This is a genomic window from Dechloromonas hortensis, from assembly GCF_009469765.1.
In the GTDB taxonomy this organism is placed as follows: domain Bacteria; phylum Pseudomonadota; class Gammaproteobacteria; order Burkholderiales; family Rhodocyclaceae; genus Azonexus; species Azonexus hortensis.
In genome coordinates, this window is record NZ_SSSQ01000014.1 from 1 (window position 1) to 57,671 (window position 57,671).

Annotated in this window: 51 protein-coding genes and 1 pseudogene (1 of these 52 running past the window's edge); 42 read left to right on the forward strand and 10 right to left on the reverse strand. The window is 56.0% G+C overall.

The genetic code is table 11. The annotated features are described in order from the left end of the window. Positions 1-160 precede the first annotated feature (160 nt). From GH663_RS21495 to GH663_RS17690, 4 genes are all read left to right on the forward strand, one after another. Positions 161-484: a MerR family DNA-binding protein gene (locus tag GH663_RS21495; protein ID WP_439329193.1), complete on the forward strand. Its 324-nt coding sequence runs from the start codon at positions 161-163 to the stop codon at positions 482-484. A 747-nt stretch (positions 485-1,231) separates the two neighbouring features. Then, the gene (nosZ, locus tag GH663_RS17680) at positions 1,232-3,457 is read left to right on the forward strand and encodes a Sec-dependent nitrous-oxide reductase (protein WP_246181632.1); all 2,226 of its coding nucleotides are present in this window, start codon (positions 1,232-1,234) and stop codon (positions 3,455-3,457) included. Between the two features lie 57 nt (positions 3,458-3,514). Then, positions 3,515-3,823 (forward strand): c-type cytochrome, encoded by a 309-nt coding sequence (locus tag GH663_RS21095; protein WP_211371196.1) that lies wholly within the window; start codon positions 3,515-3,517, stop codon positions 3,821-3,823. A 5-nt stretch (positions 3,824-3,828) separates the two neighbouring features. Next, positions 3,829-5,097 carry an NAD(P)/FAD-dependent oxidoreductase gene (locus GH663_RS17690; protein ID WP_153133060.1) on the forward strand — a complete coding sequence of 423 codons (1,269 nt, stop codon included), beginning with the start codon at positions 3,829-3,831 and terminating at the stop codon, positions 5,095-5,097. Positions 5,098-5,111: 14 nt separating this feature from the next. Here GH663_RS17690 and GH663_RS17695 read toward each other — a convergent pair whose 3' ends face one another. Further along, complete coding sequence (locus GH663_RS17695; RefSeq protein WP_153132986.1) at positions 5,112-5,471, reverse strand: helix-turn-helix domain-containing protein; 360 nt, start codon at positions 5,469-5,471, stop codon at positions 5,112-5,114. 43 nt (positions 5,472-5,514) lie between these two features. Further along, positions 5,515-6,003 (reverse strand): ankyrin repeat domain-containing protein, encoded by a 489-nt coding sequence (locus GH663_RS17700; protein ID WP_246181633.1) that lies wholly within the window; start codon positions 6,001-6,003, stop codon positions 5,515-5,517. Positions 6,004-6,283: 280 nt separating this feature from the next. Between GH663_RS17700 and GH663_RS17705 the strand changes: the two genes are divergently transcribed. Together GH663_RS17705 and GH663_RS17710 are read left to right on the forward strand one after the other, a co-directional pair. Further along, a complete protein-coding gene (locus GH663_RS17705) occupies positions 6,284-6,970 on the forward strand; it encodes a Crp/Fnr family transcriptional regulator (RefSeq protein WP_153132987.1) in 687 nt (228 codons plus the stop codon). A 94-nt stretch (positions 6,971-7,064) separates the two neighbouring features. After that, entirely contained in the window at positions 7,065-7,235 is a 171-nt protein-coding gene (locus GH663_RS17710) for a hypothetical protein (protein ID WP_153132988.1), read from the forward strand. Positions 7,236-7,327: 92 nt separating this feature from the next. On the opposite strand, the gene GH663_RS17715 is transcribed toward GH663_RS17710, so the two are convergent. Beyond that, positions 7,328-8,752: an aminotransferase-like domain-containing protein gene (locus GH663_RS17715; protein ID WP_153132989.1), complete on the reverse strand. Its 1,425-nt coding sequence runs from the start codon at positions 8,750-8,752 to the stop codon at positions 7,328-7,330. 229 nt (positions 8,753-8,981) lie between these two features. Between GH663_RS17715 and ccoG the strand changes: the two genes are divergently transcribed. Genes ccoG through GH663_RS17745 form a run of 6 tightly spaced genes read left to right on the forward strand, consistent with a single transcriptional unit; the run spans position 8,982 to position 15,943 of the window. Further along, positions 8,982-10,373 carry a cytochrome c oxidase accessory protein CcoG gene (gene ccoG / locus GH663_RS17720; RefSeq protein WP_153132990.1) on the forward strand — a complete coding sequence of 464 codons (1,392 nt, stop codon included), beginning with the start codon at positions 8,982-8,984 and terminating at the stop codon, positions 10,371-10,373. A gap of 21 nt (positions 10,374-10,394) precedes the next feature. Continuing rightward, entirely contained in the window at positions 10,395-12,068 is a 1,674-nt protein-coding gene (locus GH663_RS17725) for a nitrite/sulfite reductase (protein ID WP_153132991.1), read from the forward strand. Continuing rightward, complete coding sequence (locus tag GH663_RS17730) at positions 12,049-12,519, forward strand: DUF934 domain-containing protein (protein ID WP_170291453.1); 471 nt, start codon at positions 12,049-12,051, stop codon at positions 12,517-12,519. Before GH663_RS17725 ends, GH663_RS17730 begins: the two co-directional genes overlap by 20 nt. Then, entirely contained in the window at positions 12,495-13,766 is a 1,272-nt protein-coding gene (locus tag GH663_RS17735) for an amino acid aminotransferase (RefSeq protein ID WP_281349787.1), read from the forward strand. The genes GH663_RS17730 and GH663_RS17735 overlap by 25 nt, the downstream gene beginning before the upstream one ends. Next, positions 13,766-14,701, forward strand: a complete 936-nt coding sequence (locus GH663_RS17740; protein WP_246181634.1) for a DMT family transporter — start codon at positions 13,766-13,768, stop codon at positions 14,699-14,701. The genes GH663_RS17735 and GH663_RS17740 overlap by 1 nt, the downstream gene beginning before the upstream one ends. 51 nt (positions 14,702-14,752) lie before the next feature. After that, complete coding sequence (locus tag GH663_RS17745; protein ID WP_153132993.1) at positions 14,753-15,943, forward strand: acetylornithine transaminase; 1,191 nt, start codon at positions 14,753-14,755, stop codon at positions 15,941-15,943. 196 nt (positions 15,944-16,139) lie between these two features. Here GH663_RS17745 and GH663_RS17750 read toward each other — a convergent pair whose 3' ends face one another. Then, on the reverse strand, positions 16,140-16,451 hold the full coding sequence (locus GH663_RS17750; protein ID WP_153132994.1) for an H-NS histone family protein: 312 nt from the start codon (positions 16,449-16,451) through the stop codon (positions 16,140-16,142). A 695-nt stretch (positions 16,452-17,146) separates the two neighbouring features. On the opposite strand from GH663_RS17750, the gene GH663_RS17755 reads away from it, so the two are divergent. From GH663_RS17755 to GH663_RS17800, 10 genes are all read left to right on the forward strand, one after another. After that, entirely contained in the window at positions 17,147-18,571 is a 1,425-nt protein-coding gene (locus GH663_RS17755; protein WP_246181635.1) for an aminotransferase-like domain-containing protein, read from the forward strand. Between the two features lie 328 nt (positions 18,572-18,899). Then, positions 18,900-19,382, forward strand: a complete 483-nt coding sequence (locus GH663_RS17760; protein WP_153132995.1) for an MSMEG_0572/Sll0783 family nitrogen starvation response protein — start codon at positions 18,900-18,902, stop codon at positions 19,380-19,382. 22 nt (positions 19,383-19,404) lie between these two features. Continuing rightward, complete coding sequence (locus tag GH663_RS17765) at positions 19,405-20,415, forward strand: Nit6803 family nitrilase (RefSeq protein WP_153132996.1); 1,011 nt, start codon at positions 19,405-19,407, stop codon at positions 20,413-20,415. Continuing rightward, positions 20,375-21,484, forward strand: coding sequence for an MSMEG_0568 family radical SAM protein (locus GH663_RS17770; RefSeq protein ID WP_153132997.1), 1,110 nt, complete (start codon positions 20,375-20,377; stop codon positions 21,482-21,484). The genes GH663_RS17765 and GH663_RS17770 overlap by 41 nt, the downstream gene beginning before the upstream one ends. Beyond that, positions 21,481-22,044: an MSMEG_0567/Sll0786 family nitrogen starvation N-acetyltransferase gene (locus GH663_RS17775; RefSeq protein ID WP_153132998.1), complete on the forward strand. Its 564-nt coding sequence runs from the start codon at positions 21,481-21,483 to the stop codon at positions 22,042-22,044. The genes GH663_RS17770 and GH663_RS17775 overlap by 4 nt, the downstream gene beginning before the upstream one ends. After that, a complete protein-coding gene (locus GH663_RS17780) occupies positions 22,041-23,042 on the forward strand; it encodes a sll0787 family AIR synthase-like protein (protein ID WP_153132999.1) in 1,002 nt (333 codons plus the stop codon). The genes GH663_RS17775 and GH663_RS17780 overlap by 4 nt, the downstream gene beginning before the upstream one ends. Next, positions 23,029-24,267 carry an MSMEG_0565 family glycosyltransferase gene (locus GH663_RS17785; RefSeq protein WP_153133000.1) on the forward strand — a complete coding sequence of 413 codons (1,239 nt, stop codon included), beginning with the start codon at positions 23,029-23,031 and terminating at the stop codon, positions 24,265-24,267. The genes GH663_RS17780 and GH663_RS17785 overlap by 14 nt, the downstream gene beginning before the upstream one ends. After that, on the forward strand, positions 24,260-24,556 hold the full coding sequence (locus GH663_RS17790; RefSeq protein WP_153133001.1) for an MSMEG_0570 family nitrogen starvation response protein: 297 nt from the start codon (positions 24,260-24,262) through the stop codon (positions 24,554-24,556). The genes GH663_RS17785 and GH663_RS17790 overlap by 8 nt, the downstream gene beginning before the upstream one ends. A gap of 30 nt (positions 24,557-24,586) precedes the next feature. After that, a complete protein-coding gene (locus GH663_RS17795; RefSeq protein ID WP_153133002.1) occupies positions 24,587-25,894 on the forward strand; it encodes an MSMEG_0569 family flavin-dependent oxidoreductase in 1,308 nt (435 codons plus the stop codon). A 40-nt stretch (positions 25,895-25,934) separates the two neighbouring features. Continuing rightward, entirely contained in the window at positions 25,935-26,840 is a 906-nt protein-coding gene (locus GH663_RS17800; protein ID WP_153133003.1) for a Pnap_2097 family protein, read from the forward strand. Positions 26,841-27,202: 362 nt separating this feature from the next. On the opposite strand, the gene cadR is transcribed toward GH663_RS17800, so the two are convergent. Together cadR and GH663_RS21500 are read right to left on the reverse strand one after the other, a co-directional pair. Beyond that, entirely contained in the window at positions 27,203-27,691 is a 489-nt protein-coding gene (gene cadR, locus GH663_RS17805) for a Cd(II)/Pb(II)-responsive transcriptional regulator (protein ID WP_150428102.1), read from the reverse strand. A 16-nt stretch (positions 27,692-27,707) separates the two neighbouring features. After that, positions 27,708-27,959 carry a YnfA family protein gene (locus tag GH663_RS21500; RefSeq protein ID WP_223879486.1) on the reverse strand — a complete coding sequence of 84 codons (252 nt, stop codon included), beginning with the start codon at positions 27,957-27,959 and terminating at the stop codon, positions 27,708-27,710. A 227-nt stretch (positions 27,960-28,186) separates the two neighbouring features. Between GH663_RS21500 and GH663_RS17815 the strand changes: the two genes are divergently transcribed. The 17 genes and pseudogenes from GH663_RS17815 (at position 28,187) to GH663_RS17895 (ending at position 48,218) form a co-directional block, all read left to right on the forward strand. Then, positions 28,187-28,690, forward strand: coding sequence for a hypothetical protein (locus GH663_RS17815; protein ID WP_246181637.1), 504 nt, complete (start codon positions 28,187-28,189; stop codon positions 28,688-28,690). 158 nt (positions 28,691-28,848) lie between these two features. Continuing rightward, complete coding sequence (locus tag GH663_RS17820) at positions 28,849-29,625, forward strand: ferredoxin--NADP reductase (RefSeq protein ID WP_153133004.1); 777 nt, start codon at positions 28,849-28,851, stop codon at positions 29,623-29,625. A gap of 54 nt (positions 29,626-29,679) precedes the next feature. Beyond that, positions 29,680-30,429 carry an electron transfer flavoprotein subunit beta/FixA family protein gene (locus GH663_RS17825; RefSeq protein ID WP_150428103.1) on the forward strand — a complete coding sequence of 250 codons (750 nt, stop codon included), beginning with the start codon at positions 29,680-29,682 and terminating at the stop codon, positions 30,427-30,429. Between the two features lie 2 nt (positions 30,430-30,431). Next, entirely contained in the window at positions 30,432-31,364 is a 933-nt protein-coding gene (locus tag GH663_RS17830) for an electron transfer flavoprotein subunit alpha/FixB family protein (protein WP_150428104.1), read from the forward strand. Between the two features lie 250 nt (positions 31,365-31,614). Continuing rightward, positions 31,615-33,759, forward strand: a complete 2,145-nt coding sequence (locus GH663_RS17835) for a heavy metal translocating P-type ATPase (RefSeq protein WP_439329194.1) — start codon at positions 31,615-31,617, stop codon at positions 33,757-33,759. 14 nt (positions 33,760-33,773) lie between these two features. Further along, entirely contained in the window at positions 33,774-34,256 is a 483-nt protein-coding gene (gene lspA / locus GH663_RS17840) for a signal peptidase II (RefSeq protein WP_246181638.1), read from the forward strand. Between the two features lie 20 nt (positions 34,257-34,276). Further along, positions 34,277-34,771, forward strand: coding sequence for a protein-disulfide reductase DsbD N-terminal domain-containing protein (locus GH663_RS17845; RefSeq protein WP_150428107.1), 495 nt, complete (start codon positions 34,277-34,279; stop codon positions 34,769-34,771). Positions 34,772-35,250: 479 nt separating this feature from the next. Further along, positions 35,251-36,558 carry a TolC family protein gene (locus tag GH663_RS17850; protein ID WP_150428108.1) on the forward strand — a complete coding sequence of 436 codons (1,308 nt, stop codon included), beginning with the start codon at positions 35,251-35,253 and terminating at the stop codon, positions 36,556-36,558. Positions 36,559-36,608: 50 nt separating this feature from the next. Next, positions 36,609-37,841: an efflux RND transporter periplasmic adaptor subunit gene (locus tag GH663_RS17855; protein WP_150428109.1), complete on the forward strand. Its 1,233-nt coding sequence runs from the start codon at positions 36,609-36,611 to the stop codon at positions 37,839-37,841. Positions 37,842-37,850: 9 nt separating this feature from the next. After that, entirely contained in the window at positions 37,851-40,943 is a 3,093-nt protein-coding gene (locus tag GH663_RS17860; protein WP_153133006.1) for an efflux RND transporter permease subunit, read from the forward strand. A gap of 48 nt (positions 40,944-40,991) precedes the next feature. Continuing rightward, positions 40,992-41,330 (forward strand): P-II family nitrogen regulator, encoded by a 339-nt coding sequence (locus GH663_RS17865; RefSeq protein WP_153133007.1) that lies wholly within the window; start codon positions 40,992-40,994, stop codon positions 41,328-41,330. 745 nt (positions 41,331-42,075) lie between these two features. Then, positions 42,076-42,885, forward strand: a complete 810-nt coding sequence (phnC, locus tag GH663_RS17870; protein ID WP_153133008.1) for a phosphonate ABC transporter ATP-binding protein — start codon at positions 42,076-42,078, stop codon at positions 42,883-42,885. Positions 42,886-42,888: 3 nt separating this feature from the next. After that, positions 42,889-43,743, forward strand: a complete 855-nt coding sequence (gene phnD, locus GH663_RS17875; protein ID WP_153133009.1) for a phosphate/phosphite/phosphonate ABC transporter substrate-binding protein — start codon at positions 42,889-42,891, stop codon at positions 43,741-43,743. A gap of 2 nt (positions 43,744-43,745) precedes the next feature. Beyond that, positions 43,746-44,552: a phosphonate ABC transporter, permease protein PhnE gene (gene phnE / locus GH663_RS17880; protein WP_153133010.1), complete on the forward strand. Its 807-nt coding sequence runs from the start codon at positions 43,746-43,748 to the stop codon at positions 44,550-44,552. Positions 44,553-44,563: 11 nt separating this feature from the next. After that, a complete protein-coding gene (locus GH663_RS17885; protein WP_153133011.1) occupies positions 44,564-45,571 on the forward strand; it encodes a phosphonate dehydrogenase in 1,008 nt (335 codons plus the stop codon). Beyond that, positions 45,568-46,497, forward strand: coding sequence for a LysR family transcriptional regulator (locus GH663_RS17890; RefSeq protein WP_153133012.1), 930 nt, complete (start codon positions 45,568-45,570; stop codon positions 46,495-46,497). The genes GH663_RS17885 and GH663_RS17890 overlap by 4 nt, the downstream gene beginning before the upstream one ends. Positions 46,498-46,787: 290 nt before the next feature. Continuing rightward, positions 46,788-48,218: pseudogene (locus tag GH663_RS17895) on the forward strand (IS1182 family transposase). Positions 48,219-48,478: 260 nt separating this feature from the next. Here GH663_RS17895 and GH663_RS17900 read toward each other — a convergent pair. Further along, complete coding sequence (locus GH663_RS17900; RefSeq protein WP_129927734.1) at positions 48,479-48,772, reverse strand: type II toxin-antitoxin system RelE/ParE family toxin; 294 nt, start codon at positions 48,770-48,772, stop codon at positions 48,479-48,481. Further along, positions 48,760-49,032 (reverse strand): CopG family ribbon-helix-helix protein, encoded by a 273-nt coding sequence (locus GH663_RS17905; protein ID WP_129927733.1) that lies wholly within the window; start codon positions 49,030-49,032, stop codon positions 48,760-48,762. The genes GH663_RS17900 and GH663_RS17905 overlap by 13 nt, the downstream gene beginning before the upstream one ends. 168 nt (positions 49,033-49,200) lie before the next feature. On the opposite strand from GH663_RS17905, the gene GH663_RS17910 reads away from it, so the two are divergent. The 3 genes from GH663_RS17910 to GH663_RS17920 all read left to right on the forward strand — a co-directional run bounded on the left by GH663_RS17910 (position 49,201) and on the right by GH663_RS17920 (position 53,774). Then, complete coding sequence (locus GH663_RS17910; protein ID WP_153133013.1) at positions 49,201-49,830, forward strand: recombinase family protein; 630 nt, start codon at positions 49,201-49,203, stop codon at positions 49,828-49,830. A gap of 60 nt (positions 49,831-49,890) precedes the next feature. Then, positions 49,891-52,857, forward strand: a complete 2,967-nt coding sequence (locus GH663_RS17915; protein WP_153133014.1) for a Tn3 family transposase — start codon at positions 49,891-49,893, stop codon at positions 52,855-52,857. Positions 52,858-53,300: 443 nt separating this feature from the next. Beyond that, the gene (locus GH663_RS17920) at positions 53,301-53,774 is read left to right on the forward strand and encodes a hypothetical protein (RefSeq protein WP_153133015.1); all 474 of its coding nucleotides are present in this window, start codon (positions 53,301-53,303) and stop codon (positions 53,772-53,774) included. Positions 53,775-54,478: 704 nt separating this feature from the next. Here the strand turns inward: GH663_RS17920 and GH663_RS17925 are convergent. Both GH663_RS17925 and GH663_RS17930 read right to left on the reverse strand, forming a co-directional pair. Next, the gene (locus GH663_RS17925) at positions 54,479-57,481 is read right to left on the reverse strand and encodes a Tn3 family transposase (RefSeq protein WP_153133016.1); all 3,003 of its coding nucleotides are present in this window, start codon (positions 57,479-57,481) and stop codon (positions 54,479-54,481) included. 6 nt (positions 57,482-57,487) lie between these two features. Continuing rightward, a protein-coding gene (locus GH663_RS17930) for a site-specific integrase (RefSeq protein ID WP_153133017.1) crosses the window boundary here: on the reverse strand, positions 57,488-57,671 show its final stretch. 1,100 nt of this gene lie beyond the right edge of the window; 184 of the gene's 1,284 nt are visible here — the last part of the coding sequence; the start codon falls outside the window, past its right edge — the gene reads right to left on this strand; the stop codon is at positions 57,488-57,490.

The window sequence follows — 57,671 nt, forward strand, 5'->3', positions numbered from 1 at the left end:
GCATTGCAATAATTTCGGCCCAAATTGGCCAGAGGCAGTCAGTTGGTATGCGATATGTTTTGGCCGAGAATAAATAATCGAGACAGTCAAATCCCTCGGCTTCATCCTTTCGAATGTATTCATCCTGGGCTGCTTCTGGCTCCTCTCCACAGCATGGCAGGTGCTGAATAACGCTCAACGCAGCGGTGAATTAGCTTGCACGGGACCGTACGGCCGTATCCGGCATCCTGAATATGAAGTTTATCCTGGTCATGTTTGGTTCTCGATTGAGAAGATTCGAAGTCCGGTTAGTCTATGGCAAGAGCGGACTCGCCCAAGTCGGGAGGTGAAGGCGATAGCCAAGCAGCATCTGGACTTCCTGGGCAGGAAACTGGTGGAACTGCAATCGATGAAGCATGCCTTGGTGCACCTCGTCCGTTGTTGCCATGGTGACAAGCGTCCAGATTGCCCAATTTTGGTGAGAATTGCGGGAAAGGCAAGTTGAGCCAGAAATGATCCATGCGTCACTTGTCTGGCGGTTTCAATGGCGCACACTGGGCCCATTTCTCGGCCACCAACTCCATGTGAACACTGATGCTTGGCACACGTGCCGCATAAGATCGTCCCCGCCATCGTTTACCGAACATGCCCCGCATGCATCGCAGGAGCACTTCTGGATGCCAAGCAAGACGTTGGTTGCGAATTTCGTCATGGCACCCTTGCCCTGCCCTTTGCGCATGAGCGATTTAATTATCCGGCCTGCGAGAAGCGCGGCCAACTTGCTACGGCGCTCCTCGGCCATCTTCAAATACTCGACCGATGCCTTCGCAGATTTCGTAAGCATGGCGAAATCTCTTCAAACGCGTCATTGCCAATGACGTCCGCTATCTCATCCGTCTTCGCTTACGAGCTTCATACAATCACTAATATTTTATCAAAATTGATTTGCAGAACGTAAGACTTGACGCGAATCAAAGAATATTATTGATAAAAAGAATATTGACGCGCAGTTTGATCGTATAAAAAACTAACAGAAATCGAACTGTGTCGGTAGATAACCGCCTCATCTGCTACCTAAGCGCAATATCCCCTCGTGATTTACTAGCAATGCAGCTGCTTTTATACAGCCTTGCATGTTTTTCTATCAATTTAATGCGCCATTAAATAAGGGGGTTTTATGCGCTTAAAAACAAGATATTCAGCATCGATATATACACTACTCGCAATTTCGGCAGCCTTCTCGGGAAATTCAATGTCGGCCGAGTCGCTGCAAGATGTAATGAAGCGACGGAACCTCTCTCAACAGGATCTGATCGCCGCGTCAAAAACCTACGTACCGACCGGGAAGCGAGATGAATTTCTAGCCTTTTCATCTGGCGGGCAGTCAGGGCAAGTATTGGTCTATGGCATCCCATCAATGCGTATTCTGAAATATATCGGTGTTTTTACGCCAGAGCCATGGCAAGGCTATGGCTATGACGAAGGATCGAAGGCCGTATTGGCTCAGGGCAATATTGATGGAAGAAAAATCACCTGGGGTGATACCCATCACCCGGCCATGTCGGAAACGCAGGGCAAGTACGACGGCCAGTATTTATTTATAAATGACAAGGCCAATCCGCGGATTGCCGTTATCGATCTAAGAGATTTCGAAACAAAGCAGATTGTCAGCAACCCGATATTTAAATCCGAACACGGCGGTGCGTTTGTAACGCCGAATACGGAATATGTGATCGAGGCGGCGCAGTATGCAACGCCCTTGGAAAACAAGAAATTTGTTCCACTCGAGGAATTCAACGAGAAATATAGAGGCGGAATAACATACTGGAAGTTCGATCGGAAGGAAGGGCGAATCAACCCAGCCGAATCGTTCTCGGTCGAGTTGCCGCCATACTCACAGGATCTTTCCGATGCCGGCAAAGGGCCTGCGGATGGGTGGTCATTCACGAATTCATTTTGCTCGGAGCGCTATGTTGGCGGCATCGAGAAAGGACGGCCGCCTTATGAAGCCGGTTGTTCAGCCAAAGATACCGATTACTTGCATATAGTTAATTGGCGGAGAGCGGCCGAGCTAGTCACTCAAGGCAAAGCAAAGCGGATTAACGGTCATAACGTAATCATGCTGGAAACTGCCATTAAGGAGGGGATCGTATTTTTGGTTCCTGAGCCAAAATCGCCTCATGGCGTCATGCTGTCACCTGACGGGAAATTCATCACCGTATCGGGCAAGCTTGATACGCACGTCTCAGTGTACTCGTGGGAGAAAATTCAGTCGGCAATTAAAGCTGGGCGATTTGAAACAAAAGACCCATACGGAATTCCCGTAATAAGCATGAAGGAAACTCTGCACAAACAAGTGCAATTAGGCCTTGGCCCCCTCCATACTCAGTACGACTCGAAGCCCTGTATTGCCTACACGTCACTTTATGTCGATTCGCAAGTCGTCAAGTGGGATTATTGCGAAGGCCGAGTACTGGACAAGTTGGCAGTGCACTACAACATCGGTCACCTCATGACGATGGAAGGAGACTCGTCGGACCCGAAGGGCAAGTATTTGGTTGCAATGAATAAACTTTCTATCGATCGTTTTAATCCGGTTGGCCCATTGCATCCACAGAATCACCAGCTCATCGATATTACGGACGACAAGATGCAGTTGTTGTATGACCTGCCAATTCCGCTCGGAGAGCCGCATTATGTAGTAGGCATCGAAGCCAGCAAGGTCAAACCCGGTGTGCGCTACAAAGTTGGTACCGATTCGCGTACCGACAAACCGCATCCAGGAGCCGTTCGGGCGGGTGAAGAAATTACAACCAAAAAAGGCAACAAAATTGAGGTTAAGGGCACACTAATTCGCTCTCATATCACGCCGGAGACTATCGAAGCTGAAGTTGGCGATGAAATCACTATCCACTTGACCAACCTGGAGCGTGCGCAAGACGAAACACACGGTTTTGCCGTTGATACCTTCGATGTTCATGCTTCTGTGGAGCCGGGTAAAACAATCACCGTTAAATTCAAAGCGGATAAGGAAGGTGTCTATCCCTATTACTGCACCGAGTTTTGTTCCGCACTTCATCTTGAAATGCAAGGCTATCTTTTGATTAAACCCAAAGGATGGAAGCCGACAAAAGCGGTCGCAGAAGAAAAGGCGATCTATGGCGAAGATGATTACCGGAAGCAAATCAAGAAGGTTGCTGATACCCAAGTGGTAATCGACCAGGTGGTTTCGTATATAACCAGCGTTAACTATAAAGACTTCCCAGACGCAATGAATCTAATGGACGATGCCGTAGATCAATTGAGCAAGATGAAGGATGCGAAAGCCAAAGCGGATGATGCAGCCAAGAAGAAGGATTGGCAGCAAGCAACGCTTTGGACCGAGCAAATTTGGCAATACCAAGTCAAGGCTGCCGATATCGGCATGCGAGCTAAAACTTTCCTGGAGCAAAACGGCGCAAAAAAAATAAATAAATAGTTGTTAACTTCATCGGAGGGTGTCCCCCCCTCTCCCCGCCCTCCGATTTTTTATTTCATGAACAAATATAAATTTATATACACAGGTTATTTACTTATGGCGATGTGTCCGCAAGCACTCGCTGGTGAAACAGTACCTGTTGGGCAATCTTTGACCGCAACTTGCGCGAATTGTCATCCGATACGTGGCGGCAACGAACCCCTGAATACCGGTTTCAAAATTACAGGAAGGTCATCCACATGGTTGGTGGAGCAAATGTCGAATTTTAAAAACGGGAAACGCCCTGCAACCATCATGCATCAGATTGCGAAGGGATATAGTGACAGCCAAATAAAGTCAATCGCCGCCTGGCTTGAGAAGCAGTGAATAATATGCGCCGTGCATTTTTAAAAAATATTGCAATGTCTACCACAGCCATCCTGGCTGGTTGTGCAACCCCAAGATTAAATCAACACAAAGGGCATGTTGCAATTGTTGGCGGCGGCTTTTCGGGTGCAACTGTCGCCAAATACATCCGCATTTGGAGTAAAGGACAGATTGCAGTGAGTTTAATTGAGCGGCGAAAGGAATTTGTTTCGTGCCCAATCTCTAATCTGGTAATCGTTGGAAACAAAAACCTTTCGGAAATAACATTCTCCTATGATGGACTAAGAAAGCTGGGAGTCAATCTAATACACGACGAAGTAATTTTCATAAACCCCAACGGCCGTTCCATACGCTTAAAAAATGGCGCAGATATAACATTTGACCGATGCATTTTAGCGCCCGGCGTAGATTTTATATACGACGATCTTCCCGGCCTGTCGGCCGATAGTGCGCAATTAAAGTGCCTGCATGCTTATAAAGCCGGACCGCAGACGCTATTGCTGCAAAAACAGATAAAAAACATCGCTGATGGCGGGACTTATCTGCTTGCAATTCCGAAAATGCCATACGTTTGCCCCCCCGGCCCCTATGAGCGCGCCTCGCTAATTGCCGATTATTTCAAGAAAAACAAAAGCAGATCAAAAGTTATAATTGCTGACGGAAACAGCGAACCTCAATCAAAGAAAAATCTATTCCTTAGCACTTGGTCAAATGATTACAGAGGCAATCTCGAATACCTACCCAACATGCCGTTAATCGACGTCAACACGGCGGAAAATATTGCGATTTTCGATTTTGACAAAATCAAATCGGATGTAATCAATGCAATTCCGCCTCAACAAATCGGGAAAATCGGCCGATCAACTGGCATCAGATTAATTAATGGGCGATGGGCAGATGTCAATTGGTTGAACTTGGAATCAAAAAGCCACCCCAATATCCATGTTATTGGGGATGCCACTTTCCCTTCCCCATTAATGCCAAAATCTGGTCACATGGCCAACCAACAAGGCAAAGTCCTTGCTGCGGCCTTGGTGAATATTTTCAATGATGTGCCACCGAATCCGGATCCTGTTGTAATGAATACTTGTTACAGCTTCGTCAACACTGAGATGGCGATGCACGTTTCATCCGTTTTCTCTTTCGATAAGGAAAAGGAGACGTTTTTGAGCATTCCTGGCGCCGGAGGTTTATCACAGGCATCTAGCCACTTGGAGGCAATGTATGCCCTTGGCTGGGCTCGGAATATCTGGGCAGACACCTTGTCGCCGTAAGCACAATTATTAAGCTAGGCAAGTTTCCGCTGCAGTGTCCGCCTATTAATACTTAAAATCCTTGCAGCCTTTGTTTTATTTCCTTCATTAATATCTAACACGTAGCGTATATATTCACGCTCTGCCTCCTGAAGTGTTTTTTGTTTTTTATTGGACGAAACGTTGATTTTCAATAATCTTGGCTCTGTTTCCTCCAATAGCGCTTTTATTAATATGGTTTTACTTTTAGCCAGCTCTGCATTTATTAGCTGGAAAGCGTTATCTAGCACGGCCTGAGCAAAACCAAGATCAATATCAGCCAGAGCATTCAGAATGCTCTTTTCAGGGCACACCACTTCAATAATTAGAGATATTGAATTATCAGCAATTTTCATTATTCAATTTCATCTATTTACAGCAAAATGAAACGGTCCGTCACTAGCATGGCTTTCCTGATTTACATCCCTTGAGCAGCCAAAGGGAAATCACGCCGGCAACTTCATTCGCCATTGCTTTTCTTGCCATTGATGTTGGGTCACGACCGACATTGGTTTTGGCATAAGGATCAGCACCCGCTTCTAAAAGCAGTTGAGCATGAACTGCGTTTTGCGTGTAAGCGGCGACATGAAGTGGTGTTAACCCATCCTGATCCAATGCGTTTGGATCAGCTCCTGCCGCCAATAAAGCCTTTAGCGAACTTGGGTTCGCATTGGCTGCGGCCAAATGAAGTGGTGTTGAACGATGTGCGGTACGTAAATCACGGCTTCTTGGCTCTACACCAAGAATGGCGACAACCTCTTCTCCAGTTCCCGTTCGTGCCGCATTTAAGACCTGATGTTCAAGAATACTTATATTTTCAGCCGCATAACCGCTTAAAGCCACAATGGATAAAAATGACATTATTAATTTCATTTTTAGAATGCCCATAAAATTTTCATGGCCCTGATTTTATCGGGTTGGCACACTCCGTCGTAGGAACACATTTGCATTTAACCAAGATGAGCAGATTGAAACAAACTTCAAACTGTCTGTGCCTACTGAATTTTCAAATACCTGTCCCTGTTTGAGCGCGGGTAGACGTGCTTAACTAGCAAATTGGCAAATTTCGAGTGGCTATTATTTCAATCGCCCGAATAAGTCAATTTTGAAACCAGGCATGCAGATATAAACTCTTCAAAACATCGGAAACACAACGCGGTGCATTTATATGCAAAACGGGCAAACTGAAAACAAATTCAACATATACGACCTCCTGTATTCAACAGGATCAATCCATCAACCTAACGGTTTAAAAAGTTTTCACGTTTCAAAGAAAGAAATAATTTTCCATGCTGGCATGAAAAGCAACGGGTTATTCGTGATTCAAGAAGGCGCGGCGAAATTGATCAACTACTCATCCGACGGGGAAGAAAAAGTAATTGATATCGTAAAAAAAGGAGAAATGATTGGGGATGATTCACTATATCTAGGCGTTTCTCATGCAGCGACTGCCCAAGCCATCGTTGACTCGGTTATCATTTTTATTCCGGAAAAGGTTTTTGATGATCTTTTAAAGAAATCCGTTGGCTTTTCCAGGCATATGCTGGCCACGATGGCATTTAGAATTCATAGTTTAATAATCGACATCGAGTCGTCGTATTTCAAATCCGGGCATCAACGGGTTGCCGATCTTATATTGTCCCTGCTGCCGAATAATCAAAAAAACAAACCAGATGTGCATATAGAACTGCCGGCAAAAAAAATAGACATCGCCTCCAAACTAGACTTGGCGCCGCAGCATCTTTCGAGAATTTTTCAGGATTTTCGGAAAAGAGGACTGATAAGCATCGATGGTTCAACCGTGCATATCCCATCTCCTGATCGCCTAAGAAATGGCGACATGCGATTTAGTTGAAAATATCACTATATTTACGAGCACGAAGTATCAACTGACTTCTGCAAGCCGTAATATATAATTCAATCCACCCCGCCTTACAATCAAACAATTTATGCAAAACCGAAAATTTTTCTATGCAACGTTGAGCATCGGTCTAACTCTTGGAGCAATTGGTGGGTATGCTGCGGTCGGCGATTATGTAGGTGCCTATTGCATTGGTGCATTAGGACTTGCGGCTGGATTTATGGTCTGGCTGGTGTTTACCCATTTGATATTCGATTAACTTTCGATTCATATAACGCGTCGCAGAAGCCGCGGCAGTTCGAAAGCCAAGAATGAGAACCTAATCGATCTCACGGCCTGAACCCTTGCACCTCAGAGCTGTGCCGTTATCAGCTCTTTCAATATTCGCATCGCAGCTTGCCGCTGCTCTGAATCGGGATGGCCGAAATTGAGTCGCACGTAGTTTTTGAACTCGCGTTTTGCCGAGAAGATCGGTCCCGGTGCGATGCTGATTCCCCGCGCCAGCGCCTCTTGATGCAAACGCAAGCTGTCGACTTGCTTGGGGAGCTCGAGCCACAGAAAATAACCGCCCAAGGGCCGTACCATCCGTGTCTCCAGCGGAAAGTACTGTTCGACCGAACGCGTCAATTCGGCTTCCTGTTCGGCCAGCTTGCGCCGAAGACTACGCAGATGATTTTCATAGGCCCCCTGTTTGAGAAAATCGGCCACCGCCTGTTGCACAGGAATCGTCGTTGCCAGACTGCTCGACAGCTTCTGGCGCCTCAGTTTTTCGGCATAACGCCCGGCCGCGACCCAGCCCAGGCGGTAACCGGGTGCCAAGCACTTGGAAAACGACGAAACATGCATTACCTGGCCGTCAGGATCAAAGGTCTTGCTGCACGGTGGCGCATCGTGCCCGAAATACAACTCGGCATAGACGTCGTCCTCTACTAGGGGGACGTCATATCTGCGGACGAGTTCGACCAGCGCCTTCTTGGATTCGGCCGAGACCAGGCTACCGGTCGGATTCGCGAAATTGAGCATGAACAGGCAAGCCTTCACCGGATGATGGCGCAAGGTATCTTCCAGTGCATTCAGGTTGACCCCCTCCCGAGGATGGCTGGGGATCTCGATAACCTTCAACCCGAGTCGCTCACTCGCCTGCAAACCGGCATAGAAAGTCGGCGATTCGATAGCGATCAAGTCACCAGGCTGGGTGACCGCCTGTAAACACAGGTTGAGCCCTTCCATCGCCCCGGAGGTGATGACGATTTCCTGTGGCGGGACTTGGGCTCCGTGCGCCAGATAACGCAGTGCTAGCTGACGCCGAAGCCCCTCATTACCCGGCGGCAAATCGGTGACTGTTGAAAGAGGATCAAATTTGCGCGCGGAATTGGCGAGAAACTTTCCCAGACGATCCAATGGGAAGAGATACGGGCTGGGGAAGCTTGAACCAAGCGGCGTTATCTTTGGATCGCGGACGCTATCGAGGATCTGGAAGATAAAGTCGCTGACCTGCAGTTCAGTCGACGCCCCCACCGGATGGGTCATTTCAGGCTCGGAGAAATTAGCCCCCAGACGTGCCCGGACGAAATAACCGGATTTCTCCCGTGCCTCAATCAGCCCCTTGCTCTCCAACAAGTAATAGGCCTTCGTTACGGTAATCGGGCTGATGTCATGCGCCTTGCAGGCGTGCCGTATCGAAGGCAGTTTGTCCCCGACGCGCAGGACCCCGTCCCGGATGAGCTGCTCCGTATAGTTGGAAAGCTCCAGGTATCGGGTCGTTTTCTCGGACATCACGCTCACTCTGAATGAATTGGCTGGCTACAAAGGGATAGGACCGCTTTCCCGATGCCATTTGGCTGAATTTGGCACGCCGTAGCGTCCAATGTTGCTCAGCATATCTGATCCTGTGAAAAACAGACATATCTGAAACTGTTTCCATCAACTTGGAAATGTTCTACTGACTGCCAGCTTGAACGGGGTTTTTGATACCCCGGCACGCGTCACCCGGAGGGCAGCAAAAATGAGCAAGCCAGTCAGTAAAGTTCGCGAAGCAAAGCTCGAGCTTTATCGGAAAAAAGGAAAGATCCACGCCAAGGCAGTGAGTGGGCATTTCAACACCATACGTTGGTCCATGGTCTGGCTGACCCAGATCATTTTCTATGGTGCTTGCTGGCTGAGCTGGGATGCAAACGGCTTGACACGGCAGGCGATCCTTCTCGACATCGCTCACGAGAAGCTTTACCTGTTTGGTCTTGTCCTGTGGCCGCAGGATGCACTGCTACTGGCAATTGCACTGATCCTGGCAGCTACCGGCTTGTTTTTCGTCACCGCACTCGCCGGCCGTATGTTCTGTGGCTTCGCCTGTCCGCAAACGGTCTACACGGCGATATTCACCTGGATCGAAGCCAAGGTCGAAGGCGACCACCTGGCTCGCCTAAAGCTCGACCAAAGCCCGATGAACCTCCGGAAGCTGTTGCTGCGTACCACCAAGCACTGCATCTGGGCCTTGCTCGCAATCTGGACGGCAATCACCTTTGTCGGCTACTTCACGCCAATCCGCCAACTGCTGCCGACAATTCCCACCTGGAGCGTCGGCCCCTGGGAAGGCTTCTGGCTCATTTTTTATGCTGCTTTTACCTACGCCCAGGCGGGTCTGGCACGCGAGGCTGTTTGCCAACACATGTGCCCGTATTCTCGATTCCAAGGCGTGATGTTCGACAATACGACGCAAACCGTCAGTTATGACGCCCAACGCGGCGAGCCACGCAATGCCAAGCGCCAGGCAGGCAATACCGGCGACTGCATCGACTGCGGCATTTGCGTACAGGTCTGCCCGACCGGTATCGACATCCGTGATGGCCTGCAGTACCAGTGCATCAATTGCGGTTTGTGCATCGACGCCTGCGATGAAGTCATGGTCAAAATTGGCGCGCCGCCCAAGCTGATCAAATTCGCATCCGAGCTTGAATTAGCCGGCCAACCTGCCCCACGGGGTTTCCTGAGTCGGCCCCGGGTTGCCGTTTACGCAACGCTGCTGGTCGTCTTCTCCGGCCTGGGCGCCTGGACTCTTAGCCAGCGTTCGCTGTTACTGGTTGATGTGCTACGTGATCGCGGTGCCTTGCTGCGCGAAACCTCTGACGGGCGCATCGAAAACGCCTACACCCTGAAGCTGATGAATCTGGCCGATGTTGAGCACGACTTCAGCATTGAAGTGGACGGTTTGCCGGGCATCACGATTGAAGGCGAACGTGAATTCAGCACCGAATCAGGAAGCATCCATCCGATCTCAGTCACGGTATCCGCCCCTTTGGAAGGCGAACGCAGCGGCTTGCAACCGATCCACTTCCGAATCACGTCGAAGCAGAACCCGGCGATCAGTGTTCTCGAAAAGAGCACGTTTGCGTTGCCTTAAGGCCAAGAAGGATAGAACGATATGTATATCTATAACGAGATAGACCAGCAGTTGGTTGAGGATCGGGTAGTCCAGTTCCGTGGACAAATGGAACGATTCCTCGACGGCCGACTGAGCGAGGACGACTTCCGTCCCCTGCGCTTACAAAACGGGCTTTACACACAACGACATTCGCCGATGCTGCGTGTCGCCATTCCCTATGGCACGTTGTCGAGCCAGCAACTACGCAAGCTCGCTCATATCAGCCGGACCTACGACCGGGGTTACGGGCACTTCACGACGCGCAGCAATATCCAGTTCAACTGGGTACGACTGGTCGACGCACCGAATATCCTGGAAGAGCTGGCAAGCGTGCAAATGCACGCGATCCAGACGTCAGGAAACTGCATCCGCAACATTACGAGCGACCAGTTTGCCGGTGTCGTAGCCGATGAGATCTTTGATCCACGTCCGTACTGCGAAATCGTTCGCCAGTGGTCTACGCTGGCTCCAGAGTTTCTTTTCCTTCCCCGAAAATTCAAGATTGCTATTTCCGGTGGCGTGGAGGACCGCGCTGCCGTGCGTTTGCACGACATCGGTGCCAGTGCCAGGATTTCAGCGGATGGTGCGCCCGGTTTCGAGATATTCGTTGGAGGGGGCTTGGGCCGTACGCCAATCGTTGGCAAGTCGCTGAAAGGCTTCTTGCCGCGTGCAGAGCTGCTGAATTATTTCGATGCCATTTTGCGGGTCTACAACCGCTACGGTCGGCGCGACAACAAATACAAGGCGAGAATTAAAATCCTGGTCAAGGATCTGACGCTGGAAGGCTTTGCCCAAGAGGTCGAAGCCGAATGGCAGTATTCGCGAGGCGGCCCGAACGCCATACCGGAAGAAAACTTCTCGGCAATGGAGGCATTCTTCGCCAACCCATCGTATCCGCCTGTCGAAACTCATGACCTTGCTTATCGGGAGGCATTGAATGCGAACAAAGCGTTTGCCCGCTGGGTCGAACGCAATGTCACGCCCCACAGCACCCCTGGATACGCGATTGTCACGCTATCAATGAAAAAAACAGGGACGCCGCCAGGCGATGCCACTGCGGACCAGATGGATCTGGTGGCGAATCTAGCCGAGAAATTCAGCCATCGTGAAATCCGGGTCAGCCACGAACAGAACTTGGTTCTGCCGCATGTTGCACAAAAAGACCTGCTTGCACTATGGGCTTTGGCCAATACAAACGGACTAGCAACAGCCAATATCGGTTTGCTGACCGATGTCGTGTGCTGTCCAGGCGGCGACTTCTGCTCACTCGCCAATGCGAAGTCGATTCCGGTTGCCGCCGCGATTCAACAGCGCTTTGATGATCTCGACTATTTGTTCGACCTCGGCCCGCTGGAGCTGAATATTTCGGGCTGCGTAAATGCCTGTGGTCATCACCATATCGGCCATATTGGCATCCTTGGTGTCGATAAAAATGATGAGGAATGGTACCAACTGACGCTGGGTGGTCGCGAAGGACATCGCGCCGCACTCGGAAAAGTCATCGGCCCCTCCTTTGCCGCCGCTGAGATTCCGGGCGTGATCGAAAAGATCCTCGAAACCTACGTGGCAATTCGCAATCCGGACGAGATCTTCATTGATGCACTGGAGCGCGTTGGCCTGCAGCCATTCAAATCTGCCGTCTATGGAGAGCAACATGGCCAAAATCATTCATAACGGAAAGATCGTTGAAGACTGCTGGGTAGTAATCGCAAGCGAAGAAGTCGGGCCAACAACAGCCGCCGACTCGCACCGGAACCTGCTGCTGCCCATGGATGCCTGGGAAAAATGCCATCAGTCCCTGGCCAGCTCAGGAAAAACCGTCGGTGTCTGGCTGGCGCCGGATGACGAACTTGCGCCGCTCATCTCGCACCTGTCCGGGATCCCGGCAATCGGAATATTTTTCCCAACCTTCACCGACGGTCGCGGCTATTCATTGGCCCGCCTGCTGCGGCAACGTCACGGCTATCGTGGAGAGCTACGGGCGTTTGGTGACATCCTGCGCGACCAGGTTTACTTTCTTCATCAATGCGGATTTGATGCCCTGTGCCTGAGAAAGGATCAGGACATCGATGATGCGCTGGCGGCGCTGAATGACTATTCGTGGTTGTCCGTCGCGGGCCACTGAACATCAGATCACTGGCCATCATCAACATGTTCAAATTATTTCGCGCCTACTCCGGCGACCCCATTCTTTCGTTGTTACCCCGCTTTCAGAACGACCCGCGGCCAGAGAAAATAAACCTCGGCATTGGCCTGTATTTTGATGAAACGGGCGTCGTGCCGATACTTGATTCAGTACGACAGATGTTGGCCACGCGTGGGGAACCAGTGGTTGATCTGAGCTACTTGCCGATGGCCGGCGATACCGCTTATCGGCAGGTGGTTCAGGAGCTTCTCTTCGGCCAGACCGCCGAATGCATCCAAAATCGGCGTGTCAGCACGATACAAACCTTGGGCGGAACCGGTGGCCTGAAAGTCGGTGCCGATGTTCTTCATCATAACTTCCCGACGGCAGAGGTCTGGATTTGCGATCCAACCTGGGATAACCATGTTTCGATCTTCGCGGGTGCCGGCTTTCAGGTGCACCGCTACCCATATTTCGATGCCGCGAACGGCTGCGTAGACTTCGCGGCGCTATCCGAAACACTGAGCGGAGTCTCGCCGCATAGCGTCGTTCTGTTTCACGCTTGCTGCCACAACCCAACTGGTGCGGATTTGTCTCACCCACAATGGGATGCCCTGATCGAAATAATTGGCGCACAGAGGCTGATCCCGTTCTTCGACTTTGCCTACCAGGGATTCGGTCAGGGTCTGGATGAGGATTGCTACGCCATTCGCGCGATGGCTAATGCCGGCATTTCATTTTTGGTGGCCAATTCCTTCTCCAAAAACTTTGGCCTGTACGGCGAAAGATGCGGCGCACTCAGCTTCGTTTGCCAGGACGCGTCGGAAGCGGAATGCGCCCGAGGGCAAATGGAGTTGGCCGTGCGTCAGAACTACTCCAGCCCGCCGCGGCACGGCGCCCGAATTATCACCGGCGTACTGAAGGATGCGCTCCTGCGAAAATGTTGGACTCAAGAGGTTGAAGCGATGCGGCTACGCCTTGCGACCCTGCGCCAAGGGCTCTACACCGCATTGCAGCAGAGAAGTCCCGAGCAGGATTTCAGTTATCTACTGAAGCAAGCCGGCATGTTTTGTTTTATCGGCCTGAATCAGGCCATGGTTGAAGAGTTGCGTGAACGATTTGCGATCTATGCCATCGGGAACGGTCGTTTATGCCTGGCTGGACTCCGCCATAACGCAATCGAGTATGTTGCAAAAGCCATTATTGAAGTCAGCCGGCCTTCGCCTTTGAATCAGAAATTCGCTTAATGGATAAAACCATGCATGCCCAGGGTTTCAGGTTATCCGAGCAAACCAGAGGGTTTATTGCGGCCGGAATTGTTGTGCTTTGCTGGTCCGGCTTCAATATTGTGTCTCGAATGGGGAGTAAAGGAGTCCTGACGCCATTTGATTTGGCCGCCATGCGCTTCGGCGTATCGGGTGCTCTGGCCCTCCCATTCTTCCTATTCCGCACACATTTCCAAGAGTGGCCGCGCTATATAGCCCTAGCCCTGTTTGGCGGGCTAGGTTACGGACTCCTCGTTTATTCTGGATTTTCCTTTGCACCAACCGCCCACGCCGGGGTTTTCGTCAACGGAGGCATCCCATTCTGGACCGTTGTCCTGATAAGCGTAATGGCTGGATTCCGGATCTCCCGCCAAATACTTGTTGCATTGCTTCTATCTGCCAGCGGGCTATTCATGATCGGTTTCGATAGCTTGATGGGCCCAAGAATATCCAACGAATGGATTGGTGACGCGCTTTTCCTGCTGGCCGCAATGAGTTGGGCGATTTTCGGATTACTGATGCGGCACTGGGCAATCAAACCCCTTTCGGCCATCTTGGGAATTGCCAGCTTTGCATCTGTCTTGTATCTGCCGCTCTATCTGCTCTGGCTGCCCAAAGCCATCCAGCACAGTTCCATACAGGAAATCGCCCTGCAGTGCGTCTATCAGGGAATTGTCGCGGCAATGCTGGCTGCCGGCATGTACAGCTACGCCAATCAAAAGATCGGTGCCTGCCAAGCCTCGATGATGCTGGCTCTGGTACCCGCCACATCCGCCATCGGTGCATTTTTCATACTTGGTGAGGCGCTTGGACCACTGATTGTCCTGGGCATCTTGGTCGTTTCGGCTGGCGCCATTCTCGGTGCCATGCCAAGTTCCGCTGCATCTAGCCTGCTTAAGCGTCAACAAAATGGATAACCGAATCTTTACGCCATGAACCCAAGCCCTTTATTTACCTCGAATCGAGCCATGGAGGCTGTTCTGAATGGCACAGACGCGCTCATGGCCATCACCAATCGCCCGGAAATCGCATTTCTCGGTGGATCTGGATCATGGTTGGAAGATCAGAATGGAAAACGCTATCTCGACTTTATCCAGGGATGGGCCGTCAATTGCCTTGGTCACTGCCCTCGGGAAATCACGAAGGCGATTGCTGACCAAGCCCGCCAACTAATAAATCCGAGTCCTGCTTTCTACAATCAGCCGATGATCGAGTTGGCGAATTTGCTCACCGACAACTCGGTCTTCGATCGAGTCTTCTTTGCCAACACAGGAGCGGAAGCCAACGAAGGAGCGATCAAGCTTGCACGTAAATGGGGACGGCTTAATAAAGATGGCGCCTTCGAAATCATTACCTTCGGACACTCATTCCATGGCAGAACGTTAGCCACGATGTCGGCATCGGGCAAAGACGGTTGGGATGTGATGTATGCGCCGCAAGTTCCGGGATTTCCAAAAGCGGACTTCAATGACATTGATTCCGTTGCAGCCCTGATTGGCCCCAAGACAGTCGCAGTGATGCTGGAGCCGATTCAGGGCGAAGCCGGGGTTATTCCGGCAGATATTGATTTTCTTCGGGCACTAAGAACACTGACAGAGCAGAATCAAGTGCTCCTGATTGTCGATGAAGTGCAAACCGGGATGGGCCGTACCGGCAAGCTGTTTGCCTATGAACATTCGGGGATCGCACCAGACATCATGACCTTGGCCAAGGGCATCGGTGGTGGTGTGCCCTTGGCTGCATTACTGGCCAAAGAAGAAATCTGCTGTTTTGAACCAGGCGATCAGGGTGGAACCTATAACGGCAATCCCTTAATGTGTGCTGCCGGTGTTGCAGTGATGAGATGCCTTTTGCTATCGAAATTTCTGCCCTCTGTCGTGGCCAAAGGGCAATATCTATCCACCCGCCTGCAAATGCTATCAGACCGCCATGACCTGAAAGGAGAGCGCGGCAGTGGCCTGCTTCGAGCCCTAGAATTGCATGACAACCAAGGCACCGATATTGCACGCCAAGCATTGGTACGAAACCCCACTGGATTGCTGCTAAATGCACCACGCCCCCACCTGCTTCGTTTCATGCCAGCACTCAATGTCACGGAAGCAGAGATTGATCTAATGATCAACATCTTGGATAGCCTGCTCATGTCTGAAAGAAACTGAGGGGCTGCCAAGCAGGGGGATTTTTATTTACAGATATAAGGTTGGCAGCATTTCTTCACCGGGAAACTGCACTCCCGTTTTTAGCATGGCAGCTTCTGCCAAAAAGGTGGTGGTTAACCAAACAGCGATCAGCGTTTACGATTTTGAGAAATAGAAAAGGGGCGAAAACGCCCCTTTTCTATTAGTGATGACCCAATTACACCGCTAGCTGCTCGAGCGTCCCACCGTTCACCAAAAAGGTAACGATCCACTTGGGCTGACGACCTCGACCGGTCCAGACAAGCGTTGCATCAGTTGGATGCTTGTACTTTACCGCAACTGGTGCCCGCTCCTTTTTTACCGGGGTATCGCTCAGGAGATCGCTTAGAGCAAAACCACGTTCAGCAGCAAATGCTTCGATCTCTTTACGGGCCTTGTTTTTTTCTTCCTTCTCGCGTCGTTCGATTTCCTTCGGAATTTGAGCAAGAAGTGCTTTTAATTCAGCGAGTGCGATGTTAGAGAGATCCATGACGATACCTATAAATAATTAACGCGTACATTCTAGTCGAATTGATGAAGAAAGGGGGACCACCATTTAGCGCTATGAGATCGGTACACACATATTTAAATAAATGCTCCCCATACATCCTACTCAAAAATAACTTCTACCTTCCGGCCAAAATTGATTTGGCCGTCAAATTAACGTTAGCAATAATCAGAATTTGCAACTTACAAAGTAAATTACCAAACTCTATATATATTCCGCCCCTACAGCTTCCACAGAGTCGTTCAATACCAAGGTGCGACGGTTCTATTGCAACGCCCCCCCACATAACACCTTGCCCAACAAAGCCAATTTCTTTAGTCGTTATCGGGTACCGACGGATAGATGTGTTATTGCGACGGGAAGACTGGAAAGACAATCATAAGCGGGTGTGTCGCTACTATCGGCTGCCGGGGCTGTCGCTTCGTCATCGTCGGCCAAAGCCGAACAAGGCGGCCTATTTGCGGTTGCCGAAGAAGCCGTCGGCAGGAGTCAACGACATCTGGAGCATGGATTTTGTCGCCGACGCCTGGTTCGATGGTTGCCGGTTGCGGACCCTGCCCGTTGTTTATAGCTACACCAGCGAATGCCTAGCGATTGATGTCGGGCATCCTCCTTGTATTACTACGAGATTCGCGCCAAAACATTGGTGACCCGGCCTGATTGTATGCATACAATTAATGCCACTCCAAATTCTGGCCCCGCTCATGCCAACCAAAACACTCAGCTGGATTCCGCAAACGTTAGCCAAAGATCAGGCTGCCTATCTAGCCATTGCCGACGCCATCGCCAACGATATCCGCGATGGGCGATTGCTACCTAACACTCAACTTCCACCACAGCGCCAACTGGCTCAGGAAATTGGGCTGAACTTCACGACCATCAGCCGAGCATATGGTGAGGCCCAACGGCGAGGCCTGCTTGAAGCGCGAGTCGGTCAGGGCACCTTTGTCAAAGCTGATGCTTGTCCCCGGTTGCGTCACGTCCCCCAGCGTCGCAAGCTGGTCGATATGTCGATGAACCATCCACCGGAACCGGGTGATGCCAAGTTGCTGGAGATGATGAGCCGTGGCATCCGGAACGCTACGGCCGATGTCGGCTCTTTGCTCCGTTACTACCCCTTCGGTGGCGATAGCGATGACAAGGAAGCCGCAAAACAATGGCTGAAGCTGCGCGGTATAAGCGTTGATATCGAGAAAATTCTCGTTTGCCCGGGGACTCATAGCGTTATCAACGCGCTTTTGAGCATGTTGCTAGATCGAAGCGGCGGGCGAATCTGCTGCGACAATATTACTTATCCCGGCTTTCGGGCACTAGCAGCCCTGCATGGTGTCAGCATGATTGGCCTGGCCAGCGACCACGAGGGAACGCTGCCTGAAGCATTCGAGCAAGCCTGTCGTGACAACCGGCCCGCCGCCTTTTATTGCAATCCAAGTCTGCAAAACCCGACCACGATTACCCTTTCCGTGGTGCGACGCGAAGCACTTGCCGAGGTAGCCCGCCGATTCGGTGTGCCAATTATTGAGGATGACCCCTACAGCTTGCTCCTCGACAATCCGCCGCCCAGTTTCTATAGCCTGCTACCAGAGCAAACGTACTACATCGGCGGTTTGTCAAAGACAGTTGGCGCGGGTCTGCGGGTGGCCTACCTAGCCCTACCAAGCCCCCGTCAGCTACCCCGTATCAGCGCCATTCTGCGGGCAGTATCGGTCATGGTTCCCCCGGTGTCGCAGGCCATTGCCACTGAATGGATTTTTGATGGAACAGCGACAAGCCTGCTCAATTTTGTTCGTGATGAGTCCCGTGCTCGTCAGGCTCTTGTTGCTCAGGCCTTGCAGGGAACACCATACCAAGCATCACCGGAAGGGTTTCATATATGGCTTCCCTTGCCTGAGGGCTGGAGCCGAGTGAGCTTCGCCACCTATTTGCGCAACAGCGGTATTGGCGTCGTGACCAGCGATGCCTTCCTGGTTTCCGGTGCCGCCGTTGAGGCAGTGCGCATTTGCCTGGGAGGGGCAGCCACCCGGGATGAGGTACTAAGCTCGATGGAACTGGTTGGTTCCGCTTTGTCGCACCCACCGGCAATCTATTCCGCAATCGTCTGAACACGGAGGAGCGGTAGCTTAAAACCACTCCCGTTAACTTATTGTATGCATACAATATGCGCACAATGCCGGTGCGCATGCACTAACCATTTGACTGCAAATGGTGCAATTAAAAGGCACGTAATTCAATAGTTTGTACTAACAGCCATTCCAGAAAAGCAGCTAAGCCGTTGTTTTAATTTCATTTAATTGTATGCATGCAATTAAATGAAATTGATGGCACGCCTGTTGCTAAATTGATTCTGCGCACTGCAGCAGATTTCAGGTTGGCACAGACCACTCTCTTCATCGCAGTGCGCATTCAACCCTAATTTTTAAGGATATTGACATGCCTGCTGTGACCCTCCCCCCCCATGCCGCTGGTGATTTTTTCGTCGACTACGAAGAAAAGGTCTTTGAAGATGTCAAGGCCGAGCCCGGCCAGAAGGCGCTCGTAACCTTTCACACAGTAGCCTTCGAAGGCTCCATTGGTCTGGTCAATTTGCTCCAGGCCACCCGCCTGCTCCGCAAGGGTTTCGAAACCTCAATTCTGCTCTACGGACCGGGAGTCACCTTGGGCCTGCAACGCGGATTTCCTCGCATTGGTGACGAAGCCTTCCCGGGCCACCTAGCCATGAACAAGCAACTCGCCAAATTTATCGAGGAAGGCGGCAAGGTCTACGCCTGCCGTTTCGCGTTGCAAGCTTTGTACGGCCATGGCGAACCATCTTTGATCCCGGGCATCCGGCCGATCAGCCCGCTCGACGTCATGGATATCCAGTTGCTGCACAAGCGCGACAACGCCTTCGTCATCAATAGTTGGACGCTGTAACGGCCAGCAAAAGGAGATGAGCATGACGACCAACCGCGTAATCCGCGTTGCCGCAGTACAAATCGCCCCGGACCGGGAATCCGCAATGGGAACGGTGGACAAGGTTTGCCGCACCATCCTTGAGGCTGGAGAAAAGGGCGCCAAGATGGTGGTTTTTCCGGAAACTTTCGTCCCCTATTACCCGTACTTTTCCTTCGTCGAGCCGCCGGTCAAGATGGGGCCTGCCCATCTCAAGCTCTACGAGTGGGCGGTCACTGTACCCGGCCCGGTAACCCGGGCGGTAGGCGAGGCAGCACGGAAAGCCGGTGCGGTCGTCGTGCTCGGTATCAATGAGCGCGACCATGGCTCTCTATACAACACGCAACTGATTTTCGACGAAACCGGCGAGATTATCCTCAAGCGTCGCAAGATCACACCAACCTATCACGAGCGCATGGTCTGGGGGCAAGGGGACGGCAGCGGCCTCAAGGTCGTCGAAACCGGCATCGGCCGGATCGGCGCGTTAGCCTGCTGGGAACATTACAACCCGCTGGCCCGTTACGCCCTGATGGCACAGCACGAGGAAATCCATGCCAGCCAGTTCCCTGGTTCGATGGTCGGCGAAATCTTTGCGGAACAAATTGCCGTCACCATCCGTCATCACGCCTTGGAATCCGGCTGTTTCGTAGTCAATGCGACGGGCTGGCTGACCGACGAGCAGATTGCTTCTATCACCCCCGACCCCGGCCTGCAGCGTGCCCTGCGCGGCGGCTGCCACACTGCCATCGTGACGCCGGAAGGCAATTACTTGGGCGAACCGATCCGCGAAGGCGAGGGCATCCTGATCGCCGACCTGGACATGGCCCTGATCACCAAACGCAAACGCATGATGGACTCGGTCGGACACTACGCCCGCCCCGAATTGCTTTCACTGCTCGCAGATACGGGCGCAAAGACGCCCATGCGAAATACAGCTGACAACAGCCTTCCCCTTTCCCCAACAGGAGCAAACCATGTCACTGACAGCTCAGCCAGCACCGCACCTGATCTCTGATTTGCAAGGATTGGGATTCCGCCTGGACAGTGCGCATCATGGCATCGAAGCCCGCCGCGGCGGCGCCGGTCCTTCGGATCATACGGCCGTCATTCTCGATGGTCGGCCGGTGATGATCCCCATTGTCTCTGGCAATGCCTTCCAGTCGCCTTATGTGGCTTCGCGCCCGGATGCAGAAGGCAATGCGACGATCAGCCGTGATGGCCGAAAGATCACGGAGATCAAATTTGCACGCCGCGCCCGCTTCTACAACCTACAGACGCTTGACGGTATTCCGTACAGCCAAATCGCCACACTGCACAGCACCGACGTATTGGCGACCACGGTGCTGCAATCTTGTACGCGCTACCAGAGTCGCACCAAAACCTGCCATTTCTGCAGCATCGGCCAGTCGCTGGCGGCTGGCCGGACCATCCTGCGCAAGACGCCAGAGCAACTGGCCGAAGTCGCCCGCGCAGCCGTACTGCTTGATGGCGTCAAGCACATGGTAATGACCACCGGTACCCCGCCGACAGCGGATCGCGGAGCGCTGATGATGTGTGAAAGCGCTTCGGCGATCCGGACGGCGGTCGACCTCCCTCTGCAGGCTCAGTTCGAGCCGCCCGAGGACTTCGCCTGGTTTCGCCGGGTCAAGGATGCCGGCGTCGACACCTTGGGCATGCATCTCGAAGTCCTCACCCCGTCTCTGCGCCAGCGTCTGATGCCGGGCAAAGCCGGTATTTCCCTCGCCTACTACGATGAAGCCTTCGCCGCCGCTGTCGAGGTATTCGGGCGCGGCCAAGTATCCACCTACATCCTGGCCGGCTTGGGTGACACCCGGGAAACCATCCTTGAGCACTGCGAAAAACTCATCGACCTCGGCGTCTATCCCTTCGTCGTGCCTTTCGTGCCCATTTCCGGCACGCCGCTCGAAAGCCACCCAACCCCAAGCGCCGACTTCATGGATGGCGTACTCGCGCCGCTCGCCGGCATGCTGCGCGACGGCGGCATCAGCGCCGCAACGATGAAGGCTGGTTGCGGCAAATGTGGAGCCTGTTCAGCCCTGGCCAGTTACGAGGCCCGAGCATGAACGCCCCGAGCAGCGGACTGCTTCAACGCGTCCAGTTACCGCGCCATTATCGTATCGAGCGTGCTGACGAGGCTGGTGCCACGGCTGCTATGGCGCTGCGCCGCGCCATCTTCTGCACGGAGCAGGGGCTGTTCGTCGGCGATGATCGAGATCAGGCAGACGACCACGCCATCCTCCTCGTCGCCCGCCCGGCGCTGCCGGAGACGGAAGGCGAGGTCTGGGGGCCGGTGGTCGGAACGGTACGTATTCATCAACTCGAAAACCGCATCTGGCAGGGGTCACGACTGGCCGTTGCCGCCGAGTTCCGCCGCGTTGGCGTGATTGGCGGTGCTCTTATCCAGCTCGCCGTACGCACCGCCAACACGCTCGGTTGCGAGCGCTTCGTCGCCCAGGTCCAAGCACCGAACGTGCCTTTGTTCCGCCGCCTGCAATGGCAGACCGTACGCGAAATCACAATGCATGGCCTGCCACATCACCTGATGCAAGCCGATTTGCAGCACTACCCGGCTTTTGCGGCAGATGAAGCAATGTGTGTCGAAGTGCGTCGGGGTCAGTCATGAGTCTTGATGCGCTGATCACGTCGCTGCGTCAGCACAAGGGTCTTGCTCACAAGCAGGACATCAATGGTGTCATCCGTATCCTCGGCAAGCAGGGTTTTGCAGCCCAGGAGGCCTGGATCGGCGACGACTGTGCTGTCATCCCCCACGGCGCCAGCAATCTGCTGCTGGCCATCGAGGGCTTTATCAACGAGTTTGTTGCACACGATGCGTGGTTTGCCGGCTGGTGCGGGGTTATGGTCAATCTCAGCGACATTGCCGCCATGGGCGGTCGTCCACTTGCCGTGGTCGATGCCCTGTGGAGCGCCGGTGACGCTCAGGCTGCCGCCCTCATGGAAGGTCTGCAGGCGGCGGCGCGCACCTATGGCGTGCCGATCGTCGGTGGCCATACCAATACCCGCTGCCAGCAGGGGCAATTGGCCGTCGCTATACTCGGTGAAGCCAAGGTTCAACTCAGCAGTTTCGCGGCTCGCCCTGGTGACTGCTTGGTTGCAGTCATCGACCTGCGCGGTGCCTATCGCGAACCTTTCGATAACTGGGATGCGGCAACCAGCGCCCCGGCTGAACGCCTGCGCAGCGATCTCGCACTGTTGCCGGCCATTGCTGAATCCGGCTTGGCCCACGCCGCCAAGGATATCAGCCAGGCCGGGCTGCTCGGCACCACCCTGATGCTCATGGAGTGTTCCGGTGTTGGTGCCCGCCTCGAACTGTCGGCGGTGCCACGCCCGGCAGAGATCGATCTGGCACGATGGCTGCGCTCCTTCCCAAGCTTCGGCTATTTGCTGGCCTGCCCGGCCGCATCCGTAGCGCCCTTGCTGGCGCAGTTCGAGGCCCGCGGTCTGGCTGCTGCCGAGATCGGCAAATTCAATGCCAGCCAACGTCTCGAAGTCACACTGGACGGAGCGGCTGGCGAGGAAGACGGCGTCTTTTGGGATCTCGGCAACGAGCGCCTGATGGGCATTGATCGCCACGCGATAGGAAGCCATCATGCCGATTACTGACAAAGCTCTCCGCATCGCCCTGCTGACCCACTCGATCAACCCACGGGGTGGCGTGGTGCATTGCCTGGAACTGGCCGATGCCTTGGTCACGCTCGGCCACGACGTGACGGTGCACGCCCCGGCAAGGGCCGGTAGTCGACTCTTTCGCAGCACCCGCTGCCAGGTCCGTCTGATCCCAGACGACGTGATATCGAAGAATCTGCGAACCCTGGTTCAGCGCCGCATTGAGCTCTTTAGCCGCTGGTTCGAATGCCCAGGTCACGCCGATTTCGATATCTTTCACGCCCACGATGGGATCGGAGCCAACGCCCTTCTTACCTTGCAACAAGCCGGTCGAATTTCCGGTTACCTGCGCACCGTGCACCATCTCGAAGATTCCTACGGTGACCCGCTGCTCGACACCCTTGAGGAACGCTCCATCCGTCAGGCTGGCCAGCTCCTGAGCGTGAGCCCAACCTGGGCCGGAAAACTGGCGGCGCGCTTTGGCCGAGAGGTGCCAATGGTCGGTAACGGGGTCAATCTGGAGCGTTTCCAACCCCAAGCAACGGTAGCCGACGATCTACTCAGGCAACGTCTTGGTCTTGGCGACGGTCCAGTCTTCCTGGCAGTGGGCGGCATCGAGGCGCGCAAGAATACCGTAGCCACTCTGCGTGCCTTTGTTCGCCTGCGCAGCTCAATACCAGAAGCCCAACTGCTAATCGCCGGTGGCGCCAGCCTTCTCGATCACAGCGACTACCAGCAGCAATTTCTGGGCGAAGCAGCCACCGCCGGCCTGCAAGTGAAGATGCTCACAGCACTCGATCGGCCACCAGCCACCGGCGCCGACATCGTCATCGCTGGCATCATCGACGATGCAGAAATGCCGGCCCTCTATCGCCTAGCCCATACCCTCGTATTTCCATCGCTCGTCGAGGGTTTTGGCTTGGCGATCATAGAGGCAATGGCCAGCGGCCAGCCAGTCGTCGTCTCCGACATCAAACCCTTCACCGATTTCCTCGGACGCCAAGACTGCCTGTGGGTTGATCCCACTGATTCGGAAGCCATTGCCTACGCCATGGGGCGTTCTCTGCTTCCCGGTTTGCGCCGCCATCTGGCTGTCCGCGGCAGCGAGATCGCTCGCCAGCACGACTGGAATTTCTGTGCCCAAAACCACCTTGATGCCTACCGTGCCTTTCTCGCCTCAACTTCCCACTTCTACCCATCCCAGGAGTATCGCTATGCCTGAAATGTATTTCCAGATCCGTTGGCCCGACGGCGCTGAAGAAAATTGCTATTCCCCGTCGCTGGTCATCGTGGACTTCTTGAAGCCCGGCGAAACCTACCCCTTGTCGGACTTCGTCGGCCGCTGCGACCAGGCACTCAACGAAGCCAGCGAACGTGTCCAGAAGAAGTACGGCTACTTCTGCTCAAGCGCCATGGATCAATTAGGGCGCATCCACGAACACGCCCGTCAATTTGAAAAACAGCCTGACGCAGTTGTCTCCGTTCAATCCTTTAAACCCGGCAGCCGCTAAAAGCCTCCAATCCCACCCCTAGGAGTTGTCATGAAAACCCTCTTTCCTCAATCCACCGAATTGCTTTCCCGCACCCATTATCCTGTTGTGATCGTCGGTGGTGGCCAGGCTGGGCTGTCTACCAGCCACTTTCTGAAAAAACTGGGCATCGACCATATTATTTTCGAGAAAAAACGGGTCGCCCACTCCTGGGCTGTCGAGCGCTGGGATACCTTCTGCTTGGTTACCCCAAACTGGCAATGCCGCCTGCCCGATTTTCCCTACTCGGGCGAAGAGCCCCGCGGCTTCATGCTCAAGGACGAGATCGTCGACTACGTTGAAGCCTTCGCCAAAAAAGAGGCGCCGCCGATCGTCGAAGGTGTCAGCGTCCAGCAGGTCTCGCGCACATTGGAAGGCAAGTTCGACGTGGTGACCAGCGTCGGTCAGTTTTCAACCGATCATGTTGTGGTCGCGACGGGTGGCTACGACATTCCCATCGTGCCAGCTTATGCCCACAGCCTACCCAAGCACATCACGCAAATTCATTCTGTCGATTACCGCAATCCGCAATCGCTGCCTGAAGGTGAGGTCTTGGTCGTCGGCTCTGGTCAATCCGGCGTACAGATCATGGAGGACCTACATCTGGCCGGGCGCAAGGTACACCTTTGCGTTGGTCCGGCGCCGCGCGCCCCGCGTGTTTATCGCGGCCGCGAAGTCACCGAGTGGCTAATGGACATGGGTTACTACAACACCACCGTGGAAACGCACCCCCTCGGTGTAAAGGCCCGTGAATCCACCAATCACTATTTTAGCGGGCGCGATGGCGGGCACGAAATCGACTTGCGCAAATATGCTAACCAGGGCGTTTGTCTTTACGGCAGCATGAACAATATTAAGGGCACCACCCTCGAGTTCCTACCCGACCTGACCAAGAATCTGGACGATGCCGACGGTGTCTATGTAAGTATCCGCAACGATATCGACAAGTACGTCGCCAAAGCCGGCATTGATGCGCCCATCGAAGCGCCGTTCGAGAAAGTCTGGGCAACCGATGCCGACCCACTATCCGTCGATTGTGACAGCGCCGGTATCACCACCATCATCTGGGCCATTGGCTTCCGTCCCGACTATAGCTGGATTCACCTGCCGGCCTTTGATGGACGTGGCCGTCCGGAATATGAGCGTGGCGTTTCGCCTGTCAATGGTCTCTATTTCTTGGGTTTGCCGTGGTTGCACACTTGGGGTTCGGGCCGTTTCCTCGGTATTGCGGAAGATGCGGAGTACCTGGCACAAGTCATGGCGAAGCGTCTCGCCGAGAGTGGCATGGACCCATTAGTGTCGCAGCAAGCGGCTGCCTGACCGCCCGAGCGTTTGATTAACCCGTTTCCAGGAGCCAGACATGCAGGATTCCACCTTGTTCGCCGTATCACCCAACCATCAGCAATTGAGTGAGCGATATCGCATCGGCATGCCACAACTTTCTCTCAACGGACTCTCAGAGAAATGGCTGTTGGCCGAGTGCGGCGACAGGCATTGGAGGTTGATCGAACAAGCTGCAGGCGTTGTCATTTCGCAATTGCGCGATGCACGCCTGCGCCGGGTCTATCCGGCTTTTCGCTCGATCCGCCTACGGCAGGCAATGCTTGATTCGGTTATTGAAAATGATCTGGTGGAGATATGCAGCACACTGGGCCGCGTCAGCCGAACGCAGTTTTATAGCAAGCACGTAATTTCGGTAAATGATGGCCTATGCGCCGTCGTGGATATGCTTTCGGTTTTCATTGCACGGGAAAAAACGGGGATCAACAGCTCAGCCATCCGAAGCCAGGTAAGCGGCATTGATAATATCGGCGAACTGGCCGAGGGCTTTCAGTTTGCTGAACGAGTCCGCGCCATACCAGAGTTGCGGCAAGAGTCTGATGCCCAACGCTGGTCACGTCCCACACATAGCTACGCATCAATCCCAGTCTGCCCTTGTCCCTCTATTCATTTCAATGGCGCAGGCTTCATGTACTTCGCTAGCTTCCATGAGTTGATCGACCAGGCTGAGTGGTCCTGGTTCGGCCCAGAAGTCAGCAATTACGTGACCACAGAACGACACATTATTTTTCATGGCAACGTAGATATCGGTAATTCCGTCATCATTAGTTTGTGCGATTTTGAACGCACAGAGCGTCAACAGCATCACCATACGCAAATAATCCGCCGAGATGATCAGAAGGTCATTGCCGATGTAATCACGCGTCGCAGAGCCCGTAGCAGTTCAAAAGCCTATATCGAGAACTTGTTCGATCTAGCGGCCTGAACAATTACATTTTAGTGAGAGATGTTTGCCAATTCGGCCGATCCTGCTTTCTACAGACAATTTGCTCATAGGGGCAGACACAGAATCAGGAAACTATCGTAGTTTAGGTCAATGGCAGTTTTGTGGCGCTCTCTTGATTGCTGGTTGCTGTCATTCTTTGCCTCAATGAATCAACGACAGGTAGTTGAGTAGAACACTCGTCCAAAGTTATTGCACAGGGGGCAGCAGATCGGCCATTGCTGCCTGTGACGTTGGCTGGATTGAATGGCCGTTATTGCCAAGGTTGCCGTCGTTGATGGAATGCTTGATTACATCAAGGAGAATCACAGATAACGGATAAATCGTACAGCTAACCAATGCCATCAAACTTGGTTGCCTTGAATGCCCTTCGCCGAGTTGGGGTTTGCAGCATGCCGATGCGCTCCCTGAACGTGGGATGCCGTCTTGCCGCTAGGCACAATCGCTTGAGACAACCCGTCAAGAATGCCACAGTGGGCAGCATCACGCGCCTCGCCACACCGCTCGCGCAGGCCTTTCAGTTGCCTCTCCAGTTCCTGGAGTTCTTGCATCCGTTGAGCAACATGTCCAATGTGCCGGTCAAGCAGTCGATTCACATCCGCGCAGTTCTCCTGTGGTGATTCCTTGAAGTGCTGCAAGACTCGAATTTCATCCAGCGTCATATCCAAACTGCGACAGCGCCGAATAAAAGATAGTCGCTGTACATGGGCATCTCCATAAATGCGGTAGTTGCCTTCGCTGCGGGCAGGTATTGGCAGCAGCCCATCGCGCTCGTAATAGCGGATCGTTTCCACATTCGTCCCGGTAAGGCGGGACAGTTCGCCGATTTTCATCTTCATCTCCTGATGTTTATACGGACCGAGTCGGTTGGAGCATGATGATTGCCATACCGGCCAGCGTGAGCACACTGCCGACAAGATCGCATCGAGTTGGGACAACGCCATCGATCTGCCATAGCCAGATCAGGGCAATCGCCACGTAGACAGCCGAGAATCTCGTCCTGCACCGTGATGGCGAACAATCCCTGAGCTTTGACGAACTCAAGCATCTCTTTCGCTTCGACCATTCTCTTTTATTGTAAGCCCTTGACTCTGTAGCCACTCAAGGGTTTCTAATACAGGTAGCTGAAAAAGTCATGAACCAGAAGCAATTCCTGACGCTAATCACTAGCAGCCAGTCGCACGCTCCACGTAACTGACCGTCTAAAACGATCATGAAATTGCTGAGTTGAAAGTCTATTCTGATGAAGTGTAAGCATACGTTTTTACCACCAGCCGTCCTGCCTGGTTGGACGGTTACCCCCGAACCTCACTAAGGAGTAAGTGATCATGAAAAATAGATTGATGGTTGGCTTGATTGCCTTGAGTGTCCTTGGCCTTCCTGTTGCTTACAGTGCAGACCCTAAACCTGCTCCCGACGACAAAGCCTTCCAGGAATATGTGGTTCAAATGCAGGCGCACATGAAACTGATGCAGGATCAGATGCAGAAAATGCGGCAAACCAACGATCCTGCCCTGCGTCAGAAACTGATGCAGGAACACTGGACTGCAATGCAGGACGGCATGCGCATGATGCATGGTTCCGACAGCATGCCCGGTTGCGGGATGATGATGGGGTCAATGAGCGACAACATGGGGTGCTGTAGCGGCGGTCACCGGCAGGGTATGGGTGGAGGCATGCATGGGAAGGGATGGTGGAATCCACAAGACACCTCTTCGCAAGCCATGAACCGCCGTCAGCAGATGATGGGAAGCTGCATGGGGATGCAACAGCAAATGATGGATCAGATGATGCAACAACAAAATTACAGGTGGATGCCGCCAGCACAATGAACAGCAACGCAATCTGCATGAGCCAACTTTTCTGCGATTTTCCACGAAATGTTTCGGCTGCATATCGACTGCATCGATAAACAATAACGAAATTATCGGGTTTTATCGATTAACTGGCGGCATAAAATGCCGCCTTCACTTTTCCAAGTACAGCAATCATGAGTTCTTTTATTACCGAAACCGTTCTCTCCGTTCATCACTGGAACGACAGCCTGTTCAGTTTTAGGACCACGCGCAATCCTGCCCTGCGCTTCATCAATGGCCAGTTCGTGATGATCGGCATGGAAGTCAATGGCCGCCCGCTGATGCGCGCCTATAGCATTGCCAGTGCGAATTACGAAGAGCACCTGGAGTTCTTCAGCATCAAAGTTCAGGATGGTCCTCTGACCTCGCGTCTGCAACACCTGAAGCCGGGCGATCCGCTCCTGGTCAGCAAAAAGCCTACCGGCACCTTGGTTCTGCGCGACCTCAAGCCGGGGCGTCGCTTATTCATGTTTGCCACCGGCACCGGCCTGGCCCCGTTCATGAGCCTGATTCACGATCCGGAAACCTATGAGCGTTTCGAGAAGGTCATTCTCATCCATGGTGTTCGCTGGACTAACGAGCTGGCTTACCACGACTACATTGAGGAAGATCTGAAGGAACACGAATACCTCGGCGATCTGATCCGTGAAAAATTGGTCTATTACCCGACGGTGACTCGTGAGCCATTTCGCAACGAGGGTCGTCAGACTGACCTGACCCTCTCCGGTAAGTTATTTGCCGACCTGGGCGAGCCGCCCATCGACCCAGCTACCGACCGCGGCATGATTTGCGGCAGCCCGGCCATGCTCAAGGAAATTTCGGCCATGCTTGATGGCTTCGGTTTGACGATTTCGCCGCATATCGGCGAAGCCGGTGATTATGTGATTGAGCGTGCATTCGTCGAGCAGTAAGCAACGGGTGACCGACTCAAAGTCAAACCCCAAGACTATCTCTGGAGAGTATTTGTGAAAATTTTGGTTCCCGTGAAGCGGGTTGTTGATTACAACGTGAAGGTCCGTGTCAAGGCCGATGGTTCCGGTGTCGATCTGGCCAACGTCAAGATGAGCATGAACCCCTTTGACGAAATCGCCGTTGAAGAAGCCGTTCGTCTCAAAGAAGCCGGCATCGCCACGGAGGTCATCGCCGTCTCCTGCGGCGTTACCGCCTGCCAGGAAACCCTGCGCACCGCCATGGCCATCGGTGCCGACCGCGGCATCCTGGTCGAAACCGATGTCGACCTACAACCGCTGGCCGTCGCCAAACTCCTCAAGGCCCTCTGCGACAAGGAACAACCGCAACTCGTCATCTGCGGCAAACAAGCCATCGACGACGACGCCAACCAGACCGGTCAGATGCTCGCCGCCCTGCAAGCCTGGCCGCAAGCCACCTTCGCTTCCAATGTCGTCATCGCTGGTGGTAAGGCCACCGTCACCCGCGAAATCGACGGCGGCCTCGAAACCCTCGAAATCACCCTGCCGGCCGTCGTTTCAACTGACCTGCGTTTGAACGAGCCGCGCTACGCCACGCTCCCCAACATCATGAAAGCCAAGAAAAAGCCGCTCGACACCGTCAAGCCGGCCGATCTTGGCGTCGACGTCACCCCGCGCCTGACCACCCTCAAAGTCGCCGAACCCGCCAAGCGCAGTGCCGGCGTCCGGGTTGCCGATGTCGCCGAACTCGTCAACAAACTCAAGAACGAAGCCAAGGTGATCTGATCATGACCATTCTCGTCATTGCCGAACACGACAACCAGTCCCTTAAGGCCGCCACCCTCAACACCGTCGCTGCGGCAGCGAAAATCGGTGGCGACATCCATGTCCTCGTCGCCGGCTGCAACTGCACTGCCGCCGCCCAGGAAGCCGCCACCCTCAGCGGCGTGAGCACCGTCAAAGTCGCCGACGCCGCCCACTACCAGAGCCAGACGGCCGAGAATCTGACCGCACTAGTCATCGCCAACGCATCGGGTTACAGCCACATCCTCGCCCCGGCCACCACCTTCGGCAAGAACCTCATGCCGCGCGTCGCCGCATTGCTCGACGTCGCCCAGATCTCCGAAATCATCGGCGTTGAGTCCGCCGACACCTTCGTCCGTCCGACCTACGCCGGCAATGCCCTGGCTACCGTGCAGAGCGCCGACAAGGTCAAAGTCATCACCGTGCGCACGACCGCCTTTGATGCGGTCAACCGGGAAAATGCCGCCAAAATCGAAAGCGTCGTCGCAACTGCCGACACCGCTCAAAGCACCCTGACCAACCGCGAACTGACCAAGTCCGAGCGTCCCGAACTCGGTGCCGCCAAGATCATCGTCTCCGGCGGCCGTGGCCTGGGCAGTGGCGAGAACTATCACACCCTGCTCGAACCGCTCGCCGACAAGCTCGGTGCCGCCCTCGGTGCATCGCGTGCAGCGGTCGATGCCGGTTTCGTGCCGAACGACTACCAGGTTGGACAGACCGGCAAGATCGTCGCCCCGCAGCTTTACATCGCGGTCGGTATTTCCGGTGCCATCCAGCATCTGGCCGGGATGAAGGAGTCGAAGATCATCGTCGCCATCAACAAGGATCCCGATGCGCCGATCTTCCAGGTGGCGGATTACGGGCTGGTCGCTGATCTCTTCGAAACCGTGCCGACATTTACGCAATTCTCTTTATGACCTTTCTAGTCAGGTACTGGATTTGCCGGAATTTGCACCAAGCTTGAGGCAAGCTGGCAATTCCAATATTTGAAGAACTCGGGTGTCCCTTCCGCTCCAACCGGTTTCCCTTATTGCAATCGCTTGACTCTGTAGTCACTCAAGGGTTTCTAATGCGGGAAACAAGGAGAACGCCATGAGTCTTGATACCAACCCGAAGCCCCTTCAGAAAGCTGCCCATTGCGGATGTGCGGGCGGCTGTTCAGCAGCAGTGCCCACAGCCGCAGAAATCCCGGCAGCCGCCGATCTCGCTCAAAGCGATGGCGTGCCGATCTTCGTGATTCCCACCATGGACTGCCCGAACGAGGAGAATGACATCCGTCGTGCGGTGGCCGGTATCGAGGGCGTCCGTTCCCTGCGTTTCCAACTGTCGGCGCGCACGGTTGCGATTGATGCGACGACGGAAGCCCTTGATGCAGCCTTGGCTGCCATCCGTAAAGCCGGCTTTACGCCCAAGCCGGTGTCTGCAGCTCAGGCGGCAACAAAGAACGTTGGCGTCAGTGATCTCTGGCGAAGTGTTCTGGCGCTCGGGCTGGCCGTCGGTGCGGAAGCGCTGGATTTCTTCGCGCCCGATACCTTGCCTTTCAAGGGTATCGGTATGGCATTGGCCATCGTCGCCATCTGGCTGTCCGGCATTTCTACCTATACTAAAGGCGTGGCGGCATTACGGCGCGGGCAATTGAACATGAACGCGCTGATGGGCGTTGCCGTGACCGGCGCCTTCCTCATTGGACAATGGCCCGAGGCGGCGATGGTCATGGCCTTGTATGCCATTGCCGAACTGATCGAAGCCCGCTCGGTGGATCGGGCGCGTAACGCCATCAAGGGCCTGCTCGACCTGACGCCGGAGACGGCGGAAGTTCGGCAGGCCGATGGGACGTGGCGGGAAGTACCGGCGGCGGAGGTAAAGCTGGAATCCTGCGTTCGGGTCAAACCCGGCGCCCGGATACCGCTTGACGGTCAAGTGACGGCCGGAAGCAGTGCGGTCAATCAGGCACCGGTCACCGGCGAAAGCATCCCGATTGACAAGGCGGCAGGCGACCCGGTGTTTGCTGGCACGATCAACGAAACCGGCACTCTGGAGTTTCGTGTGACGGCCGCTGCCGACAACACCACGCTGGCCCGCATCATCCACGCCGTCGAACAGGCGCAGGGGACGCAAGCGCCGACCCAACGCTTCGTTGACCGGTTTGCCGCAATCTACACGCCGACCGTGTTCGGCATCGCTGTTGCCGTGGCTGTTCTGACGCCCTGGCTGCTCGGCTGGACCTGGACGCAGGCGCTCTACAAAGCCCTGGTGCTGCTGGTTATTGCTTGCCCCTGCGCGCTGGTGATCGCCACGCCGGTAACGGTCGTTAGCGGGCTGGCCGCAGCAGCCCGACGCGGCATCCTGATCAAGGGCGGTGTCTATCTTGAGGAGGCCCGTAAACTCCGCGTCATTGCCCTCGACAAGACCGGCACCATTACCGAAGGCAAACCCCGTCTGGTCGCCACCGAACTGCTGCCCTCGACGGTTCCTGAATCCCAAGTGCTTGCCTGGGCGGCCAGCCTGGCCGGGCACTCGGACCATCCAGTCTCCAAGGCGATTGCAACCGGTCTCAAGCTTCCGGAAAATGGCTTGACCGATTTTGTCGCCCTTGCCGGACGGGGCGTGGAAGCGAGGGCCGACGGCCAACTGCTGATCCTCGGCAATCATCGCCTGATCGAGGAGCGCGGGCTGTGTAGTGCCGAAATCGAGGCTCGCCTTCAGGCGCACGAGACGCAAGGCCGGACGGTGACCATGCTGGCGACGGCACAGCAAGTGCTGGCAATTTTTGCGGTGGCGGACACCATCAAGGAAAGCTCGCGGGAGGCAGTGGCCGATCTGCACCGTCTCGGTGTCGTCTCAGTCATGCTGACCGGCGACAATGCAGCGACGGCCGCCAGCATCGCCAAGGAAGCAGGCATCGACGACGCCCGAGGCAATCTGCTCCCTGAGGACAAGCTGGCGGCTATTGAAGACTTGCAGCGTCGCCATGGCCCGACCGCGATGACCGGTGACGGCATCAACGACGCACCGGCGCTGGCGCGTGCCAACATCGGCGTGGCGATGGGTGCGGCCGGAACAGACACAGCAATGGAAGCGGCCGACGTGGTTATCATGAACGACGATCTGCGGCGTATTCCCGAGACCATTCGCCTGTCCCGAAGCACCCATGCGGTGCTCTGGCAAAACATCGGGATGGCACTGGGGATCAAGGCGATCTTTCTCGGATTGGCCATTTTGGGTAACGCCACCATGTGGATGGCGGTGTTTGCGGACATGGGCGCGAGCCTGCTGGTGGTTTTCAACGGCCTGCGCCTGCTCCGCAAATGATCCCGGATAAGCCCATGATGGACCGTTGCCGCTGGCTGGGGTTGGCCATCGGTGTGGCCTTGGCGGACCAAGGGGTCAAGCATTGGATCGTAGCGACCTTCCCTTTGGGCACTGGCGCAACGGTATTGCCGTTTTTCCACCTCGTTCACATCCTGAATAGCGGTGCAGCCTTCAGTTTTCTTGCGGATGCCGGCGGCTGGCAACGCTATGCCTTCATTGCTCTCGCCGTGGTCGTCTCGGGGGGATTAAGCGTCATGTTGCTCAAAGGCGTGGCGAACCGTTGGGAAAGCTGGGGGTATAGCCTGCTTCTCGGCGGTGCCGTCGGCAACCTGGTAGATCGCCTGTTCCAGGGAGCGGTCGTGGATTATCTGGACTTCCATGCCGGCGCCTGGCACTGGCCAGCCTTCAATCTCGCCGATACGGCGCTTTGTCTGAGCGCCGTGATTCTTCTTTGGGGGGCCTTGCTGTCTTCAGCTCAAAGCAAGGCGACCCTTTAGCGAGAGCGCAGGAAATTTCGATGCAACCCCTGGCCACAAACCGAAACGAGGAACACAAATTGGCTCAACGATCTTTCTCCCTGTTTGACCGTCGCACCTTGTCTGCCTTGATGCTCATGAGCGTGGTTCATTGCGCTTCGGCCGCCGAGGAACCCTTGCCTCCCGATCAGGCCTTTCGGTTTAATGCGTCCCTGAAGGGTAGCGATACGGTGGTGGCTGAGATCATTCCTGCCAAGAAGCACTACCTCTACAAGAACAAGGTCCGCTTTGCCTTGAAGAACGCCAGCGGCGTCCTCATCAAGGAGGTCAAGCTACCTTCCGGCGAGATGAAGAACGATCCCTATTTTGGGCTGATCGAAGTCTATAAATCGCCCGTCGTCGCGGAAATCATGCTGGAGCGCGCGCCAAAGGCCAAAACGATCACCCTTTATGCGTCTTATCAAGGGTGCAATGAGAAACTCGGCGTCTGTTATCCGCCCATCGAGAAAACCGTTGATATGAAATTCCCCCAGTAGCCGGCAGAGCTTCCGGTCTAATTGACGGCTAATGCCAAAATACGAATAATTCCCATCCATGCTTCGCCATCCCCGCTTCCGCTCCTTCCTCGCGACATTGCTGGCCTTTTGCCTGGTCAGTGTGTCGCTGTGGAGCTATGGGGCGGAAGCGACCGCCGATGCGGTGTCGTACGAAATCGCCCACTTTTCCCCCATGCCGGGTGATTTACCTGATTCAGGCTTTGCCGACCAGCATTGCAACCAAGGTTGCCATGCGCAGTCCCATCTGACCGGGACGGAGTGCGGTCATGCACCACACTTCCCGATACTCTTCACTGCCCAACAACACCTGAGCGGGCCGGACCGGGCGCGAGTCCCGAGCCGCCCGAGCGACGGACCCTTCCGTCCCCCGCGAACCTCCTTTCAAGCCTGAATTCCGTCATTTGTCTTGACCCACGGCGGGCGCCGTCGCGCCTGCCAGTGCTTGAAAGGTATTATCCATGCAATTTTGCGGCTATCTTGCCGCGGTGCGCCCGTCGCGGCGCGCCGTCAGTATCCTGGCCGGGGCATGCCTTGCCCTGGCCCTCCCCCTGGCGTCGGCCCGAGCGGCCGCTTCCCTGACCCTCGACGAAGCCTGGCGCCTGGCCGAAACCGCCAACCCGACCCTGCGCACAGCGCAGGCCAGGCTGGCGGCAGCCGAGGGCGAACTCACCGATGCGCGCAGTCTTCTCTGGAACAATCCTCAGCTCGCCCTTGAGCAGGCACGGCGAAAAGTCCCGCAGCCGGGCCTCGCCGCCGACAAGCAGCGGGAGTGGAACGCCGGCATTGCGCAGACCTTCGAAATCGCCGGGCAGCAAGCTTACCGCCGTGAGGCGGCCAGCCAGGAACTGGAGGCCTTGCAGGCAGCGCTGCGGGAGGCGCGTCGCCAAGTCCGCGTCGACATCGAACAGCGCTTTGTGCAGGTGCTGGCCTTGCAGCTGCGCATTGCCACCGAGGAAGAAGCGCTCAGGTTGGTCGACAACGCCGCAGCGGCCGTGCAGAAGCGGGTGGCGGCGGGCGAGGACAGCCGCCTCGACGGCAACCTGGCAGCGGTAGAGGCGGAGCGCGGACGCAACCAGCTTGCCTCCCTGCGGGAACGGCTCACCGAGGCCCGGGCCGAGCTGGCCAGCGCCCTACAACAGGCGCCCGACAGCCTGCCCGAGGTCGCCGGCGAGCTGACACCCGCGGCCCCGAGCTACACCCTCGATCAGTTGCTCGCGACGGCGCGCTCGCGGCCGCAGTTGCAGGCCCTGGAACGACGGGAAGCGGCGGCGGCCAGCCGCCTCGGCCTGGAGCGGGCCGCGGTCTACCCGGACATCACCCTTGGCTTGACGGCCGGCCGCGAAGGGCCCAACGACGCCCGGGAAAAGGTGGTCGGCCTCAGCCTGTCGTTGCCGCTACCGCTCTTTCGCCGCAACGCCGCGGGCATTGGCCGGGCCAGCAGCGAACTTGCCCAGCTGCAGATCGAGCGGCAGGTCGTCGGCCGCGACATCCCCGCCCAGGTACGCGCCCTGTGGCTCAACGTCGACAGCCTGCGGGCCCGGGTGAAGCGCCTGGAGGAGATGGTGCTGGCCAGCCTTGATCAAAACCAGCGCCTGTCGGCCACCGCCTATCGCGCCGGCGAGATCGGCCTCCTGCAGCTCATCGTGGTGAATCGGCAGGTGCTCGACGGGCGCCGCGACCTGGTCGATGCCCGCAGTGAACTGCGGCTGGCCACCATCGCCCTCGAAGCCGCGGCCGGCTGGCCAGGGGCCGGAGAAGCCCGATGAATCCGCAGTCGATGATTTCCAACCGCAAGAATTCTTCCAAAAGGCAATCCATGCCAGTATTTTCCCTTCGGCGCGCCGCCTGGCTCGCCTGCCTGGCCGGGGCGTTCGTCCTGGCCGCCTGCAACAAGCCTGATCCTGCGCCGGCCGAGGCAAAGCCGGCGCCCGTCGCCAAGGAAGAAATGGTCCCTGCCAAGAACCCGGAGGACAAGGAGGGCGACGACAAGCCGGCCGAAGCTGCTGAAGCAGGACAATTGAAGTTGTCCGCCGAGGAAATTGAGACCGCCGGCATCCAGGTCGAAGCGCTGGCGGCGCAATCGGTCGCCGACCAGGTGGTGCTGACCGCCACCATCCGCGCCAACCAGGAGCGCATCGCCCATGTCGCACCTCGGGTGTCGGCGCGCATCACACAAGTCAAGGCCAAGCTCGGCGACAACGTGAAGGCCGGTCAGCCCCTGGCGCTCTTGGACAGTATGGAACTGGGCGAGGCCCACTCCGCCTATCGCCAGGCGCAAAGCCAGTTGGCGCTGGCCAAGGCCGATTTCGAGCGGGCCCAGAAGCTCAAGGCCGAGGAAATCATTCCCGACAAGGATTACCTGCGCGCCCGCAGTGAGTACGAAAAGGCCCGCGCCAGTCTGCGCGCTGCCGACGACCGCCTGCGGCTCCTCGATGCCGCGCACGACGAGTCGGACACCGGCCCGGTCTCGTTGTTTCCGGTCAAGGCGCCGTTTGCCGGCACGGTGATCGAGAAGAGCGCGGTATTGGGCGAACTGGCCCAACCGGACAAGAGCCTCTTTACCGTGGCCGACCTGTCGACCCTGTGGATCGAAGCCAACCTGTTCGAGAAAGACCTCGGCCGGGTGCGAGTGGGAGCGCCGGCCATGGTGACGGTGAGCGCCTATCCCGGTGAAGCGTTCCAGGGCCGGCTGACCTATATCAGCAGCACCGTGGACAGGGAAACCCGGGCGGTGCAGGCGCGGGTCGAGGTCCCCAACCCGGACCGGCGCCTGAAGCCCGAGATGTTCGCGACGGCGGCCATCGCCACCGCTTCCACGACCGAGGCGCTGACCCTGCCGCAGGCGGCGGTGTTGCTGGTGAACGGCCAGCCCACGGCCTTTGTCCGCGAAGCGGGTGGCTTCGAACCCCGTGCCGTCGAAGTGGGCGACAAGGTCGGCAAGCGCATTGTCCTCACGAGCGGCGTCAAGGCCGGCGAGTCGGTGGTGGTGGCGGGCGCCTATGCGCTCAAGGCACGCCTCCTCAAGTCGCAAATCGGCGACGCGGACTGAGGGGTCGTCATGCTTAATAACATTGTCGATATCTCGCTGCGCTACAAGGTGCTGGTCCTGGTGGGTTTCCTGCTTGTCGTGGTCTTCGGCATTCAGGCATTCCGCACGGTGCCGGTGGATGCCTTCCCGGACGTAACGCCGGTACAGGTCAATATCTATACCGAATCGCCAGGGCTGGCCGCCGAGGACGTCGAGAAACTCCTCACTTTCCCGGTGGAAACCGCCATGGCCGGCCTGCCCGGGGTCGAGGAAATCCGCTCGGTGTCCCTGTTCGGGCTCTCCTACGTGAGCGTCTATTTCAAGGACAACGTGGATATCTATTTCGCCCGCCGCCTGGCCGGCGAAAAACTCCTGGAAGCGAAAGAGCGGATTCCCGAGGGCTATGGCGAACCATCTCTGGGGCCGAATAGCTCCGGATTAGGCCAGGTGTTCTGGTACACCGTCGAATCCGCTGATAAGAAACTCTCGACCATGGACCTGCGCACCCTGCAGGACTGGAACGTGCGGCTCATGCTGCGCACGGCCTCCGGCGTCGATGATGTGGTTTCCTGGGGCGGCGACGAGAAGCAGTTCCAGGTGCTCATCCAGCCGCAGAAACTGATCAAGTACGGCCTCAGCTTCAAGGCGGTGATGGAGGCGCTGACCGCCAACAATCGCCAGGTCGGTGGCCAGTACGTGAATCTCGGCCAGGAGCAGTACCTGGTGCGCGGCCTGGGATTGGTCGCCAATAGCCGCGACATCGGCAACATCGTGATCACCCAGCACGACGGCGCACCGATCTATGTGCGCGACGTGGCCGAAGTGAAGGAGGCGCCCGGCCTGCGTTTCGGCGCGGTGACCAAGGACGGCCGGGAAGTGGTGCTGGGACAGGCACTGGCCCGCATCAACGAAAATGCCAAGAGCGTCGTCGATGCGGTAAAAACCAAGCTCAAGGTGGCCCAGCAGGCATTGCCGGCGGGCGTGACCATCACCCCGGAGTACGACCGCACTGAACTGGTCGAGAAGGCCCTCAAGACGGCGGAGAATGCGCTGCTGGAAGGCTCGATCCTGGTGGCGGTCGTCCTCTTCCTGTTCCTCGGGGAAATCCGTTCGGCCATCGTCGTGGTCGTCACCCTGCCGCTCGCCATGCTGATCGCCTTCATCCTCATGCAGTTCTTCGGGATGTCGGCCAACCTGATGTCGCTGGCCGGTCTCGCCATCGGCATCGGCATGATGGTGGATGGCGCGGTGGTGATGGTGGAAAACAGCTTCCGCCTGCTCTCCCACCAGGCCGGCAAAGCGGTGAACAAGACGCACGTGATGCTGGAAGCAGCGCGGGAGGTGATCAACCCCATTGCCTTCGCCATCCTCATCATCATCGTCGTGTTCCTGCCGCTCTTCTCCCTGACCGGCCTGGAGGGCAAGCTGTTCAAGCCCATGGCGCTCACCATCGCCTTCGCCATGGTGGGCTCGCTCATCCTGACGCTCACCTTGGTGCCGGTGCTGGCGGCGCTGATCCTGAAACCGAAGGAAGAGAAGGACACCTTCATCCTGCGCCACGCCAAGCGGCTGTACCTGCCGCTGCTGGACTGGGCTCTCGACCGGAAGAAGCAAGTGATCGGCGGCGCCCTGGCGCTGCTGGTAGCGGCACTCGCCGTCTTCCCCTTCCTCGGCAAGGAATTCATGCCCACCCTGCAGGAGGGAACGCTCATCTTCCGCGTCACCGGCATTCCCTCCACTTCGCTGGAAGAGAGCCTCGGTGTCGCCAAGCGCATCGACACCGCCCTGAAACAGCAGTTCCCCCAGGTGACGTCCACCCTAGCCACCATCGGCCGCGCCGAGAAGGGCGAGACGGCGGACGTGAATTACATGGAAGTGCTGGTGGACCTGAAACCGGCGGACGAGTGGCCCGAACGCATGCCCATGCCGAAACTCGCCCATGAAATGCAGGAGTCCCTGGAAAAGGCCATTCCCACGGTGGTGTTTGCCTCCACTCAGCCCATCCAGATGCGGGTCGAGGAACTTATCTCCGGCGTGCGGGCGACCCTGGCCCTCAAGATCTACGGCGAGGATCTCGCGACGCTGGACCGTCTGGCCGGCCAGATGAAGGTCGTGCTCGACCAAGTGCCCGGTGCCGCCGACCTGTCCCTGGAGGCGAACAAGGGCAAGCCGCAGATGGTGATCAAGGTCAATCGCGACGAGGCAGCCCGCTACGGCATCAACGCTGACGAGATCCTGGAGGTGGTGCAGGCCGGCATCGGCGGCAAGACAGTGTCGACCATCATCGACGGCGTCAAGCGCTTCGATCTTCAGGTCCGGCTGGATGCAGCCTTCCGCGACAGCCAGCAGGCGATCGCCGACATCCCCATTCGCACCCAGTCCGGGGCGCTGGTGCCCTTGTCCCGGGTGGCCACGGTGGAGACGGACGAGGGCTACTCCTTTGTGCGCCGGGAACAGCTACAGCGCTACGCGGTGATCCAGATGGACGTGAAGGGACGTGACGTTGACGGCTTCGTGCAGGAAGCCGAGGCGAAGCTGCGGCAGCAGGTCAAGTTGCCGGCCGGCTACTGGATCGAGTGGGGCGGCGCCTTCGAAAACCAGCAGCGGGCCATGGCCCGGCTGGCGGTGATCGTGCCGCTGACCATCGGACTCATCTTCATCCTGCTGTACACCGCCTTCAACTCGCTCACCCATGCGACGCTGATCATCGCCAACGTGCCCTTCGCCGTCATCGGCGGCGTCTTCGGGCTGGCGCTCACCGGCCAGTATGTGTCGGTGCCTTCCGCCATCGGCTTCATCGCCGTCTTCGGCGTCGCCATGTTGAACGGCATCGTGCTGGTCTCCTTCCTCAACGACCAGCGGCAACGGGGCTTGTCCATCCGCGAGGCGGTGCGCCAGGGGGCCGCCTTGCGCCTGCGGCCGGTACTGATGACCGCTTCCGTGGCCATCCTGGGCCTCATCCCCATGCTGCTCTCGCAAGGGGTGGGCGCCGAAACCCAGCGACCGCTGGCCACCGTCGTGGTGGGCGGGCTGTTCACTTCCACGGCCCTGACCCTGCTCCTGCTGCCGCTCATGTACGAATGGGCGGAAGGCCGGCGGGAACGCAAGCAGACATCCATTTAACCGGACGCTGCGGTCCCACCTCCTGGGGCCGCGGCATGGAGAATCGACATGAAAGAGATCAAGGCATTTATCCGTCAACATCGCATCGCCGACGTGCTCGAAGCATTGCGGGATTCGGCACTGTGTCATTCCGGCGCGGGCGCCGGCTGCCACAACGTGACGGTATCCCGCGTGCAACGTCCGCTCACGGATGCCGACCCGACGCAGCAGCATTACTCGATGGACTTGGCCGAACCCGTGGTGGCCGAATACAAGCTGGAACTCCTGTGCGCGGACGATCTGGCCGACTCCCTGGTGGACCTCATCGCGAAGGCGGCGCACACGGGGCAGCCCGAGGCAGGGTGGGTCGTCGTGAGCGAAGTTCAGCGGGCGGAGGAGATTCGGTGAGACTTCTGGTGGCAGGTAGGTAGCCGCTCTGGTCTTTGCCGTGCTGATTGCGGTTCACATCGCGGCGGCGCTGAAGCACCTGTAGGGGACGTTTGACGAAAGGGAAATTAAAGTACGTTAAGCCTTTGGAATTGGCTGTAACGGGGAAGTAAGCCGAAACGGACGTAATGGGCGCGTCACATTCACATGCGTGCAGCGGACTTCTGACCGGGAACGGTCAGGAGTCCTATGTACAAAGCGCCGCGAGAAGCCGGAACCGCCGAAAATTCCGGCGATCAACCGGCAAGCTGCTTGAGGCGCTCGGCTAGGCGGCCGAAAGCCTCGTTCACGTATCCCAGCTTTACGCCAGTTTGCTGCCATTCAAGGTTTCAGGCTGTCCGGCAGCTGGGTGCCCGTAGCTGCCGTTCGCGCAGCCAAGTGTTCAACGGCTGGTATTTGATTGCAGCTGCCGTTCCCGCCAACAGTACCCTCGCTAGTCTTCGCTCTCAGCGGTCATTTGGTGCGCGCCGTTTGAGCGACTGCTACACATGACGTTGCTGCCATTCGAGCTCGCCCGACGAAAATTTCTGGTGCGGAGTGCCTTGAACTAACCTGACGCCTGGTCCGCGTAGTCGATTCTTCACAATGCGGTAACACGATTGTAACCGTCGGCGATTAATGTCGCCCTTCCGATTTGATTTGCTTTATTGCATGCCGATGTTGATTCGAAACTCGAATCAGCCACGGCGGCATGGAAGGGGTGCCCTTGATTTATCTGAACGACGTATCCATCCGATACCACGACGATCTGGTGGCCCTCCAGCCGACCTCGCTACGTTTCGGTCGCGGGGAGTTTACTGTACTGCTGGGTGCTTCCGGTGCCGGCAAATCCACCCTCCTGCGCTGTCTTAATCTGCTCAACAAGCCAAGCACCGGTCAGATCAATGTGGATGGCATCGGGGCGATTGAGGGCAGCGCGGCCTTGCAGACCCATCGCCGTCAGACCGGCATGGTTTTCCAGCAGCACCAGCTCATCGAGCGCCATACGGCCCTGGCCAACGTGTTGCTCGGGCGTATCGGCTATCACTCCACCTGGCGTAGCCTCTTTCCGCTGCCACGCGCCGAGCGCCAGATAGCGCTGGAATGCCTGAACCGGGTTGGTCTACTGCACAAGGCACTGCACCGGGTAGACCAACTGAGCGGCGGGCAACAGCAACGAGTAGGCATTGCTCGGGCCCTGGCACAACAACCCCGCCTGATGCTGGCCGACGAGCCCGTGGCGAGTCTCGATCCCGCCAGTTCTCGCCGGATACTTACCCAACTCAAACAGATCTGCCGCGAAGATGGGATTACTACCGTGGTCAGTCTGCACCAGGTCGAATTCGCCATAGAGTACGCCGACCGGGTGATCGGCCTGGCCCAAGGCCGCATCGTCTTCGATGGGTCGCCCGATGCGCTGACCGAGGGTGTGCTTGACATGATCTACGACCAGACGACGCCAGTGCCCACGCGGCCCACCAAAAATGCTCACCTCCTAAACAATCCATCGCTTGACCTAGCCATCATTGAGGACTAACCCATGAAAAATCTGCTCGCCCTGCTCGGCGCACTCACCATCGCCATTGGCGTTCATGCCGCGCCCAATCCGGACCCGCAAACGCTCAAGGTGGCCCTGCTGCCGGACGAAAATGCTGGCACCGTCATCAAGAACAACCAGCCCCTGAAGGATTACCTGGAGACCACCCTTGGTAAGAAGGTTGAACTGATCGTAACTACCGACTATTCGTCAATGATCGAAGCCATGCGCTTCGGGCGCATCGATCTGGCCTACTTCGGCCCGCTCTCCTACGTACTGGCTCGCCAGAAAAGCGAGATCGAACCCTTTGTGGCCCTCAAGGCCAAGGGCAGCACGACCTACCAGTCGGTGATCATCGCCAATACAAGTGCCGGGATTACGCGCATCGAGGACATCAAAGGCAGGAACATGGCATTCGGCGACAAGGCATCGACGTCGAGCCACCTGATTCCAAAGTCCGTCCTTGCCGAAAAGTCGCTAGATGCCGGCCGGGACTATCAGGAACATTTTGTCGGCTCGCATGATGCTGTCGCCATGGCAGTCCAGAACGGACATGCCCAAGCCGGTGGCTTGAGCCGTCCGATCTTCGAGTCCTTGGTCGAGCGCAAAATCATCGATCCGGCCAAGGTGTCGGTTCTCGAATATTCCAAGCCCTTTCCCCAGTACCCCTGGACGATGCGCTCCAACCTGAATCCTGAATTGAAGGAGAAGATTCGCGCCGCCTTCCTCAATCTTAAGGACCCTGCTGTTCTCAAGCCCTTCAAGGCGGAAGGTTTTGACGTGATTACCGACAAGCATTACGACGTCGTCCGCAATCTGGGCCCCCTCCTCAAGATTGATCTCGCCAAGTTCCAGTAAGCATGAATACTCGCAGCCTCGATCACAATGTGATCATTGATCAACAGCAGCGCGCCTGGAACAGCGGCGCGCTGCGACTGGTGACGATGCTTCTTGTCATCGGCCTATGCATCCACTATGTCGGACTGTTCGACGGGGAGCGCCTAGCTGACGGAGGCCCTGCCATCCTCCTTTTACTCAGTGAAATGTTCCCGCCGGACTTTCAGAACGCCCGCAGTTGGCTCAAACCGCTGATCGATACGCTGGCCATGAGCGTGGCCGGTACCGCTCTGGCGGTCGTGCTATCTATTCCCCTGGCCTTCCTCGCGGCCCGCAACACCACGCCGCATCCGGTGATCTATCAGGTGGCCCGAGCCACCCTGAATGCGCTGCGCTCGATTCCCGAACTGATCCTGGGCATCATTTTCGTTGCTGCGGTTGGCTTTGGCGCGCTGCCTGGCGTACTGGCTTTGGGCTTGCACTCTGTAGGCATGATCGGCAAGTTCTTTGCCGAAGCCATCGAGCATGCCGACGAAGCGCCCATTGAGGCAGCTCGTGCCGCTGGCGCCACGCCTATCCAGGTTCTCCTGCACGGGGTTATCCCGCAAGTGCTGCCGCAAATGGCGGACATCTCGATCTATCGCTGGGAATACAACTTCCGTGCCTCGACTGTCATGGGCATGGTGGGCGCTGGCGGCATTGGCTTCGAGCTCATGGGTTCTCTGCGCATCATGCAGTATCAGGAGGTCTCGGCCATCCTGCTTGTGATCCTGCTCATGGTTACGCTGGTTGATACATTCAGCAGCACGCTCAGAAAACGCTTCAAATGAATGGAGACAATATGAAGCCTAAAGTCGTCCTTACCAGCTGGGTGCATCCGGAAGTCATCAATCGGCTGGCTGAACATTGCGACGTAGTTCCCAATACGACTCGCGAGCGCCTCTCCAGAGAGGAAATCCTGAGTCGCGCCAAGGATGCAGATGCGATCATGACCTTCATGACCGACAGCGTCGACCAAGAGTTTCTGTCTTCCTGTCCCCGTCTGAAAGTCGTCGGCTGTGCCTTGAAGGGTTATGACAACTACGATGTCGATGCCTGTACCCAGCATGGCATCTGGCTCACCAATGTGCCCGATCTGCTGACCATTCCGACAGCGGAACTGACGATCGGCCTGTTGATCGGACTTACCAGGAAGATTATTCAGGGCGATCAACTGGTCCGCAGCGGTTCCTTCGACGGATGGCGACCTGTGCTTTACGGCGCCGGCCTGACAGGCCGAACTTTAGGCATCATCGGCATGGGTGCTGTGGGACAGGCCATCGTTGCCCGCTTGCAAGGCTATGAACTAAAGCTGTTGTACGCCGACCCCCGACCTTTGCCCCCCGAGATAGAGGCTCGCCTTGGTCTGCGCCGTGTCGCTGTGGATCAATTGCTGGCGGAAAGCGACTATGTCGTTCCGATGCTTCCGATCAGCGAAGAAACGCTTCACCTGATCGACGCCGATGCGATCACAACCATGAAAGCCGGAGCGTTCCTCGTCAATGCCTGTCGTGGTTCCGTCGTCGATGAGGAGGCGGTGGCTGATGCGCTTGCTGCCGGCAAGCTCGCCGGGTATGCCGCGGATGTCTTCGAACTCGAGGAGTGGGCCCGGCCGGATCGACCGACGAATATATCCGGACGTCTGCTGGCGGATTCCGAGCGAACGCTGTTCACACCACATATTGGCTCTGCCGTGGACTCCGTCCGCCTGGCGATTGAAATGGAGGCAACGACCAATATCCTGCAGGCCTTGGCTGGCCAGGAACCGCAAGGTGCAGTCAATCGCCCGGTAGCAAAGGTCGCAGCCTGAACACACTCAACCTCGACCAGGTTGCGAGTTTTCTCGCTATCGCCCGACTGGGCAGCTTTCGTGCAGCGGCGCAAGAGCTGGGGATTTCCCAGGGGGCCATCTCACAGCAATTACAAAAGCTGGAGCGCCTACTGGGTGCCCGTCTTGTCGAGCGGGACCCCAAGGGCTGTCGGTTGACGGTGGAAGGGCGGGAGTTCGAAGGTCATGCCCGAGATCTCCACCGCCTCGCCAACAATGCGCTCAACACATTTCGAGAGCGTCGCCTTGTCGTCGGCGCCAGCAGCAATATTGGCATCTATCTGCTCCACCCTTATCTCAAGGCGTATGGCGACGAAAGCGGGGCAAGCATTGACATCCAGATTAGCCGAAACCTGGTGGTTGCCGAACAACTCGCCAAAGGCGAGATTGATGTCGCTCTCATGGAATGGTGGGACGAGCGTCCAGGCTATGTCTCGCGCGTCTGGCGAACAGAGGAAATGGTTGTCATCGTTGCGCCTGAACATCCCTGGGCAGGATTGCCCTATTTGAGTTGCAGCCAATTAAGGCAGACGCCGATGCTTGGCGGCGAGCCCGGTACGGGTACTGGACGGCTTCTGGCGGAGTATCTGGGTATCGAATTGGCAGAGCTATCAATCGGTGCACGCCTGGGTTCAACCGATGCCGTCAAGCAATGGGTGAAAGCGGGGATGGGTGTGTCGTTGGCACTTGCCGGAACTGTCGATGATGAGACAAGATCAGGGAAGCTAGTCGCCATCCCGCTGGAAGGAAACCCGCCACCACGCAAGGCCCTTCAGGTGGTTTGGCGGGATTCGCTCAGCGATGAGCATGCGGCTTGTCGATTCGGGACTTGGCTGGTTGAATCAGCCGCGTTATCGCATCAAAAAAATGTCCAGGTTCATCCAGCGCGCTGGCCATTGGGTGAGTAGCGAAATTCGACAAGCAGCCGCTCAGATTCGTCATCTGAGAGTATTCTGTTGGACGTAGTTGAAAGGCGGCAATGGAGGCTGTAGCTGCCGCTAAATCTGCTCGCACCCAATGACCGATAACGCCGAGTTGCTCGCGTAGGCTTTCCGGCAGGTTTCAGAGTCAAGCGGTCGGTCCGATGACCACTCAGGAGAAGAGGCGACCGGCAGCTCTTGGCCCAGACTGTGTAAAAACGTGAACGAATTTCGCCTTGCCAGGTCAATGCAGTAGGCATTTACTGGGGGCGACTGAGATGAAGCGTTTCGTTCAAGGCGAGAGCCGGACTCAAAGCACATTGTTGCCGGAGCTACTCGATGACTATATTTCCGAATCAAATCCAGTCCGTGTGATTGATGTCTTCGTCGATGAACTGTCGCTAGGCAAACTAGGTTTCGAAGGTGTTGATCCGGCAGAGACGGGGCGGCCGGCCTACCATCCATCGGTACTGCTGAAACTCTATATCTACGGCTACCTCAACCGCATCCAGTCGAGCCGGAGGTTAGAGCGAGAGGCTCAGCGTAATGTAGAACTGATGTGGCTGACGGGACGTCTCACGCCTGACCACAAGACTATCGCCAATTTCCGCAAGGACAATGGCAAGTCCATCCGGAATGTTTGCCGTCAATTCGTTGTCCTGTGTCAGCAATTAAGTTTCTTCACCGAAGCCTTGGTCGCCATCGACGGCAGCAAATTCAAGGCCGTGAATAATCGTGATCGGAATTTCACCAGCGCCAAGCTGCAACGGCGGATGGAGGAAATCGAATCAAGTATCAATCGCTACCTGACTGAACTTGACACCGCCGACCGCCAAGAACCGGCTGTGGCGCAAGCCAGGTCAGAGCGACTACAGGACAAGATCGCTACCCTGAAGGCACAGATGAAAGAACTTCAGGCCATTGAGGTTCAACTCAATGCAACACCGGACAAGCAGATTTCCCTGACCGATCCGGATGCCCGTTCGATGAAGACCCGTGGCACGGGGATCGTCGGCTACAACGTCCAGACAGCAGTGGATGCCAAGCATCACCTCATTGTTGCGCATGAGGTCACCAACATCGGCATTGACCGAGACCAGCTGAGTTCCATGGCCAAGAGCGCTCGTGCGGCGATGGGCGTGGCAGACCTCACCGTGATTGCCGACCGGGGTTATTTCAAGGGCGAAGAAATTTTGGCCTGCCACGAAGCGGGCATTCATGCCATTGTTCCCAAAACGACCACTTCCGGCGCTAAGGCGGCGGGACGATTTGACCGGGCTGACTTCATTTACGATGCGGAGAAAAATGAATACTGCTGCCCGGCCGGAGACCACCTGATCTAGCGATACGCGAGTCGGCAGGACGGCTTGCTGCAAAATCGGTACTGGAGTTCAAACTGCCAGCGATGTGCCATCAAGGAGAAATGCACCCCCAGTACGAAACGACGCATCACTCGATGGGAACATGAGGGTGTGCTTATGGCCATGCAAAACCGACTGGATCACGCACCCGACAGCATGCGTATCCGGCGTCAGACGGTGGAGCATCCCTTCGGAACGCTCAAGTTGTGGATGGGCAGCGCGCACTTCTTGACCAGAACACTGGATCGGGTGAGCACGGAGATGGGATTACATGTGCTCGCCTACAATTTGAAGCGTGTGATGAAAATCCTGGGCAATGAGTCCCTGATGGAAGCAATGCGGGCCTGAAAAGGCCTTAATTCGAACCGGTCTGTCGTTTTACTACCCAATTCCACCAATTCCCCATCGCGACGGCCCAACCGCACGTCAGGCCTGCAAAATTCCCGCTACGTTTTTACACACTCTGGGCCGGCAGTTGCCTGATGATAATTTCATTGTAACTATGCCAAGTTGGTCAGGCGCCTGATATTTGCTGGTTATATTTGGTGAGAATTCATGGTCAACTCACGTGATATTCCGCACCAATCGGCGGAATTCGTTCATGCTCATCAGTAGCCCGCCTCTTTCTGGTGACGGAATGCCATGACATAGACCGCATCGGCCGCCGGTTCGTGGCGGTACAAGGCCACATAGCCGGAATCCCCGTAGGTAATCACCAGCTCGCGCAACTCCGGCATGTCAGGGAGCGGTCGGCCAATGTCTGGGGCCGTTTCCAGCAGCAGGAAGTGCCGCTCAATGGCCTGGCCGGCCCGCCTGGCGGCTTCCGGGGCCTTGGCGACCAGGAACTGCCGACATCGTTCCAAACCATCCGCCGCGCCTTCGGTGACGATTACGTGTGGCACTCAGGCATCGCCTTTTCGTCTTCGGTGCCCCAGGTGTTCAACCAGGTGCGCACTTCCTGGCCGGTCAAGTGCCGTCCGGTTTCCTGATAGGCCGCCCAGGAAGCTAAGGCTTCCTGTTTGAAGCTCTCGCGGGCTTCCTCCCGTTCGACGTATTGCTGGATGGCTTCGAGCATGATCCAGTGCGGCGAGCGGCGGCGCTGACTGGCGAGGTGTTGGACGCGGCCCTTCAGCGCCTCTTCAATCTTGAGCGATGTTGCCATTGCTGTTCTCCTATCACTTGGTAATACCTAGTGATAACTTAGCCCTTCCGGCCCTGTCCGTCAAATGATCGTCTAACGGCCGCGCCAATATTGTCCGTAAAGATGTTGATTTAGCGAGAAGTCGGACAATATAATTGTCGGACGGAATAACGGACAAAAAGCTCAGAAATGGCATTGATTGGCTATGCACGTGTATCGACCGCGGAACAGGATACTGCCTTGCAGACGGATGCGCTTCGCAAGGCCGGATGCGAGCGCATATTTGAGGACACGGTTTCCGGTTCTACATCGGAACGGCCCGGCCTGTCATCGGCACTGGCGTTCCTGCGTGAAGGTGATGTTCTTGGGGTTTGGCGACTTGATCGGCTGGGCCGTTCCTTGCCTCATCTGATCGAGGTTGTCGCCGGACTGGAGGCGCGTGGTGTGGGATTTCGCTCCCTGACCGAAGCCATCGACACCACGACACCCGGCGGTCGCCTCATCTTTCACGTATTTGGCGCGCTCGGACAATTTGAGCGCGATCTGATCCGTGAGCGCACCAAGGCAGGTTTGTCCGCCGCCGCTGCACGTGGCCGCAAGGGAGGGCGAAAGCCCGTGGTGACGGACGAGAAATTGCAGAAGGCCAGGATGCTACTAGCTCAAGGGCTCAACGTTCGCGAGGCCGCGCTACGACTCAAGATTGGAAAGACTGCGCTTTACGTGGCATTAAGCACTACACAGCCAGCACCCAAGGATAGCAGCGCCCCGACTTCTGAAAATGACACTCGCGCTGGCCCGCCTGGCACACATGTAAGCTGAGAATTCGGCATCAGCCGGGAAACGCTCTACCAATATTTGCGGACAACAACCGAATAACCCATGCCACGCCGATCACTCTTGACGACCGTCCAACAGGAAGCGCTGTTTGCCTTCCCTGGCTCCGATGTGGAGATTGCGCGGTATTACACCTTCGATGAGCGCGATCTGTCGATCATTCGCCAGCGGCGTGGGGCGCATAACCGGATCGGCTTCGCTGTTCAACTGTGCTACCTGCGCTACCCCGGCTACGCGATGGCCGCCGATACCACGCCGCCGGATGCCCTTCTGTCGCATGTATCGCGGCAGTTGCGCATCAATCCGGCAGCATGGGCCGAATATGCTCAGCGCGACGAGACCCGGCGCGAACATGCGCTCGAATTGCAGGCGGCATTTGGCTATCGTCCGTTCTCTACCGGGGAATACCGGAAGCAACGCGGCACGTTGACGGAACTGGCGCTCCAGACAAACAAAGGGATGGTGATCGCCGAGCAGTTGATTGAAATACTGCGCAAGCACCACATCATTTTGCCGCCCGCAGGAGTCATCGACCGTTTATGCGCGGAAGCATTGGCGCGTGGCACGCGCTTGTTCTACCAACGATTGACGGATGAATTGGACGCCACACATCGCAAACAACTGGACAAGCTGCTCACGCCACGCGATGACGTGCGCACCATTGTATTGACCTGGCTGCGCCAGCCGCCCGGCGAAGCGAAGGCAAGGCGCATCCTGCTGCATCTTGGTCGCCTTGATGCCATTCGTGAGGTCGGCTTGCCGGTCGGTCTTGATAAAATGGTGCATCAAGGCCGACTGACGCAATTGGCCCGCGAAGGGACGCAGATGAGTATTCAACATCTGCGCGATCTGGAAGCAACGCGCCGGCACGCGACACTGGTGGCCATGCTGATCGATACCCAGGCTACCGTCATCGACCAGATACTGGATTTGAACGACAGGATCATCGGCAAGATGTTCTCCGATGCGAAACGCAAGCATGCGGAATCGTTCCACAACAAGGGCAAGGCGATCAACGACAAGGTGCGGCTGTATTCGCGTGTGGGCCATGCACTGATTGATGCGCGCAAGACCGGCACCAATCCGTTTACGGCAATCGAAGCGGTCATCCCCTGGGAGACCTTCACGCAAAGCATCACGGAAGCAGAAAAGCTGGCGCAGCCGGAATCGTTCGATCATCTTCATCTAATCGAGGAGGGTTATAGCCAGGTGCGGCGCTATTCGCCCCGTTTGCTGGAAGCGTTCGCGTTCAAGGCAGCACCGGTCGCGCAAAAGGTGCTGGACGGTATCGACACGATCAAAGCCATGAATGCGGCTAACGCCCGGTCGATGCCGAAAGATGCACCGGTCGAATTCATCAAACCACGCTGGGAACAATATGTCGTGAAAGATGATGGCATTGACCGCCGCTTCTATGAACTGTGCGCATTGTCCGAACTGAAAAATGCGTTACGGTCGGGCGATGTATGGGTGCCAGGTTCGCGGCAGTTCAAGGACTTCGAGGAATACCTTTTGCCACCAAACCGATTTGCGGCGCTGCGCAATGCGGGCGATTTGTCGCTGGCAATCGACACCGATGGCGAACGCTATCTGCAGGACCGACTGGCGCTACTCAAAGAGAAATTGGTTGAAGTGAACCGCCTGGCCGCTGCCGGTGAATTGCCTGACGCAGAAATCGCCAACGAATTGTTAAAGATCAAGCCACTGACCAAAAGCGTACCGGAAGAAGCGGAACGGCTTGAAGAACACATTTTTGGCGTGATGCCTCGCCCCAAGATTACCGAACTGCTGCTTGAGGTCGATCAATGGACGGACTTTACCCGGCACTTTACGCACCTGCGCACCGATGCGCTGCCCAAGGACAGGTCGGCATTGCTGACAGTGATCCTGGCCGACGCCATCAACCTGGGGCTGACAAAAATGGCGGAGGCATGTCCGGGAACGACGTTCAACAAACTTGATACCGTGCGCGCCTGGCACGTTCGTGATGAATCGTATTCAAAAGGGTTGGCCGAATTGGTCAACTACCAGCATCGATTGCCGTTCGCGTCGCATTGGGGCACGGGCAAGACTTCTTCATCGGATGGTCAGAACTACAAGGTTGGCGGTCGTGGCGGGCAAACCGGACAGGTCAACTTACGGTACGGTTCAGATCCCGGAATCAACTTCTATACGCATATTTCCGACCAATACGCGCCGTATCACATCAAGGCCATCACCTCAACAATACGCGACGCGACGCATGTGCTGGATGGTTTGCTGTACCACGAATCGGAACTGAACATCGAGGAACACTATACGGACACCAACGGCTTTACCGATCACATATTTGCATTGTGCCCGCCACTTGGCTTCCGCTTCGCACCCCGTATTCGTGACCTCAAGGACAAGAACCTGTTCGTACCCGATGACCCGAAGAATTACCCGGCGCTGGCGAACTTTCTTGGTGAAAAAATCAATCAGAAAATTATTCTGACGCAATGGCAGGAATATCTGCGCCTGGTCACGTCAATCAAACAAGGCACCGTGACAGCATCGCTGATGTTGCGCAAGCTTGCCAGCTATCCACGACAAAACGGCCTGGCGCTTGCACTGCGCGAAATTGGGCGCATCGAGCGCACTATTTTTGCGCTGGACTGGCTGCTCGACCCGCGCTTGCGCCAGCGCGTGACTGCCGGCCTGAACAAGGGTGAGGCGAAAAACACATTGGCTCGCGCCGTATGCTTCAACCGGCTTGGCGAAATCCGGGATCGCACCTACGAGCTTCAACGTCACCGAGCCAGTGGCCTCAATCTGGTTGTGGCGGCGATTATCTTGTGGAATACGGTCTACTTGGAACGGGCAGTCAACGCGATGCGTGCCCAGGAATATCCCATTGATGAGGCGTTGCTCAAGCATGTTGCGCCGATTCACTGGAACCATATCAATCTGACTGGCGACTACGCCTGGAAACAGCATCGGAGGGTCGAGAAAGGCGGATTCAGGCCGTTACTACCAATTCCAAAGGCTTAACGTACTTTAATTTCCCTTTCGTCAAACCTCCCCATAGACGATAGTGCCGAATAACCGGCTACTCATAATTTGTTGCTTATCGGGAACGACCTCTTCCAGGTCGAGACAAGACACGCCGCGTAACTTCTGAACTGTGCGTTCCAGCACCACCGAGAAGTGATTTCGTAATGTTTCGGCATCATGTAGTTGGCGAACGGTGGCTGTACCCTTGTGATTCTGTACTGGCATCCCGGGTGATCATTCAAGGTAAATCGTCGCAGTTTTCACTGCCTCTGCAAAACCCTCCGCAGGTTCACCTACGAAATTCCGTATAGGCATTCGTACCGGTACGGATGCCTATACAATTAATCCAACTTAAGCCGGCTCCGCCGGAAAACCTTGCCTCCAGTAAAACTGGGATAACGCACTTAAAATACTCTCTTCGCTACCAAATCATGTGATCTATGACGTATCCGTTTCCTATTGCCGAGGCATGGATCGAACAGCAACTTGCGGATATTGCTGGCAAGCCTTCCCTCTTCCAGCGTGCAGCTGATATTTTTGCCGAGATGCATCTGGCGATCCAGGCTGACGGGATACGTAGCTCGAATGCTGTTCGAGCGGCCGGATCATACGGCGGCATCATGAAGAAATGGCAAGCTGGCCTCCTCCAGGCGATCACCATGGACTTGATCAAGCAAACCGAGATGGATACTGGACGGCTACGTATCCGGTCGGTGCAAATGGATGTATTCGGTCGAGCTCAAGCTTCGAAAGATTTGAAGCACTATGCAATCAAAATCAGGAATGGCGGGGGACGCGCTGCCGCCATGCCGGAGGTTCCTGAATTGCTGAAGCGGGCTGCTCAGAAATACTTTGCTGACCACCGGGATGATCTGAAGTCGGCCGTTCAATCGTCAGCAACCATTTCTGGTTAATCGACTTCGGGTTTTGCCAGGAATCGAGTTGAAGGCAGTCTCCAGTTTGCGGGGCGATTCACCTTCATTGATTCATTGATTCATTGATTCATTGATTCATTGATTCATTGATTCATTGATTCATTATTAGCTAGCGTTGCAGTGCCCAGGAAAAGCTCAATGCTCAACCAGACAGAGGGTCGGCCGGGAATCGTGCGAAATCCTCAAAAATACCGCTTAGCCGATTGTTCTAAAACAGAAAATTACTTGGCCGATGCAAAGGCCGGTTTTCACCGGCCTGCCCTTATCAATTGAGACTTAGGCTCCGCAGGTCAGCGCCTTGTTGGCGCTGACAAAAACACTGTCAGGCTTGGATTTGAACTCGGTGTCTGGCTGGCTGTTGTGTGACTTGCACATCGGCGCAATGTAGTTGAGTTTTCGCAGCGACTCATTGTCAAGTTTTGGCAAGATGATGTGCGCCCCTACTTCCGCAGAGGAATTACACCCCGCCACATGGCATTTGGGTGTCGAAGAAACCTTGGCAAACCCTTTCCAGTGGTCCAGCCAAGATCCGCATTTGCAATTTTTTTCCGAAGTCCCGTTCAGATTTTTTAGGTAACGGAACCTTTTGTGGGCAGTGCCTTGCTCATGAATCTCTCCCTAAAATGACCACGCACATGCATGGCACCCCATGATATTGGGATTCCCTCCGAAAAATTCAATAGTCATTGATCTTGGCTTATTGATTCGGCCTCCAAAATCCGGAACCCCTCATCCAGGGTCTCGACCTTTCGTCGGAAATCCAGTACGTAATCGCCGAAGCGATTGATGTGTGCCAGCCTGTATGGTGCCAGTCCAGCCAAGACTTCCTGGTTGATCACAGCCCCTTCGGCCTGGAGTTGCTTCAGCACCCGGCTCATCCCTTCTACGTTGTGCAAGATGACCAGGTTGGCTACGAGATGGTTGTATTTGATGATCTTGCGCTGTTCATGGCGCAGGTTTTCGGCAATCACGCCTTCTCCGCCGAAGAATAGTTTTTTCTCGAAACCATTGAATTGCTCTGACTTATTGGTTTCCGCGTGGATGAGTCGGCGAAGTTCGACGTCGCCAACGTATTTCAGCAGGAACATAGTTCGAATTACCTTGCCGAGTTCCTTGAAGGCGAAATACAGCTTGTTCTTTCGACTATAAGTCCCCAAGCGACGCAGGATGGCCGAGGCAGAAATTTTCCCAAGCTTGATGGATACCGCCACGCGCAGCATGTCCGGCAAATGGGTCTCAATCATCTGCCAATTGATGTCGTCGCTGAAAAGTCGGTCGATATGCGTAAACTTCTTGTTGCTGTCGGGCCGATGAAACACCAGATCCTTGATGCCACGGATGCGCGGCATCAACTTAATACCCAAGAGATGGGAAAGCGCAAAAACCGTGTAGCTCTGAGCCTGGGTATCGCCATGAATGGTGTCCGGCCGGATATCCGAGGTGTTGGTCATCAGCCCATCGAGGATGTGGGTGCCCTCGTAGGTGCCGCAGGAAATGAAGTGGCTGAACAGCGCGATGAACTTGTCGGAGACATGGTAGTAGCCGATACCGCCATAGCCGCCGTAGCGGATGTGATGCTCGGAAATCAGGTTCTGCTCGTAGAGGTTCCATTTCGTGCCGTCGGCCGAGGCATGCTTGCCTGATCCCCAGTAGCCAGGCAATTCGAACTTGTTGTAGGCATTGATGACCTTGACGATGGCTTTTTCCAGCACCTCTTCCGTTACGTACTTGATGTTGAGCCAGGCGATCTGCTTGCGGCTCATACCCCGAATCGAGCGCGCCGTCTGGGTCGGTCCGAGGTTGCAGCCATAACAGAACAAGGTGCTGATTACCCGCGGGCGCAATTCGTCGATCCGGCTTTCGGTTCCCATCAAGGGCCGGAATAGCTTGTGCAATTGCAGCCAGCGCTCAGTGTCGATCAGTACGTCGACGATACTGATGTTCTCCATGTGCTCGGTGATCAACTGATCGATCGCCCGGATGCCGGGCGGCGGTTCGCTGGCCGGTGGTTTCTTCAGGATCAGCCTGCCATCGACGATTTCGGCATAAGCATTTTCGGGAAATGCGGCATCGACCGCCTCAGCCGTCTCCAGTAAAGCCGTCTTCAAGGACTCGGTAAAGACCCTGGAATCCGTTTCGACACCGGTGACCTCACCATACTGCGCCAATTCACGGCTCAGGGTGTCGTCGTCAACCAGTTGCTCCCGGTAGTCGTCGTAACGCTCACCATGCTGGATGAACAGATCACCCGACTTCAGTTCATCGCGGATGGCATACAGGACCGCCAGTTCGAAGTAACGGCGGTTGATGGCAACGACCTGACCATCGGTGCGCTCGGAGATGACCAGTTTCCGCCAGGTCGAGGGGAGCCACTGGAAGTCCTCCTCGGCATTCAGACCGACCAACGGCAGCGGCACGACTTCGTGCCGGGTACCACGCAGCGCCTGCAACGCTTTCATCATCCGGATCAGGGTATCGTCTTCACTGGTACTCTGCGGATTGACGATTTCGATACAGTTCAGCAACTGGGCGCGAACCATCTTGTAGGGCTGGATGAGGAACGGCAGATGATTGCGTCCAGCATAGGCCATGTGCTCATCGCAGATGGCCACCAGGTCATCGACCTCGGCGATCAGGCTGCCACCGATGGCCTCCACCCGTTGATGATCCGAGCCATCGATCCGGTAGGCCAGCAACATCTCCTTCAACTGGCCGATCAGGCGATCGGTTCGTTGCAGGTGTTCTTGTTGGTATTCGCCCAACTTGTTGCGCGCCTGATTGTCGAGGTTCTGGAGCATGCGGACAAACAGATCGGCCGCATCGTCGAGCGTCTGGGCGAATTGCGAGCGGATATAGATGACCGCCAGCGCATAGCGCTTCTGGGGCTTCAGTTCCGCCATTTCTGTCGCATCCAGCGAACGGGCGATGTAGCGGTACTGTTTGAGTTTCGGAACGGGAATATCAGGGATGGGTAATTGGTCGACCAGCAACTGGAGCCTGCGGATATGCTGGAGATAGGAGCGAGTTTCCTTGTTGGTCGGCTTTTTTGGTTCGCGCTTGAGCAGGTTCCAGGTGCTGCTGGTCTCGCCCGACTTGACCTTGAACAGGTTGTCGATCAAGGCTTTCACCTTGGCATCAAGTTGGTCGGCAATGCTCGCAAAATGGACATCGTGGATCTTTTCCCGGGCCTGGATGCCCAACCGATCGAGCGTGGAGAAACCGGGTAGCTCGTAGCGATGATGCACCAGTTCTTCAAGCATCACGTTGATGATGTCGGCCACCACATGCCGGCTGTCTGCAGCGGTTTCTGCCACATGCTGCAGCCAGGCGCGTCCCTGATCGTCCAGAGGCCGAACATTCAGGTAGCGTCGCAACGCAGCAATCAGTGTCGTGCGCGCCGTCGTTCGGTCGAACTGCCGAAGTTCATCGGCCCTGGCTGGCCGATGCCCCGTTTGGGCCACAATGTGTTGGCGAATCACCGACGGGACATCCCTGATGTGGACAAAGTACCCAAGACGCTGAAACAGCTTCAGGTAAATGAATGCCGCCGAGCGAGCAATGGGGCGCTTTACAGTCTTATCGATGAACACGATTTCATCGGGCGTCAGGGTATAAATCTCGTCGAGATCCTGTGCCGATGGGTCCGCTTTCAGGCGGGGAAACGCGGTCTCGTGGAGCTGGGTCATGCGGGATCAATCCCAATGCCTGCCGGTGGTCGGATCACGGCAGACCGCCTCCAGGAAGCACTCACGGGCATCGGCAATACGATGGAGTTCGTCGAGCAAGGTGTAGAGGTGCTCGTCCAGGGTGTCGGCTGAAGGCGTCGGGACGGAAATTTGATATCGACGGCCATCCTGATCCAGCGGTTGTGCCTGG

Excerpts from the sequence above, each read along its gene's own strand:
- GH663_RS17845 (WP_150428107.1), top strand. The coding sequence starts at position 34,277 with ATGCAACCCCTGGCCACAAACCGAAACGAGGAACACAAATTGGCTCAA.
- GH663_RS17790 (WP_153133001.1), top strand. The coding sequence starts at position 24,260 with ATGCCTGAAATGTATTTCCAGATCCGTTGGCCCGACGGCGCTGAAGAA.
- GH663_RS17905 (WP_129927733.1), bottom strand. The coding sequence starts at position 49,032 with ATGGCAACATCGCTCAAGATTGAAGAGGCGCTGAAGGGCCGCGTCCAA.
- GH663_RS17855 (WP_150428109.1), top strand. The coding sequence starts at position 36,609 with ATGCCAGTATTTTCCCTTCGGCGCGCCGCCTGGCTCGCCTGCCTGGCC.
- GH663_RS17725 (WP_153132991.1), top strand. The coding sequence starts at position 10,395 with ATGTATATCTATAACGAGATAGACCAGCAGTTGGTTGAGGATCGGGTA.
- GH663_RS21095 (WP_211371196.1), top strand. The coding sequence starts at position 3,515 with ATGAACAAATATAAATTTATATACACAGGTTATTTACTTATGGCGATG.
- cadR (WP_150428102.1), bottom strand. The coding sequence starts at position 27,691 with ATGAAAATCGGCGAACTGTCCCGCCTTACCGGGACGAATGTGGAAACG.
- lspA (WP_246181638.1), top strand. The coding sequence starts at position 33,774 with ATGATGGACCGTTGCCGCTGGCTGGGGTTGGCCATCGGTGTGGCCTTG.
- GH663_RS17860 (WP_153133006.1), top strand. The coding sequence starts at position 37,851 with ATGCTTAATAACATTGTCGATATCTCGCTGCGCTACAAGGTGCTGGTC.
- GH663_RS17885 (WP_153133011.1), top strand. The coding sequence starts at position 44,564 with ATGAAGCCTAAAGTCGTCCTTACCAGCTGGGTGCATCCGGAAGTCATC.
- GH663_RS17795 (WP_153133002.1), top strand. The coding sequence starts at position 24,587 with ATGAAAACCCTCTTTCCTCAATCCACCGAATTGCTTTCCCGCACCCAT.
- GH663_RS17830 (WP_150428104.1), top strand. The coding sequence starts at position 30,432 with ATGACCATTCTCGTCATTGCCGAACACGACAACCAGTCCCTTAAGGCC.
- GH663_RS17745 (WP_153132993.1), top strand. The coding sequence starts at position 14,753 with ATGGAGGCTGTTCTGAATGGCACAGACGCGCTCATGGCCATCACCAAT.
- nosZ (WP_246181632.1), top strand. The coding sequence starts at position 1,232 with ATGTCGGCCGAGTCGCTGCAAGATGTAATGAAGCGACGGAACCTCTCT.
- GH663_RS17705 (WP_153132987.1), top strand. The coding sequence starts at position 6,284 with ATGCAAAACGGGCAAACTGAAAACAAATTCAACATATACGACCTCCTG.
- GH663_RS17850 (WP_150428108.1), top strand. The coding sequence starts at position 35,251 with ATGCAATTTTGCGGCTATCTTGCCGCGGTGCGCCCGTCGCGGCGCGCC.
- GH663_RS17695 (WP_153132986.1), bottom strand. The coding sequence starts at position 5,471 with ATGAAAATTGCTGATAATTCAATATCTCTAATTATTGAAGTGGTGTGC.
- GH663_RS17750 (WP_153132994.1), bottom strand. The coding sequence starts at position 16,451 with ATGGATCTCTCTAACATCGCACTCGCTGAATTAAAAGCACTTCTTGCT.
- GH663_RS17910 (WP_153133013.1), top strand. The coding sequence starts at position 49,201 with ATGGCATTGATTGGCTATGCACGTGTATCGACCGCGGAACAGGATACT.
- GH663_RS17815 (WP_246181637.1), top strand. The coding sequence starts at position 28,187 with ATGAAAAATAGATTGATGGTTGGCTTGATTGCCTTGAGTGTCCTTGGC.
- GH663_RS17755 (WP_246181635.1), top strand. The coding sequence starts at position 17,147 with ATGCCACTCCAAATTCTGGCCCCGCTCATGCCAACCAAAACACTCAGC.
- GH663_RS17775 (WP_153132998.1), top strand. The coding sequence starts at position 21,481 with ATGAACGCCCCGAGCAGCGGACTGCTTCAACGCGTCCAGTTACCGCGC.
- GH663_RS17920 (WP_153133015.1), top strand. The coding sequence starts at position 53,301 with ATGACGTATCCGTTTCCTATTGCCGAGGCATGGATCGAACAGCAACTT.
- GH663_RS17690 (WP_153133060.1), top strand. The coding sequence starts at position 3,829 with ATGCGCCGTGCATTTTTAAAAAATATTGCAATGTCTACCACAGCCATC.
- GH663_RS17915 (WP_153133014.1), top strand. The coding sequence starts at position 49,891 with ATGCCACGCCGATCACTCTTGACGACCGTCCAACAGGAAGCGCTGTTT.
- GH663_RS17820 (WP_153133004.1), top strand. The coding sequence starts at position 28,849 with ATGAGTTCTTTTATTACCGAAACCGTTCTCTCCGTTCATCACTGGAAC.
- GH663_RS17700 (WP_246181633.1), bottom strand. The coding sequence starts at position 6,003 with ATGGGCATTCTAAAAATGAAATTAATAATGTCATTTTTATCCATTGTG.
- GH663_RS17710 (WP_153132988.1), top strand. The coding sequence starts at position 7,065 with ATGCAAAACCGAAAATTTTTCTATGCAACGTTGAGCATCGGTCTAACT.
- phnE (WP_153133010.1), top strand. The coding sequence starts at position 43,746 with ATGAATACTCGCAGCCTCGATCACAATGTGATCATTGATCAACAGCAG.
- GH663_RS17925 (WP_153133016.1), bottom strand. The coding sequence starts at position 57,481 with ATGACCCAGCTCCACGAGACCGCGTTTCCCCGCCTGAAAGCGGACCCA.
- GH663_RS17740 (WP_246181634.1), top strand. The coding sequence starts at position 13,766 with ATGGATAAAACCATGCATGCCCAGGGTTTCAGGTTATCCGAGCAAACC.
- GH663_RS17865 (WP_153133007.1), top strand. The coding sequence starts at position 40,992 with ATGAAAGAGATCAAGGCATTTATCCGTCAACATCGCATCGCCGACGTG.
- GH663_RS17800 (WP_153133003.1), top strand. The coding sequence starts at position 25,935 with ATGCAGGATTCCACCTTGTTCGCCGTATCACCCAACCATCAGCAATTG.
- GH663_RS17780 (WP_153132999.1), top strand. The coding sequence starts at position 22,041 with ATGAGTCTTGATGCGCTGATCACGTCGCTGCGTCAGCACAAGGGTCTT.
- GH663_RS17770 (WP_153132997.1), top strand. The coding sequence starts at position 20,375 with ATGTCACTGACAGCTCAGCCAGCACCGCACCTGATCTCTGATTTGCAA.
- GH663_RS17760 (WP_153132995.1), top strand. The coding sequence starts at position 18,900 with ATGCCTGCTGTGACCCTCCCCCCCCATGCCGCTGGTGATTTTTTCGTC.
- phnD (WP_153133009.1), top strand. The coding sequence starts at position 42,889 with ATGAAAAATCTGCTCGCCCTGCTCGGCGCACTCACCATCGCCATTGGC.
- GH663_RS17765 (WP_153132996.1), top strand. The coding sequence starts at position 19,405 with ATGACGACCAACCGCGTAATCCGCGTTGCCGCAGTACAAATCGCCCCG.
- GH663_RS17785 (WP_153133000.1), top strand. The coding sequence starts at position 23,029 with ATGCCGATTACTGACAAAGCTCTCCGCATCGCCCTGCTGACCCACTCG.
- ccoG (WP_153132990.1), top strand. The coding sequence starts at position 8,982 with ATGAGCAAGCCAGTCAGTAAAGTTCGCGAAGCAAAGCTCGAGCTTTAT.
- GH663_RS17715 (WP_153132989.1), bottom strand. The coding sequence starts at position 8,752 with ATGTCCGAGAAAACGACCCGATACCTGGAGCTTTCCAACTATACGGAG.
- GH663_RS17730 (WP_170291453.1), top strand. The coding sequence starts at position 12,049 with ATGGCCAAAATCATTCATAACGGAAAGATCGTTGAAGACTGCTGGGTA.